Raw genomic sequence first — 57,671 nt, forward strand, 5'->3', positions numbered from 1 at the left:
CTTCGGGCACGGCAGGACTGATTTCACGCAGCATGAAATCCTAGATCCTCTGGGAGTTGTTTTCGGTGCCACAACAGGCAACAGCGACGACCGGAACGGCGGATCTTTCGCAGTGGGGACAGTGCACAAGGTCTGGCGACAGTGGGCGTGGGGAGTGTCGGAGTCGGCCGGCAGCGCTAGGCTCGCGGTGATCAGTCGGTGGCGTCCGCGCGTGGCGGTCGCCCCCACAACAGGCGGGAGTGAACGACGGTGAACGCACGTCGACGCCGATCCCGGGGTGGTCCGCCTCCTCGGGAGGTTCCCGGCTACCTGGAGGCAGGTCGCGCCGGGACGTTACCGGTCGCCCCGGAGCAGCCACCCGGACTGCTGGCCGGGCCGACGGCCCTGACGCTGTTCCACCGGTTCGTCGCGCTCGCCGTCGGTGGCCTGGTCCTGATCTTCGCGCTCGTCGTGCTGGTGGAGGAACTCGGCGCCTCGGAGTCGCTGCGATCCATGGTGTTCCTGGGCACCGGCCTGGGCTATCTCGTGTCGCTGCTGTTCACGCTGCCGATCGTCGGCCGGCGGTCGGTCACCGAACTGCAGCACGGGTACACCACCCTCGTCCTGGAGTTCGGCGGCTTCTGGTTCGGCGAAGGGCCACTGACCCGCTCCGGTGACATGCGCGCGGCCTGGGACTACCGGGGCACCTGGCACCTCCACCACCGGGACGGGCGGACGCTGCGCGCCCCCGACCGCGGCATCGACCCGCCCGGCCTGTATCCCTCCCCGAACAGTCCCGGCCGCCGGGAACTCTGGACCGGCGCGACCTGGCTCGGCCACTTCGCCGACTGACGACCCGCCAGAACCTTGAACATCACCCGTTGGTGAGGTCGCACGACCCGTTCGGTGGCTTCTCCGCGACATTCCCCCTCGCGATACTGCACCTGTTCATGGGGGGAGAGCGAGATGGCGCGCCGGAGACGACGGTCCAAACCAGGTGACCTGGTCATGTTGTTCCTGGTCGGTTCAGTCGTCTATTTCGTCTACGAGGGCGAGCTGGCGACGCCGAACTGGGTTTTGCTCGCGACAGCCGTTCTGCTGCTGTGGTTCAGCTTCGCCATGCCGACCTACTGCGACTTCAGTACGGTGCGTGGGACCCCTTGCCGCAATCGGGTCAACGGCAAACTTCGTGGTTGCCACCAGCACGGCAGGGACAAGCGGGATGCCGTGTGGCGTGCGCTTTTCCGTGTTCGGAACCCCGGCGAGTTCTTCCGGGTCAGGTGGCATTCCTCGGCGGTCGCTGCCCCGCAATCGGTTGCGGGGGCCGCTCGGGCGGTCACCCGATCCACGACACAGGGCACCCGTGACGCAACCATCTTCGTCTGCACGATCCTGTCCACTGTGGCTGGCGTGGTGGGGACGGTGGCAAGTGTCCTGGGCCTGTGGAAGTGAACCCAGCGGGACCTCAGTCCGGGTAGGCGCGGAACTCCAGGATCGAGGACTCGATGTGGACCATTCCCCGGGAGTCGGCCTGGGTGGAGATGGCGGGGGTCCAGCCGATGAGGCTGCCGTGGATCTCGATGCGGGTGGAGCGGTGCTTGCGGGCCCGGAAACCCAGCTCGGCCGCCAGCAGGACGATGGACTGGGGGTCGCCCATGGTGTCGCTGGTGTTCATGTAGATGCGGGCGTTGGGGGCCAGGTGTGGTTTGACCTCGCGGAAGAAGCGTTCGTGGATGCTGTAGCCGGGGTCGAACACCGACCGTTCGATCGGTCTGTCGAACGTGTGGTTCTCGCTCGCCCTGACCAGGGGCGGGTTGGAGGCGATCACGTCGAACACGTCGGTGGGCGCCAGCTCGGCGAACAGGTCGCTGGTGGCTGACTCGACCTTGTCGCCCACGCCGTGGGTGGCGGCGTTGAGGGCCGTGTTCTCCACCGCGGCCGGGTTGATGTCCATCGCCACCACCCGGGGGCAGCCCTGGAGGGCGGCCATCACGCTGGTCACGCCGGCACCGCAGCCGATCTCCAGGAAGCGGGTCCCCTGGCCGGTGGGCAGCGCCGCGGTGAAGCCCTCGGTCGCGGGATCAGGCGGCCAGACCTCGGGGAGGATGGACCACGTCCGGCCCATCAGCTCCGTGGTCCCGCCGTTGCGGAGCAGGCTGTCCGCCTGGTCCACCAGCCACTTGCCGACGTCCTCGGCGAAGGTTGTGCTCATTGCCGTCCTCAGCTCAGGGTGGCGCCGCGTTGCCAGACCAGTTGGATGGTGGACTCCATCAGCGCCGCCATCTCGGGGCGCCGCTCGTCGACGAAGAAGTGGCCGCCGTCGAAGGTGTTGTGGGAGATCGGGTGTTGGGTGTAGCGCTGCCAGTTCGTCACCGACACCGGGTCCTCCTGGCCCTGCATGAGGACAATGGGACAGTTCAGGGGGATCTGGTGGGGATCCGAGTAGCCGCCAAGCAGACGCAGGTCCGTCGTGATGATCGGCGCGAAGTACTTCATGAACTCGGGGTCGGCCAGGTTCTCCTCGCTCAGGCCGCCGTAGTGGCGCAGGACCCGTTCCACCCCGTCCTTCGTGTCCAGGTCGGACACTCCGGTGAACTGGCTGTCGCAGGGGGCCGCCGAACCCGACGTGAAGAACACCAGCGGCGGGTTGCCAAGACGGTCCTGACACAGCTTCGCGATCTCGTAGCCGATGACACTGCCCATGCTGTGGCCCCAGATCGCGTACGAACCCCGGAACGACGACGACAGCTCCGTGAACAGGTCCTCCGCCAACGCCGTCAACGAACCCGGCATCGGGGTGTTCATCCGCTGCTCCCGCAGCGGGTACTGGGCGATCCGCACATCGATACCGCCGCCGAAGGCGAAACGCCACTTGCTGTAGTACAGCATTCCGGCGCCGGCATGCGGGAAACACACCAGGGGCAGGTTCTCCACCGGGGAAACACCTCTCTCGCGACGATCGGGGACAGGACTCGGCCACGCCGGAACACGTGGCCGAGTCGGGGAAATCAGGCCTTCTCGAGGAAGCGCACCGCGCCGAAGAAACCGACGATCGTCCACGCCCCCAACACGATGTAGCTCACCGGCTCCGCCGAGAACGACGTGTGCGCCAGCGACGCCCGCATCACCTCGGCCATGTGGTAGATCGGTAACACCTCGTGCACCGACTGGAGCCACTCCGGCAGCCGCTCCAGCGGGAAGTTGATCGGCGAGAACATCAGCGACGTGAACGCGATCAGCTGGGACACCGCCATCGCCGGCTCCGCCGGCATCACGAACGAGTACCCGTAGCCGATGGCGAAACACGACAGCACCATCAACACGAAACCCGGGATGATCGTCCAGGAAATCGCATACCCGGGGGCGAAGATCAGATGTGCCACGAACACCGAGATCGCGATCGCCGGAACCGTGACCAGCGCCCAGATCCCCACATCGGCGATCAGGAACAGCTTGCGGCTCACCGGAAGCGACTTCACGAAGTCGATGTAGCCGGTCAGCTTCGCGCCCGCGTTCTGCATCGGCACGATAACCAGGGCCGTCATGATCAGCACGATCGTCGGCGCCCCGGTCGCCAGGTACAGCATGCCGCCGCCGGTGTCGTCCGGAGACGACATCAGGTACGAGAAGCCGATCGCCACCCCCAGGGCGACCACGATCATGATGATCGCGAACACCACCAGGTAGCTGCCCTGCTTCTTGGCCTGCAGCTCGATTACGTGCGAGAGTTTGCTACCGCTACCGCTGGACACCGTCGACCGCTTTCCCGATGAGTTCGATGTACATGTCTTCCAAGGTGATCTCGGTGAGCGAGTACTGGGCGACCAGCCCACGGTCCCGCTGCTCCCCCGCCCAGCGCAACGCCTCGGTCGCCAGGTCACGGGGGAACGTCAACACCAACTCCGCCTCGGCGAGCTTCAGGCTCTCCGCCCACTCTGGCTTGACGAACTGCTCCTCGCCCGCCTTGGCCACCGCCTCCAGCTTCATCTGGTCACCCGCGGTGCGGTCCTTGATCTCCCGCGCGTTGCCCTGCACGAGCACCTTGCCCTCGTTGAGGATCGCGATCGTGTCCACCGCGCTCTCCGCCTCGCGGATCGCGTGCGTCACCACGACCACCGCGGTGCCGTCGCGGGTCAGGTCACGAATGGCGCTCCACAGGTAGCGCCGGCGCACCGGGTCGACGTCGTTGGTCGGCTCGTCCAGGATCACCGCCCGGCCGGGCGCGACCGCCGCCATGCAGAACCCGGTCAGGCGTAACACACCACCGGAGAGCTTGTTGCCCTGCACGTCGGCCCACTGCTCGATGTCCAGCTTGCCGAACAGTTCCTTGGTACGCCGCTCGACCTCGGCGTCGTCGATACCGCGCAGCTTGCCCATGATCTGGGTGACCGCGCGCGGGGTCAGCTCGCCGAGCGGGGTCCGCGACTGCGGCTGCACCGAACACAGGTAGCGGCCCAGGTTCGGTTCCTTCACGACGTCCTTGCCGGCGATCATGATCGAGCCGGAGTCCGGTCGCAGCAGGCCAAGCAGCTGGTTGACGATCGTCGTCTTCCCCGCGCCGTTGTGGCCGAACAGGCCGAACACCTCGCCCTCGTTGACCGAGAGACTGACGTCGTTGTTCGCGAGGGTTTTCCGTCCCCTCGATTTGTACGTCTTCGTCACGTGATCCAGTTCGATCACTGCCATCAGGTCTTCCCCTTCTGGAAGAGAAGTATCATCAGCGCCCGCCACTCCGAGCCAGATACTCAACTTCTTCGTCAAGAATGCTGACCACCTCAGCCGGGTCATCGACCCACTTCGTCAGAATCAGCAGGTCCAGTCGGCCGTTGCCCATCTTCGAGACGCCGTAGAAGTCGGCGTAGTCGAGCTTGTTCTGATCACCTTCCAACTGCGCCAGGGTCATGTCCCAGATGGCGTCGTACTCGTCTTCGACGTTCCCGACGAAGTTCAACAGGCACGTGGGGCGCATCGTCTTGCCCATCACCCCGAGGATCTTGCGGTTGCGCACGATCGAACGCAGGTCGCGGACCATGCTCAGGAAGCAGATGTTGTTCTTGTTCACCATCCTGAACCGCTCGGCGACGATGCTCCCGATCTCACCCACGGTGTCACGGCCACCGGGGACCAGCACCGGCACCCCGCCCAACGCCATGCCCATGATCTCGGAGAAGTCCTTGTCCTCCAGGTTCCTGGCGCGCAGCAACATGATCAGCGTGACCATGTCCACACCGAGCAGGCGCGACACGACCCTGGCGTAGAGGTGCAGCACCACGTAGGACATCTCGGACTCGTCCTCGCCGCCGTTGAGCCGCTCCAGGTCCACCGAGAACCGGATGTCGCGGATCTTCCGGTCCGCCCGGTGCGCGGTCTTCTCCTCGATCCGCTTGGCGTGGCGGACGTAGTCGGTCAGCGCGAACCGTTCGATCAGCTCCTCGGAGGTGATCCCCACCGGGCCCTTCGCCAGCTGCGCCTGGAGGTGACGGAAGCTCTTGGCCACCGGCATCGCCCTGATCGTGCCGGCCAGCAGCTCCTCGTAGCGGCGCAGCAGGTCACCGCGCAGCAGCTGGCCCGACGACACGTCGAAGACCGAGTGGTCGAACTGGAACAGCAGGTCGTAGTTCCGCTCGTTGTACTTGACCAGCACCGCCTGGTACATCGGCTTGTCGAGGTACTCGAAGTTGGTGCTCCACTCGCGCCGGACCAGGTCCGCGCGCAGCTCCTCCTGGCGCCGGGGGTCCAGACCGGACAGGTCCATCACCGGCAGCGCGAAACTCCGCGGCGCCTCGAACTCCTTCCACCGCAGCCGGCCGAGCGAGCGGTACACGAAGCTGCGCAGCAGACCGTGCCGGCCGACCACGTCCCGCAGCGCCCGCTGGAGAACCTCCACGTCCATCAGCTGGCGGAACTGCACCAGGTACAGCTGAAGCCGGGTCTCCCACTTGAAGTGCTGCTTCTGCATCCCGCTGATCGCGTACGTCGAGTTCACCGGCTGGGAGCCGATGGCCCGGCGCAGCTCCGCCTGGCGGCGGTCGATCTCGTCGAACACCGCCTGGGAGTCGCCGGTGTGCGCGGGCAGCACGGTGCGCAGGTCGGCGAAGTCCAGCCCGCCGTCCAGGTCGACACCCGCCGGGCGGGTCAGGATGTAGTGCGGCAGCAGGTCGGTGCCCACCCGCAGGTCGGTGAACGCCGCGATCGCCCGGCGGCGCAGCGCGTCGTCCAGGCCGTCGACGAACAGCACCAGCAGCACGTCCTCGTCGCGGTCCGGCTTGACCTCGCGGAACTCGCACGGCACGCCCAGCCGCTCCCCCAGGGTCACCGACAGGCTCTCCAGGGTGTGCCCGTCGGCCGCGCCGGCGCCGGCCATCCGGGACACGAAGGTCGCCAGCGCGGAGACCGTCGGATGGTTGTAGACGTCGTTGACGAAGACCTTGTGGCCGTTGCGTTCCATCGCGGTGGTGAACTGCACGAGCTTCACCGAGTCCAGGCCGATGTCGAAGATGTCGGCCCGGTGGTTGATGTCGGCGATGCCCAGCAGCGTGTACAGCTCGCGTTCGATGATCTGCTCGATCGCCTGCCGCTGGTCCACGTCGGAGGTCTCGGCGGTCGCCACGTCCTTGCCGGCGGTCTGCGACGCCAGCAGGTCCAGGCCGTGGTGGGCGGTGCGCAGGTCGCCGGCGCGCAGCCGGGGGAACAGGTCGAGCACCGACACCCCGTCGGTGACCAGCTCGCCGAACGCCAGCAGCCGGGGAAGGCCGTAGGCGGCGTCGAGGACCTCGCCGTCGGCCAGCCAGTCGGTCAGCTCGCCGCTCCAGCCGGTCCGGTCGGGCCGTGCCCGGGACAGCACCGAGCAGTGCGCCCGCTGGCTCGCGGCCACCCCGGCCAGCAGCGCCACCAGCCGCCGGCGGTCCGCGGTGCGCGGGGTGTCCCACAGGACGATCTCGTCGACCTCGGGCATCGCGGCGAGCCGGTCGGCCAGGGTCACGATCGTCGCGGCCGGCAGGACGGTGTCGCCGGCCGGGACGGGGTCGGTGCCGTAGGGCAGGATCCGCCGGGAGGTGGCCGCGTGGTCGCCGGACAGGCCGGCCAGCACGTCGGCCACGTCACCGGCCTGGCAGACGACCACGGTCTCGCGGGACTTCACGTCGTCGGGGGCCTCGCCGCCGTGCAGCGGCACCAGCCGGGGCACCAGCCGCCGCTCGCCCTCGTAGCGGACGTGGAGGTCCTCCGGCGGGGTGGACTCCAGCTCCTGGCGCAGCACGCGCTGCCAGTGCTCGCGGCCCTCCCGGGTGGTGACCGGGGCGTCGCACCACAGGGTCCTGACCCGGAAGCCGGTGTGCTCGTGGTTGAGGCCGACCAGCCGGGCCAGCAGGTCGGGGCTGGTGCGGGTGGCGTCGGCGGTGTCGAGCACCAGGACGTCGCCCACGCACCGCTCCCGCAGCCCCGGTAAGGCCGCGCACAGCGCGCGCAGGGTGGCGCTCATCCACGCGTGGTCGGCGTGCTCGATCAGGAAGGTGTCGCCGACCAGCGCGTGGTCCTGCAGGTCGTCGAGCAGGCGGGCGAGGTCGGCGGCGTCGCCGGGGCGGACTGTGGAGACGCCGCCGGCCTGGAAGTCGTACCGGTCGCCGAAGCCGACGCCGATCACCCGCCAGTGCGGGATCGGGTCGAGCAGCCGGCGCAGCCGCTTGGGGTCCTCGGTCAGGGCGACCAGCACCTTCGCCTGTTCCCGCGCGCCGAGGGCGGGGTGCACCGACCGGGTCCAGGTCAGCAGGGACGCCGGGGTGGTCGTGCTCGCCGCCGGTAACAGCCGGGTGGGCTCGGGCACGACGCGCGCCTCGGTGGGGTCGTTGACCAGCTGCTGGAACAGCTCGATACCCACCGGGTAGGGGGTCTTCTCGAACGGGTAGAGCGGCAGCGTCAGCTTGCGCGGCTCGCGGCCGGTGTGGTGGGCCTTCCAGTCCAGCGCGACGCCGGCCTCCCACAGCTTGCCGATCGCGTCGGCGAGGTGTTCACCGTCGCTGACCTCCTTCATCCGGTGCCGCAGCATGTTGACCGCCACGACGTCAGTATCCCCGCTGGTGGCGCGGACCAGCGACGACAGTGACCGACCCGGCCCCACTTCGACGAACACCGACGCGCCGCGTTCGATCAGCGCCTCGACGCCGTCCTTGAACCGCACGGTCGAGCGGACGTGCCGGGGGTAGTAGGCGGGGTCGGTGGCCTGCTCGTCGGTGATCCAGGTGCCGGTCACGTTGGAGGTGTAGGGGATCGTCGGGGCACTGAGCGGGATCTGGTCGACGACCTCGCGGAACCGGTCGAGCACCGAGTCCATGAACTGCGAGTGGTAGGCGTGGTCGGCCTCGATGTGGGTGACGCTGATGTCGCGCTCCACGCACCGCCGTTCCAGGTCGGCGACCGCCTCGGGCGTGCCGGAGACCGTGCAGTCCTCCGGCCCGTTGACCGCCGCGATCGCCAGCGCGCCGCCCAGTTCGTCGCCCAGCAGCTCCAGCACGACCTGTTCGGCGGCCCGGACCGAGGTGAGCGCGCCCAGCGGGGTGGTGTCCATCAGGCTGGCCCTGGCCTGGACCAGGCGGATGCCGTCGGCCAGGGAGAACACGCCGGCGATGTGCGCGGCGGCCAGCTCGCCGGTGCTGTGGCCGATCATGCCCTTGGGGGTGAGGCCCCAGCCGATCAGCGTGCGCGCCATCGAGCACTCGATCATGAACAGCAGGACCTGGACGACCTCGATGTTGGCCAGCAGTTCCTCGGCCCGCGCCGACTCGCCGAAGAACACCTCGCGGAAGTGCTCGTGGCCCAGCTCCGAGCTGATCGCGAAGCACTCGTCGATGGCCTCGCGGAAGGCCGGCTCGGACTCGTAGAGGCCGATGGCCATCCGCAGGTGCTGCGCGCCCAGCCCGCTGAACAGGAAGTACGCCTCGCCCCGGGCGCGGGCCGGGACCTGCGCCGACGGCTCGTCGGCGTCGATCGCGTCCTGGAGGCGCTCGGCCAACTGGGTGGCGTCGCGGAAAGGGACGGCGTAGCGGTGGGCCAGGCCGCGCTGGCGGTTCTGCACCGTCCACGCCAGGTCCGCGCCGTTGGTGTCCGGGTGCGCGGCCAGGTACTCGACGAAACCGGCCCGCAGCCGCTGGATCGCCGCCGCCGAGGACGCCGACACCAGGAACGTGTTGTACTCGCGGCCCCTGCCCGACGCCGGGCGCCGGGCAGGCGGCTCCTCCATGACCAGGTGGACGTTGGTGCCGCCGATGCCGAAGGCGCTCACCCCGGCCCGCAGCGGCGGTCCGCCGGCCTCGGCGGGCGGCAGCGGCTGGTTCTCGGTGACCACGGTGAACGGGCTGCCGGTGAGGCTGATGTTCGGGTTCAGCTCGGTGAAGTGCGGGGTGCGGGGGATCAGCCGCTGCTCCAGGATCTTCGCCGTCTTGATCAGCGACGCGACGCCCGCCGCGGTGTCCAGGTGGCCGATGCTGGCCTTGAGCGAACCGACACCGGTGGTGCCGGCCTCGCCGGGGCCGAACGCCTTGCGCAGCGCCTCGATCTCGATCGGGTCGCCCAGCGCGGTGCCGGTGCCGTGGGTCTCCACGTAGGACACCGAGGCCGGTTTCACGTTGGCCACGCGGTGGGCCTTGCGGATGACCTCGGCCTGGCCCTCGATGCTGGGCGCGGTGTAGCCGACCTTGCGGTTGCCGTCGTTGTTGATCGCCGAGCCCTTGATCACCGCGTAGATCCGGTCGCCGTCGCGGACCGCGGTCTCCAGGCGCTTGAGCACGACCACGCCGGCGCCGTTGCCCTCGATGGTGCCGCCGGCGTCCTTGTCGAACGGCCGGCACACGCCGTCCGGCGAGTGGATCATGTTCTCCTGGTAGCGGTAGCCGTTCTTGTGCGGCAGGGTCAGGCCGCTGCCGCCGGCCATGGCGATCTGGCAGGCGCCGGTCCACAGGTTGCGACACGCCAGGTCGACGGCGACCAGCGACGTGGAGCAGGCGCTGTGCACGGTCATCGCCGGGCCGCGCAGACCCAGCGCGTAGGCGATCCGGGTGGCGGCGAAGTCCTTGTCGTTGAGCTGGATCCCGGTGAACATCACCCCGGATCCGAGGATGTGCTTGGTCAGCGTGTGGGTCTCCCACGGGAGGTTGTTGGTCGCCCCGAGGAACAGGCCGATCGCCTCGGACCGGTTGTCGGCGGAGTAGCCGGCGTCCTCCAGGGCGTGGAAGGCCTCCTGGTGCAGCGCACGGACCTGGGGGTCGAGCAGGGTCGCGTCGGCCGGGGTGTAGTTGAAGAAGTCCGCGTCGAAGAACTCGACGTCCGGGAAGACACCCTTGGCCCGCACGTAGCGCGGGTCGGCGAGCGCGTCGTCGGCCACGCCGACCTCGCGCAGTTCGTCGTCGGTGAACCGGGTGACGGCGTCCACGTTCTCGACGAGGTTGTGCCAGAACTCCTCGATGTCGGCCGCCGCCGGGAACCGGCCGGCCATGCCGATGACGGCGATCTCCAGACCGGTGGTGCTGCGCTCAGACACTGCCATCCCTCACATCTCCGGGTCATCGTGCAGGTCGAGCAGAAGCCGGCTCGTCGCCAGGACAAGCTCCTGTTCTTCCTCTTCGTCGGGCGCGGGCGCGTCCGGTTCGGCCTGGTCGGTCCCGCCGGAGGCCAGGTGCGCGGCCAGCGCGGCGATCGAGGTGTGCTCGAAGTACAGGACCAGCGGCAGGTCGCGGTCCAGCGCCTTGCGCAGCCGGTTGTTGATGGTCAACAGGTTGAGCGAGTTGATCCCCAGGTCGAAGAAGTTGCGCCGCACGTCGACCGCGCCGGAAGGCACCAGGTCGGCCAGCGCGTCGTACACCACCCGTTCCATCTCCGACAGGCCCGAGAGCTCCGCCGCCGACGCGGGGGTCGGGGCGGCCGGGCGGATCGCGGCCAGCGCGGCCCGGTCGACCTTGCCGCTCTTGTTGAGCGGCAACGACTCCAGCGCCACCAGCTCGGCCGGGACCAGGTAGGGGGCGACGTTCGCGGCCAGGCCCTGGCGCACCTGGTCGGGGGTCAGGCCGCTGTCGGTGGTGTAGAAGCCGCGCAGGGACTTCTCCCCCGCGTTCTCCACACAGATCACCGACACGTCCCGCACGCCGGGCAGCGCCCGCACCACGTGCTCGACCTCGCCGAGCTCGATCCGGAAGCCGCTGATCTTGACCTGGTCGTCGGCGCGGCCAAGGTAGTCGAACGTGCCGTCGGGCAGCTCACGGACCAGGTCCCCGGTGCGGTACAGGCGTTCGCCGGGCAGCGCGGGGACGGTGACGAACCGCTGCGCGGTCAGCTCCGGCTGGCGGTGGTAGCCGGCCGACACGCCGTCGCCGCCGACGCACAGCTCGCCGACCGCGCCGGGCGGCAGCGGGTTGAGCGCGCGGTCCAGCACGTGGGCGGTGGAATGCGCGAGCGGCACGCCGATGGGGATCCGGCCGCGTTCCAGGTCGGCCGGGCGCACCCGGTGGGTGGTGGAGAACGTGGTGTTCTCGGTCGGGCCGTAGCCGTTGGTGAGCACCAGGCCGGGGCAGGCGGCGCGCACGGTGGCCAGGTGCGGCACGGACAGCGCGCTGCCGCCGACCAGCAGGTGCTCCAGGCTGGCGAAGATCGTCGGGTCCTGGTCGCAGAGCTGGTTGAACAGCGGGGAGGTCAGCCACATGCTCCGCACCCCGCTGGCGGTGATCATGGCGCGCATCCGGTCGCCGTCGAGGACGTCGAGTTCCTCGGCCAGCACCAGGGTGCCGCCGTGCAGCAGGGTTCCCCAGATCTCGAAGGTGCTGGAGTCGAACGCCGGGGAGCCGGTGAACATCACCACCTGCTCGGCGGAGAAGTCGAAGAAGGTCTGGTCGGTGACCAGCCGCAGGATGTTGCGGTGGCTGATCCCGCAGCCCTTCGGCGCGCCGGTGGAGCCGGAGGTGTACATCAGGTACGCGGTGTCGGCGTTGGCCGTGGCCGGCCCGGTGAACGCCGGCACGTCACCGGTCGGCGGGTCCACCAGCAGGACCTCGACCGAGGCCGGGGCCTTGGGCGCGAAATCGGTGACCGTGCACAGGTGGCGGGCGCCCGCGTCGGCCAGGATGTGCCCGACGCGGGGGTCGGCGTCCTTGGTGTCGATCGGGACGTAGAACGCGCCGGTCTTGAGCACGCCGAGGAACGCCGCGACCAGCTCCGGGCGGCGGTCGGCCAGCACCCCGACCGGGTCGCCCGGGGCGACACCCAGGTCGGTGAGTCGCCGGGCGATCGCGTCGGACCAGGCGTCCAGGTCGCGGTAGGTGTGGTGGCGGCCCTGCCAGGTCAGCGCGGTGCGCTCGCCGTGGCGGGCCACGACCTCGGCGAACACGGCCGGCAGGGTCGAGCCGAGCCGGGGGGAGGCCGTGGCGGCGGTGTGCCGGGCGGGGGCGTCGGCCAGGGCGAGGCCGGCGACCGGGACCGCCGGGTCGGCGACCGCCGCGGTGAGCACCCGCAGCAGCGAGCGCTCCAGGGTGGCCATGAGTTCCGGGGCGTAGGCGTTCTCGTTGTAGACGAAGGTGACCGCGAACTCCCTGCCCGGGTTGACCACGATGTGCAGGTCGTAGCTGGTCCGCTCGAACACCTCGACGCCCTCGAACGCCAGGTCGTCGTCGCCCTCGTCGCCGCCGAACTCCTGGAGCTGGTCGGACAGCGGGTAGTTCTCGAACGCGACGACGTGGTCGAGCAGCCCCGTGCGCAGCGAGGTCAGGGCCTGGATCTCGTGCAGCGCGAAGTGCTCGTAGGCGTTGGCGCGCAGGTAGGCGTCCTGCACGTCGCGGCACAGGCCGGTGAAGTCCTGGCCGGCCGAGGTCCGCACGCGCACCGGCTGGGTGTTGCAGAACAGGCCGACGGCCTCGCCGACCCCGGGCAGCGCCGTGCCGCGGCCGGACACCACGCTGCCGAACACCACGTCATCGGTGTGGTTGAACTTCTGCAGCACCACGCCCCACGCGGCCTGGAACACCGCGTTCTGGGTGACCTTGGCGTCCCGGGCGAAGCCGCGCAGCCCCTCGTACAGGCCGGCCGGCAGGGTGAACCGGTGGCTCGCGCCCTGGTAGCCGCCCGGCCGTTCGGTGGTGGGCAGGACGGCCGCGGTCTCGTAGCCCTCCAGCGCGTCGGCCCAGTGCCGGCGGGCGTCGGTGTCGTGCTGGTTCTCGTACCAGGCGATGTACTCGCTGTAGGGCAGCGCCTCGGACTTCTGCCGGTAGGTGCCGGTGCTGGTCAGCTCGTCGTAGTAGCCCATCATCGTCGCGAACAGCGGGCCAAGCGACCAGCCGTCCAGGACGATGTGGTGGAAGGTCAGCACCAGCCGCCACCGCCGGTCGGCGACCCGGACCAGCGTCGCGCGCAGCAGCACCTCCCTGGCCAGGTCGAAGCCCCGCGCCCGGTCGGCGGCCTTCAGCGCGTCGACCTCGGCGGCGGGGTCGGCCGAGGGCCGCACGTCCAGCACCCGCCACTCGGGGTCCCGCTCGCGCAGCACGATCTGGTAGGGCTCGTCGGTGTTGCGGAAGGAGAACAGGCTGCGCAGCACGCCGTAGGTCCGGGACACGCCGGCCAGCGCGGTGCGCAGGTGACCGGCGTCGATCTCACCGGCGATGGTGAAGTCGAACTGTTCGACGTAGGCGTCGGACCCGGTGTCCACGACGTGGCTGAACAGCATTCCCTTCTGCATCGCGGCCAGGCCGGAGATGGACTCGATGTCGTCTTTCTCAACCATGACAGTGCTCTCTCAGATCTCGTCCATGAGCTCGGTGATGACCTCGTCGGCGACCTCGGTCAGGACGTCGGTCAGGATGTTGGCGAGCACGCCCTGGGAGATCGACGAGGACGTGCGGAATCCCCGGTTCCCGGCCGTGCGGACGGCGTCGCGCACCTCGCGGAACGCCGTGTCGAGCGCTGCGGCCAGGCCGGCGGCGCGCCCGTCGTCGTCCCAGTCGCGCGGGCAGCGCAGCTCGATCTCCAGGCCCCGGTCGCGGTGGGCGGCGATGATCTCCACCACGTGCGGCGAGCGGTGGTCGGGGTCGATGGTGACGTCGGCCGACAGGTACCGGATGCCCGACCCGCCGCCCATGTCCTGCGCGCCCAGGTAGTTGAGGCTGACCTGCGGGCGCAGCGCGGCCAGCTCGTCGTGTTCGGTGCCCAGGCCGGTGTCGAACGCGAGCAGCGGGCCGAAACCCGCGCCCCGGTCCGGCAACCGGTCGAACGAGCGGCGCACGACGTCCACGGTGTCGGCCGGGTCCCCGCCCACCCGCACCAGGTGCGGGTAGACGCAGGTCAGCCAGCCGACCGTGCCGGTCAGGTCGTGGTTGCCGGCGATCGGCTCCCGGCCGTGGCCCTCCAGTCCCAGCAGCACCCGGTCGCTGCCCGACACCGCCGCCAGCGCCCGGCCGACCACGGCGACGACCGCGTCGGCCGGGCCGGCGCCGTAGCGTTCCCGCACGGACTCCACCAGCGAGAAACCGTCGGACTCGGTCAGCAGGACCGTGCGGGACGCGGTGTCGCGCCGGGCCACCGGCTCGGCGTCGAACAGCGGGCCGGTGCCGGCGGCCGCGCGGGCCAGCTCCAGCCAGTACGGCAGCTGGGTGCGGAACCCGCCGCGCTCGGCCCTGGCCCGCACCGCGTCGGTCCACCGCGGGAACGGGATGGTCCGGGTGGGCGCCGGGGCGTCCGGGTCGGCGAGGAAGGTGTGCAGGTCGGCCAGCAGCACGCCCCAGGACACGACGTCCACCGCCAGGTGGTGCACGGCGATCGCGACCTCGTCGCCGCGCTGCCCGAGGCCGGCCGCCGCGCTCACCACCGGCCCGCCCAGCGGGTCGACGATCCGTTGCAGCAGCGAGAGGTAGTCGGTGAGCACCGGCTCGGTCAGGCCCGCCGGGGCCCACTCGACGTGCAGCAGATCGTGGCGCGGGGTGTCGACCTCGCGCACGCTCAGGCCACCGGTCCCGTCGATGCGCAGCCGCAGCAGGTCGTGGTGGCCGACCAGCCGGGCCACCGCCCTGGTCAGCCGGTCCAGCGTGACCGGCTCGTCCAGGGTGATCACCAGGCAGTGGGTGAACACCCGGGTGTGGTTGGCCGGGTCGGCGAGGAACTCGCGCTGCACCGGGCTGGGGGTCAGCGGCCCGGAGTGCGGGCCGGTGTCGTAGCGCCCGGCGCCCGCACCCGCTCCCCCGGCGGCGGCGATCAGCTTCTCCAGTGACCGCACGCTCGGGTTGCTCAGCAGGTCGGCGACCTGCACGACGATGTCGTTCTCCTTGAGCCGGGCCACGACCTGGATGGCCTTGATGGAGTCGCCGCCCAGGTCGAAGAAGCTCGTGTCCGCGTCGATCACCGGCACGCCGAGGATGTAGGACCAGGCGGCGGCCACCGGGCCGACGGACTTCTCGTCCGGTTCCGGTCGCTCGGTCGTCTCGGTGGTGACGCCGGGGACCGGCAGGGCGGCGGTGTCGACCTTGCCGTTCTTGTTGAGCGGCAGGGTGTCGGTGGCGACGACGAACGACGGGACCATGAACGCCGGCAGCGTGCGGCGCAGCGCGGCCCGCAGCTCGGCGGTGCGGGCGGTGCCGTCGGCGAACACCACCCACAGGCACAGGTTCTTCGCCTGGCCCGCCTCGTGCAGCCCGGCGTGCGCGGCGGCGACGTAGGGCTGGGCCACGGCGGCGTGGATGATCTCCGCCAGCTCGATGCGGTAGCCGCGCAGCTTGATCTGCTGGTCGATCCGGCCGGTGTAGTAGAGCAGGCCGTTGCTCTTCATCGTGACGATGTCGCCGGTGCGGTAGAGCCGCGGCGCGGGCACCCCGTCGACGGTGACGAACCGCCGCGCGGTGAGGTCGGGCTTGTTCAGGTACCCGTCGGCCAGGCCGGACCCGCCGATGTACAGCTCGCCGCCGACGCCGACCGGCCGGGGCGCGAGGTTCTCGTCGAGCACCCACAGCGAGGTGTCGTTGACCGGGCGGCCGATGGGGATGGCGTCGTTCTCGTCGAAGGTCTCCAGCACGTGCACGGTGGCGAACACGGTGGTCTCGGTCGGCCCGTAGGCGTGTGCGAGCCGGCCGGGGCCCAGCCGCTCGAACCCGCGCCGCACGTGCACCGGGGAGGCCACCTCGCCGCCGAACACCAGCCGCCGGACGCTGCCGAGCGAGTCGGCCACGTTGTCGATCAGCGTGTTGTACAGGGCGGTGGTGATGAAGAAGCTGGTGACCTGGTGGCGTTGGATGATCGCGCCGAGCCGGTCGAGGTCGAGCAGCGACTCCCGGTCCACCAGCACCAGGGTGCCGCCGTTGGTCAGCGCGCCGAACATGTCGTAGACCGAGCCGTCGAACGAGTAGTCCGAGTGCATGAGGAACACGTCCTCGGCGCTCGCCGGGTAGAACACGGCCTGGTGGGCCACGCGCAGCACGGCGCGCTGGCGGGCGACCGAGCCCTTCGGCGCGCCGGAGGTCCCCGAGGTGTACATGACGTAGATCTCGTCGGCGCTGTCACCGCCCAGACCGGGGTCGCGTTCGTCGTCGCTGGCCGCCAGGCAGGACGGGACGTCGGTGACCCGCAGGCGGTCCGAGGCCAGTTCGCCGGCGCGGTCCAGTCGGTTGCCGGAGGCGATGAGCACCACCGCGCCGGCGTCCTCGACCATCGCCCGCAGCCGCTCGACGGGGAACTCGGTGTTGAGCGGGACGTAGTGACAGCGCGCCTTGAGCACCCCGAGGATCGCGGTGATCATCTCGAAGGAGCGGTCCATCAGCAGCGCCACCGGCGAGTGCGGTGCCACACCCCGCCCGAGGAGACTGTGCGCGACCCGGTTGGCCCTGGCGTTCAGCTCGCCGTAGGTCAGCGTCTCGCCGCCCAGCACCAACGCGGTCTTCTCGGGCGCGGCGTGGGCGTTGGCCTCGAAGAGCCCGGCGATGGAGGTCTCCACCGGCACCGGGGCGTCGCCGGTGGCCAGGCGGGTGAGCAGCTCCCGCTCGCGGTCGGGGAGCAGGTCCAGTTCCCCCAGCGGGGCGGAGTCCGCCGCCGCCAGGACAGACCGCAGCAGGCGGGCGAAACGCTCGGCGTAGAGCTCGATGGTCTCCGCGCGGAACAGGCCGGTGGAGTACTCCCACTCCAGCAGCAGCTTCCCGCCGGACTCCCGGGTGCTCAGGGTGATGTCGTACCGGGCGCTGCCGTCGTCGAACTCGACCAGCCGCTCGCCGTCCTGCTCCAGGCCCAGGTCGGTGTTCTGGTGCACGAAGCACACGTCGAACAGCGGTCGGCGGCCGGCGATCCTCGGCGGGCCGAGGTCCTCGATCAGCAGGTCCAGCGGGTAGTCCTGGTGCTCGAACGCGTCGAGCACGGTCGTGCGCAGCCCGGCGAGGAACTCGCCGACGGTGTCGGTCGGCTCGGCGCGCACCCGCAGCGGCAGCGTCGCCACGAACATGCCCACCAGGTCCTGGTAGGCCAGCTCCGGCCGGCCGTGCACCGGGGCGCCGATCACCACGTCGTGCTGGCCGGACAGCCGGGACAGCAGTTGTTGGAACACACCCAGCAGCACCATGTAGAGGGTCAGGCCGCGCTCGCGGGCGAAGCGGGTGGCCGCCGCGAGCGTGTCGCCGTCGATGCTGGTGAACAGGGTCGCGCCGGTGGCGGCGCTGGTCTCCGACCGCTGCCAGTCGGTGGTCAGCTGGAGCGCCGGGACCTCGTCGTCGAACTGGGCCAGCCAGTGCGCGCGGTGCGGGGCGAGCGCGGTGGCGTTCTGCCGTTCCAGCAGGCCCCGCACGGCGGCGCGGTAGCCGGGGACCAGCGGGGGCAGCGGTGTCCCGTCGGCGATGGCCGCCAGGTCGCGGAACAGGATGCCCATCGACGTGCCGTCGGTGACGATGTGGTGGATGTCGATGGCCACGCCGGTCACGCCGTCGGTGAACTCGAACAGGCCGAACCGGAACAGCGGCGCACTGTCCAACCGGAACGGTCGCACGAAGTCGGCCATCTCGGTGCGGGCCACGCTCTCGTGTGTCTGACCCGGCGCGGGCGGCGGCAGCGGCCGGTGCTCCACGGCGATCGGCACCTGCGCGTGCACCCGCTGGAAGGGCTGGCCGCCGATCACCGGGAAGCTGGAACGCAGGCTGTCGTGCCGGGCCACCAGGACGGCCAGGCAGCGCTCCAGCTCGGCGGCGTCGAGGAAACCGTCGCTCAGCATCAGCCCGCTGACGTTGTAGGCCAGCGAGTTCTCGTCGATCTGGTGGGTGACGAACATGCCGCGCTGGGCGGCGGTCAGCGGCAGCTCGTAGTCCTGCGCCTCGCTCGTCCCGCGCGCCCGCTCGGCGGCCAGCCGCGCCCGCACCCGGTCCAGGTCCAGGCCGTGGCCGTTGATCACGACGTCGGCGAACTCGTCGAAGGTCGGGGTCGCCAGCAGCGCGCTGAGCGGAACGTCGAGCCAGAACGCCGAGTTGAGCAGCTGGGTGATCTTCACCGAGGAGATCGAGTCGCCGCCCAGACCGAAGAAGTCGTCGGTGCCCTGGATGTCCGGGTAGCCCAGCACCTGCGACCACACCAGGCGGACCGCGTCGCGCGCGGCACCGTCGGGCTCGGCCGGGTCGGTGTCGAGGGCGGTGTCGAGGTCGGCGACTCTGGCGCGCAGCGCGGCCACCGGGTCGTGCTCTGGCTGCTGGTCGGTCGCGCCGGGGCGGACCGTCTCGTCCCAGTGACGCACCCGGCGCAACAGCTGCGCCGGCAGCGGAACCCGGCGCGCCCCCGGCGACGGGGGCAGGTCGGCGAACGGTCGGGGCGCGGCGGCCAGGAACGCGGCGGCCGAGGCGGCCAGCGCGCGGTGCTCGTCGGCCAGCACGGCCCGCAGGGCGGTCCCGTCGGTGGCGACCAGGCCGCCGTCGGGCAGCGGGGTGTTGGCGCGGTCGTCGTCGGCCAGGGCACGCAGCCCGGCCAGCAGGTCCTCGCGGGTGCGGGCCAGCACGACCGCGCGCACGTCGTGGTGCTCGCGGCCCACCCGCAGGGTGTGGCCGACGTCGTCGACCCGGAGGTCGGGGTAGGTGTCGAGATGGTCGGCGAGCCGGGCCGCCGTGCGGGCCAACAGGTCACCGTCACGGGCCGACAGCGGCAGCAGCTGGAACCCGGTGTCCCCGTCGGGACGCGTGGCCGGCGGCGCCTCCTCCACCACCAGGTGGCAGTTGGTGCCGCTGAGGCTGAAGGCGCTCACCCCGGCGCGGCGGGGCGTCGGCCCCTCCTCCCACTCGGTGAGCCGGTCGCACACGTAGACCGGGGCGTTGGCCAGGTCGAGGAACTTGTTCGGCACGTCGAAGTGCAGCGACGGCGGGATGACCCGGCGGTCCAGGCACAACAGGGTCTTGATCAGCGAGGCGAGACCGGCCGCGCCGACCGTGTGCCCGATGTTGGACTTCACCGAGCCCAGCGCACAGAACTGCCTGCGGTCGGTGAACTCGGCGAACGCGCTGGTCAGGCCCTTGATCTCGATCGGGTCGCCGAGTTCGGTGCCGGTGCCGTGGGCCTCGACGTAGGACAGCGACTCCGGGGAGATCCCCGCCCGCCGCCACGCGCCGACCAGCAGGTTCTTCTGCGCCTGCGCGTTGGGCGCGGTCAGGCCGTTGCTGCGGCCGTCGTTGTTGACCGCGCCGCCCAGCAGCACGCCGTAGACGTGGTCGCCGTCGGCCCGCGCCCGCGACAGCGGCTTGAGGTAGACCGCGCCGACGCCCTCGCTCCACACCGTGCCGTTGGCGGAGGCGTCGAACGCGCGGACCTGGAACTCGTCGGACTCGGTCTCGTTGCCCAGGCTCGACGGGGACAGGAACAGGTTGACCGCGCCGACGAACGCCGAGTCGCAGTCACCCGCGCGGATGGCCTTCACCGCCGCGTCCACCGCGACCAGGCCCGAGGAGCAGCCGGTGTCGATGACGCTGGCCGGGCCCCGGAAGTCGAACAGGTAGGACAGCCGGCTGGCCAGGATGCCCGACCAGGAACCGGTCACCGCCGAGAAGTCCATCTCGGACAGGAACGGCAGGTAGGAGGTGATCAGCCGGTGGGTGTGGTCGTTGCCGACGAACACCCCGGTGGTCGTGCCGCGCAGGCCGTCGCGGGAGTGGCCGGCGTCCTCCATCGCCTCGACGAGAACTTCCATCAGGTTGCGGTGGTAGGGATCCAGCGCGGTGGCGTCGTGCGGCGGGATGCCGAAGTACTCGGCGTCGAACAGGTCGACGCGGTCGAGGTAGCCGCCCCGGCGCACGGCCTCGGTGCTGCCCTCGACGCGGCGCAGGTCGGCCAGCCGCGACGGCGGGAACTCGCCGATGGACTCGCGGCCCTCGACGAGGTTGCGCCAGAACTCGTCCTTGTTCGCCGCGCCCGGGAACCGGCAGGCCAGGCCGACCACGGCGACCGGCTCGTCGCGTTCGCGGGCCGGCTCGCCGATCGCCCGGATGAACTCCTTGGCGCGGTCGACGTCGAGTTCCTCCCGCTTCACCTGGGTGAGCAGGTAGCGCAACAGGTCCTTGCGGAGTTCGGCGTTGGTGCTCATCCCCGAGCGCTCCCGTCGACGTCGGCGAACAGGCCGGTCAGCTCGTCGTCGCCGATCTCGTCGAGGACCTCCAGCAGCGACTGGTCGGTCTCGGCGGTCGCGCCGGACTCGGCGGGCGGCGGGGCCGGTGCGGCCGGTTCGCCGATGTGCTCGGCGAGGCTGACGACCGTCGCGTAGGAGTACAGGTCGGCGATGTCGACCCGCCCGGGGTAGACCTCGTCGATCAGCCGCAGCAGCTGGGCGGTCATCAGCGAGTTGCCGCCCAGGTCCTGGAAGCTGGCGTGCGCGTCGAACTCGGTCAGGCCCAGCACGGCGCCGTAGGCCGCGCCGACCCGGTTCTGCACCTCGGTCGGCTCCGGCAGGCCGAGAAGCCGGACCTCGGTGACCTGGCCGTCGGCGGCGGCCGGGTCGGTGCCGGCGCGGGCGAGGGCGGCGGCGATGTCGTCGTCCACCAGGAACGGCAGTTCGCCCAGGCACTCGCGCAGCACGTCGAGGTCGAAGCGGGACGGGACCACGCCGTCGGCCGGGGCGCGCAGGAAGTGCGCCAGCCAGCCGAGCCCGTCGCGCACCGACACCGGGCGGAACGGCGAGTCGCCGTCGCCGACGCCGTAGGCCACGGCCATCCCGACCTCCGACCAGGTCGGCCAGTTGACCGACACCGCCGGCACGCCCCGTGAACGCGAGCGGGCGGCCAGCGAGTCGAGGAAGGCGTTGGCGGCGCAGTAGTCGCCCTGCCCCTGACCGCCCATCAGCGCGGTGATCGAGGAGAACAGCACCAGGAACGCGCCGGGGTGGGCCTGCGCCAGGTCGGCCATCGCCACCCCGCCGTCGACCTTGGCCGCCAGCACGGCGTCGTAGGCCGCGCGGGTCTTGGTGGCCAGGAAGCCGTCACCGGCGACCCCGGCGGCGTGCACGATCCCGGTGAGCGTGGTGCCCTCGGTGTCGAGCCGGGCGGCCAGCGCCGCCACGTCGCCCGCGTCGGCGACGTCGCAGCGGACGTACTCCGTGCCGGGCAGGTCCGCCAGCCGCGCGGCGGTCCCGGCGTCGGCCGGGCCGCGGCCGGTGAGGATGACGCGGCGGGCACCGTCGCGGACCATCTCCCGCGCCACGCTCAGGCCAAGACCGCCGAGACCGCCGGTGACCAGGAAGACGCCGTCGCGGTAGCGCGGGTCGTCCTGGTCGTCCTCGCCGGCCTCGGTGTGGCCGAGCCGGCGCAGGTAGGTCCGCCCGTCGCGCAGCGCGCGCCAGACCGAGCCGAATCCGGCGAGACATTCCCGCAGGACGTGCTCGAGGTCGGCGTCGCGGCGCACGTCGAGCGCCTCGGCCTTCAGGTGAGTGTGCTCCTGGCCGATCACCTGGGCGAGAGCGGCGGTGGCCGCCGAGTACGGGTCTGTCGTCTCGTCGGCGTCCACGACCTGCCAGGCCTGAGCTGTCAGGACCTTGAGACCGTGGGGCAGTGTGACCCGGTGGGCCACGAAACCCTGGTAGAGGGTGAACAGCGCGTCCACCCCGAACGTGCGCCGCCGGGTGTGCGTCGCGTCGGGGTCGGCGGAGTGGTCGGTGGCGAACAGGACCCCGCGCACGTCCTCGGCGCGCAGCCGCTCGCACAGCAGCGCGAGGCCGTCCGGGTCGGCGGCGAACACGTCGCCCTCGGTGTGCTCGCCGAGGAAACAGGCGACCGCGCGGTGCCCGAGGGCCTCGACGCCGGCCACCAGCCGGTGTCCCGCCGGGTTGTCCAGCGCCAGCACCGCCCACGTCGCCGGCTCCACAGTGGACTCGTTGCGGGGCACCGGGGTCCACTCGGCGATGAGGTGGCGGCGCGGGCCGCCCAGGCTGAAGCGCCGCCAGTCGACCTTCTTCACCGTGTAGTCGGTGATCCGCGCGAACGGCCGGCCCTCGACGTCGACCAGGTCGACGTCGTAGGTGATCGTCTCCCCGTCCTCGCTGTCGTCGCGCACCGTGCGGATGCGCGAGTAGCAGGCCGGCGGCATCGGCCCGAACAGCTCGATGCTCTTGTACAGGTAGGGCAGGAACGTCTGCCCGCTGTTCTGCGAGATCAGGTTGACCGCGTTGTCCAGCTTCGCCGGATGCAGCCCGAGGTCGTCGGTCTCGGCCGGCACGTCGTCGGGCAGCCGCAGCAGGGTCAGCGCGCCCGCCGGGTCGTACCAGACGGCGCGCACGTTGTCCCAGCGCGGACCGAACTGGAACACGCCCGTGTCGGTCTCGGCGACGTACGGGTCGGTCACCTCGGTGGCGGCGGCCTTGAGCGCCGCCAGGTCGATCGGCTCACCGGGCTCCGGCGCGGTCAGCGGGGCGACCCGGCCCTCCACGTGGGTGACCCACTCGCCGTCCCGTTCGCTGGACACCTCGAAGGTGTGCCCGGTGCCCGACCGGGTCAGCCGGGTGCGCACGGTCGCGCCGTCGACCTCGTCGACCGCCAGCGGCACCAGGAACACCACGTTGTCCATCCGCAGGGCCGGCGAACCGGTGAGCGCCACCGTCGCGGCGCGGACCATCTCCAGGTAGGTCGTCCCGGGAATCACCGGCACCGAGACGATCCGGTGGTCGGACAGCACCCAGTGCTCGGCCACGCTGACCGTGTTCTCGAAGACGATCCCGCCGTCGGCACGGCTGATCTCCGCGCCCAGCAACGGATGCCGCCGGCCGGTGGCGAAGTTCTCCACCTGGGTCCGCAGCGGCCGGGTCCAGTGCCGGGTCCTGGCGAACGGGTAGGTCGGCAGCGGCACCCGGTGGCGGGTCTCCCCGGCGTGCAGCGCGGCGAAGTCCACCACGCCGCCGCCGGTGTAGGCGCGGGCCAGTTCGGCCAGCGCCGCCGGGTCACCGCCGTCCCGGTACCGCGCCACGGCCGCGTCGGCCGTGGCCGACAACCGCTGGCGAACCCGCGCGGTGATCTCGCCCTCGCCGAGGTCACCGCGCCGGTCGCTGACCACGGCGTGCGTGCCGTGGAAGATCCCCCGCCGCTCGTCGGTGCCCAGGCCGCGCTCGCGGAGCCGGTCGATCGACTCCGCCAGTTCCTCGGTGGACCCGGCGACCACCAGCACCCGGTGCTCGTGGTGGCCGCGCCCGATCGCGGCGGTGTAGCAGATGTCGGCCAGCGACCAGGGGGCGTCGGCGAGCATCGCGGCGTAGCGGTCGAGCAGTTCGGTCAGCGCCTGTTCGGTCTTGCCGCTGGCGGTGAAGCAGTAGCGGTCCCGCTCCTGCGGGGCCCGCTGGTAGCGCGGCGCCTCCTCCAACACCATGTGGCAGTTGGTGCGGATGAAGCCGAAGGAGCTGATCCCGGCCCGGCGCGGGTGACCGTCGGTGTCCCAGGGCACCAGGCGGTCGTTGACGTAGAGCGGGCCGTCGGTGAAGTCGATGTAGGGGTTGGGCACGTCGAAGTTGGCCGACGGCGCGAGCGTCCCGGTCTCCAGCGCCCGGACGACCTTGGCCAGCGACGCCGCGCCGGAGGCGGCGACCATGTGGCCCATCGTGGTCTTGAGCGACCCGATGCCACAGAACTGCTTGCGGTCGGTGTGTTTGCGGAAGGCGTTGGTCAGGCCCTTGACCTCGATGGGGTCGCCGAGCACCGTGCCGGTGCCGTGGGCCTCGACGTAGGTGATGGTCTCCGGCGGCACCCCCGCCTTCGCCCACGCGTCCAGGATGACCTTCTCCTGGGTCAGCGCGCTTGGCGCGGTGATGCTGTTGGACTGGCCGTCGTTGTTGATCGCCGACGCCTTGATCACCGCGCGGATGTGGTCGCGGTCGGCCAACGCCTTCTTCAGCGGCTTGAGCAGCGCGATCCCCACGCCCTCGCCCCACAGGGTGCCGTTGGCGCGGGCGTCGAAGGTGCGCACGGTGTCGTCACCGGCGATGACGCTGTCCATGGTCGCGCCGGTCATGAAGCTGGTCCTGGGCTCGCCGCCCGAGGACAGGTTGATCCCGCCGGCCAGCGCCATGTCGCACTCGCCGAGCAGCAGCGACTGGATGGCCTGGTGGATGCTGACGCTGCCCGCCGAGCACGCGGTGTCGGTCATCAGGCACGGACCCTTGAGGTCCAGCACGTAGGAGATCCGGCTGGCGATCATCCCCTCCCACGAGCCGGACAGCTGCATGGGGTGGCGCTCGGAGAACATCCGGTAGTACGAGTAGTTCGAGTGGTCGCGGCCGAGGAACACGCCGACGTTCGCGCCGACGGCCGCCTCGCCGCCGTAGCCGGCGTTCTCGAGCGCCTCGTAGGCGACCTCCAGCGCGACCCGCTGGTTGGGGTCCATGTAGTCGGCCTCCAGCGGGGGGATGCCGAACAGCCGCGCGTCGAACTGGTCGATGCGGTCGAGGTAGCCGCTGACCGAGTAGAGCCGGTCGAGGTCGGCCTCGGCGACCGGCGCCCCCAGGATCAGCTCCGCGTAGTACGGGTTGCGGAACACCTCGTGCATGTCCTGCTTGCGCTGGCTCGGGTAGTCGCGGATGCAGTCCCGGCCCTCGGTGAGGAAGTCCCAGAACTGGTCGACGCTGGTCGCCTCGGCGAACCGCCCGGCCAGGCCGACGACCGCGATGTCCTCGTGCACGCGGGCCTGCGACAGTTCCAGCAGCAGCCGCTTGGCCCGGTCCCGGTCGATGTGCTGGGCGGCGAACTGTTCGAGGACGAAGTCCCTCACACTATCCACGTCGTGTCCGTTCCTCGGAGCTGTCCCGCCGGTCCCCGGAGTCCGGTGCGAACAGGTCAAGAAGTGAGTCGATGTCGTCGGCGGCCGTCGAGGCCGCCGGTGGTGGTGTCGCCGCCGGCGCGTCCTGGCCGGTCCCCAGCCGTTCCCGCAGACAGGCCGCCTGCTCGGCGACCGTGGTGTAGCGGAACAGGTCGGTGATGTCGATCAGCGCGGGGAAGCGCTGGTCGTAGAGCTTGAGCACGGCGGCGGTCAGCAGCGAGTTGCCGCCAAGCGCCGCGAAGTCGTCGTGGACGTCGATGGCGTCGATGTCCAGTGCCTGCGCCCAGATCTCGGCGACGGCCCGCTCGGCGTCGCCGACCTCGTCCAGCCCGTGCAGCACGACCTGGCGTCCGCCCGCCGGACGGGACGTGGCGGTGGTGCGGGTGGGCCGGGCGGCGGTGCGGGCGCGGCCGGGCATCACCGAGGACGGCAGGTCCCGGGCGCCCAGCAGGGCGCTCAGCAGCGCCAGCGCCTCGGCGGTGTCCAGCGGGGGGAACGCCTCGTCCTCGTCGGCGGCGTCCATCCGCCGGGCGATGCCGGTCTCCCGCCACGCCGGCCACTGCACGCTCAGTGCGGTCAGGCCCTCGCCCGCGCGGCGGTCGGCCAGGCCGTCGAGCACCAGGTTCGCCGCCGTGTAGTCGGCCTGGCCCTGGTTGAGCAGCAGCGTGGCGATGCTGGAGAACAGGACGAAGAAGTCCGGCTCGTCGACCAGGGTCGCCTCGTGCAGGTGCACCGCGCCCAGCGCCTTGGGCCGGTAGACGCGCAGGAACTCGGCGGTGTCCTTGGTGTACAGGAAACCCGCGCCCGGCCGCCCGGCCAGGTGCAGCACGCCGCTGACCCGGCCGTGCCGTTCCCGCACGCCCCGGATGGCCGCGTCGACCGCGTCCTGGTCGGCCAGGTCCAGCCGCAGCACCTCGAACGCGTCGAGGTCGGCGGCCAGCGCCGTCCACTCCGGACGGGTGCGGTCGGTGTCGTCCGAGCCCAGCAGCACCAGCCGCCGCGCGCCCCGCCGGGCCAGGTCCCCGGCGACGACGGTGCCCAGGTCACCGGTCCCACCGGACACGACGATCGCGCCGTCGGCCGGCAGGGGCCGGGCGGCACCGCCGACCGTCACCGGGTGGCGGAGCACGTGCGGCTCGAACGGTGTGCCGTCGCGGTAGAGCAGCAGCGGCGGCCGGTCGGCGCCGCCGGCCTCGGCCACCAGCGCGGTCGAGGCGGTGGCCCAGTCGGTGTCGACCGCGCGCAGGCCCAGGGTGGCGTACTCCAGGGCGGCCACCCGCATCAGGCCCAGCACGCCGGCCTGGCCGGGGTCAAGGCCGGTCTCCTCGCCGGTGACGGCCAGCGCCTCGCGGGTCAGCGTGACCAGCCCGCCGGTGAACGTCCAGCGCTGGGCGGAGACCAGCGTCAGCAGCGCGAGCGCCCGCTCGACCGGCCGGGCCACGCGGTCGGCCATGGTCGTGTCGTCCCCGGTCGGCCAGCAGGCCAGCACCCCGAGGGCGAACTCGCGACCGGCCTCCGGGCCGGGGGCGGTGTCGGGGTCCGGGACGTGCACACAGTCGTAGCCGGCGCTGGCGAACGCGCCGGCCAGCTCGCCGGCCGTGCCCAGGAGCAGGACCGTGCCCCGGCCCCGGTGCGCGGCCGGCCCGTCGGCGGGCCGGAACCGTTGGACGTACCCGTAGTCGCCGCCGCGCACGGCCGCGCCCTCGGCTGACTTGACGCAGTAGTTGTCGACCGACAGCAGCACCCGCCCGGCCGGGTCGGTGACGGTGACGTCGAAGGCGTGCAGCGTGCCGTCGACCGACTCCGGACGCTTGCGGAAATGAGCGAGGACCCTGGCCGGCAGCGAGTCGTGGACACGCAGCGTGCCGTAGGAGAACGGCAGGTAGAGCCGCTGCTGGTCGTAGACGTTGCTCGGCGCGTTGATCACCGTGTCGAACAGCGAGGGGTGCAGGGCGTAGTCGGCGATCTCGGCCTGGTAGGCCGCCGGCAGCTCGAACTCGTAGAGCAGCTCGTCGGCGGACTCGTCGGCGCGGCCGCCGAGCAGGGTCGCCGTCCAGCGGTCGCTGACCTCCAGGCCCTTGGCGCTGTCGAACTCGGTCGGTTCGACCAGCTCCCGCGACAGCCGCGCCCCGAGGACGTCGAGGTCGACCGGGGCCGGCGCGTCCTGGCCGGGGCCCAGCTCGGCGGTCGCGTTGACCACCCACTCGTCGCCGTCGCCGGCCCGGCTGGCGACGGTCACCGACACGTCGTGCGCGCCGTGGTCGAGGACCAGGTGGACCTCCCGATCCTGGCCGTCGGGGACCGCCAGCGGCGCCGCGAACTGGACGCGGCGCAGCGTCAGCGCGGGCCCGGCCAGGCCGAGCCGGCGGGCCGCGGACACCATCATCTCCACCAGGCCGGTGCCCGGCAGCACGCTCACGCCGTGGATGCGGTGCTCGGCCAACTCCCAGCGCCGCCGCGGGCCGAGCCGGCAGATCACCAGGTCACGGCCCAGCGACCGGACGAACGTGGCGTCGTCGAGCAGTCCGCCGCCGGCCCGGTCGGCCTCCACCCAGCAGCGGGTGCGCTCGAACGGGTAGGTGGGCAGCGGCACCCGGCGGGCGCCGTCGCGGGCGAGGTCACGCCACGCCAGGTCGGCGCCCCGGACGTAGCGGTCGGCCAGGCCCCGCAGGATCTCCCGGTCGGTGGTCGAGCGGGCCGCCAGCTCGCTGGCCTCGCGGTCGAGCTGGTCGCGTTCGGCCGCGAGCAGATCCCGAGGGTCGCGCTTGTCGACGGCCAGCCGGAACTCGCCGGTGCGCACGTCCGGGTCGTCCCCGCCGGCCAGGAACCGCGTGAGCAGCGCGCCCAGCTCCTCGGTGGACCCGAAGACGAACGCCGCCCGCACGCCGTGGTGCAGCCGCCCGGTGGACGCGGTGAACGTGAGGTCCGCCGGGTGGACGCCGCCGGTGGTCACGACGTCCCGGTAGCTCTCGGCCAGCCGGTGCAGGGCCGTCGGGGTCCGCGCGCTCAACGGCAGCAGGTGGCAGTCCGCCGGGCGCTCCGGGGCCTGGTCGCGGGGCGGCACCGGGTCGGGGCCGCGCACCACGAGGTGGCAGTTGGTGCCGCTGAGCCCGAAGCTGTTGATCCCCGCGTACAGCGTCTCCCGCTCGTCGGCCGGCCACGCCACCGTGCGGTCGTTGACGAACAGGGCCGTCCCGGGGAAGGAGATGTTCTGGTTGGGCTCCTCGAAGTTGAGGCTGGCCGGCAGGGTCCGGTGACGCAGCGAGAGCACCAGCTTCGCCAGCCCCGCCAGGCCCGACGCGTTGTCCAGGTGACCGATGTTGGTCTTGACCGTGCCGATGCCGCAGAACTGTTTGCGCGCGGTCTGCCGGGAGAACGCCCGGTCGATGCCGCTGATCTCCACCGGGTCACCCAGCCTGGTGGCGGTCCCGTGGGCCTCGATGAAGCTGATCTGCTCGGCGCCGACGCCCGCGTCGGCCAGCGCCTCGGTGATCAGGTCGGCCTGGGCCTGCGCGTTGGGCGCGGTGATCCCGTTGGACGCGCCGTCCTGGTTGACCGCGCCGCCCATGATCACGGCGTGCACGTGGTCGCCGTCGCGCCGCGCCCGCTCCAGCGACTTGAGCACGAACACCACACAGCCCTCGGCCGCGCTGGTGCCGTCGCACTTGCGGTCGAACGTGCGGGTGTGCCGGTCACCGGCCAGGGTGTCGCCGATGTCGATGGTGCCCACCCCGGACTCGCCGTCGGCGTCCACCGGCACCAGGTCACACTTCACCGCGCCGACGATCGCCAGCGAGCACTCGCCGTTCTGGATGGCCCGGTAGGCGGTGTAGGCGGCCACCAGACCCGACGAGCAGGCGGTGTCCACCAGCAGCGACGGCCCCCGCAGGTCCAGCAGGTAGGCGATCCGGCTGGCGATCATCGAGCGGATGTTGCCGGCGACGGCGACCTCGGAGGCGTCCGGCGTGATCGCCCGCACCATCGCCCGGTAGTCCTCGCCGAAGTCGGCCGACATGCCGGCGTAGACCCCGACCCGGCCGCCGCCGAGGTCCGCGCTCAGGTAGCCGGAGTCCTCCAGCGCGGCCCACGCGGTCTCCAGGAAGACCCGCTGGTTGGGGTCGATCGCCTTGGCCTCCTGGCGCGAGAGCGAGAAGAACCGGTGGTCGAACTCGTCGAGGCTGGGCAGCCGGGTGCCGCCCGCGTAGCGCTGCTCGGCGATGGGCAGCGGCACCCCCCTGGCGGCCAGGTAGGCGTCGATGTCGGCGCGGCGGCGCGCGGACAGCCCGCCGTAGAACTCCTCACCGCGCAGCAACCCCGACCAGAACTCCGCCAGGTTCGCCGCGGCGCCGATCCGCCCGCTCATCCCGATGATCGCGACGGGTTCGGCCTTGCGTCGCGGGCTGGAGCGGGTGACCCGGACGTCGGAGTCGTCCGGCAGCCGGGTCAGGTCGAGGTCACCGAGACCGAGCAGGGAGGTCATGCGCGGTGGGCCTGCGCGGTGGCGAGCAGCCCGGCGTCGCCGGTGCGGCGCAGGATCGTGTCGAGCCGGTCGCGCTGCTCGTCCTCGGGCACCCGCTTGGTCGCCATGATCGTCGTCAGCAGCTCGACGGCCTCGCGCCGGTCGTCGTCGGACAGCTCGGCGCCGTCCTGGGTGGCCTGGTCGAGCTCCTGGAGCCGGCGGTAGGGCGCGATGACGCCCTCGCGGTACTCGTCGTTGTCGAAGTTGCGGTTGCGGGTGGCGGCCGCGGCACCCATGCACAGACCGACCAGGCTCGGCTCGCGCCGCTTGGCCTCCACGACCCGCGCCACCGCCGCGTACACGGCCTCGGGGTCCTCGTCCAGGTTGAGCACCTCGCCCGAGCCGACCACCGGGACCAGCATCTTCTTCAGCACCTGCTTGGGACCGACCTCGATCCACAGCCGGGTCCTGTTGGCCACCAACGCGTCGGTGATCTCGCTCCAGCGCACCGGGCTGGTCAGCTGCACGGCCAGCGCCCGGCGGATGGCCGCCGGGTCCTCGTGCGGCCGGCCGGTCACGTTGCTGTACACCGGAATCCGGGGCTCGGTGATCTCGACGGCGTCCAGGGCCTCGGTGAACACCGGGAGCGCGCCGGCCATGTGGGTGCTGTGGAAGGCACCGGCCACGTTCAGCTTCGCGACCTTCGCGCCCCGGTCCTCCAGGTAGGTGGTCAGCTCCGCGAGGTCCTCGGTGGTGCCGGACAGGACGGTCTGGGTCGGCGAGTTGTAGTTGGCGACCTGGACGTCGTGACCCTCGGCGTTGAACTCGGCGACGTGCCGCTCCACGTCGGCGACCGGCACCCGCACCGCGGCGACCATCCCGGTGGCGCGCCGCGCGGCGCAGGTCTCCATCGCCTCACCGCGCGCGCTGACCAGCCGCACGGCGTCCTCGAAGGACAGTGCGCCGGCGGCCAGCAGGGCGGTGATCTCCCCCAGGCTGTGGCCGGTCATGGCCGTCACCGGGACCTCGCGGCCCTCGGTCAGCACCTCGTACAGGGCGTAGCTGAGCACCAGCAGCGACACCTGAGCGTGCCGGGTCCTGGTCAGCTCGGCCGGCGGCGCGGTGAAGCACAGGTCCGGCAGCGAGTAGCCGAGGAGGTCGGAGGCCCGCGCGAACCGGTCACGAACGGCGGCGTGCTCGTCGTACCAGTGCTTGCCCATGCCCGTGAACTGGGAACCCTGTCCCGGGAACACGATCACCAGATCGTTCATAACTGGACCTTCTCCTTCGCCACGTGGGGCCGCCCTGGTTCGGTGTCAGCCGGGTCTTCGGGCGCGGTGTGCGCACCCAACGCGCCCAGGAGCCGGAGATGGCCGCTCAGCAGGCGTTCCGCGTGCTCCGGGTCAAGATCGCGTCCGTGGTCGAGCGTCAGCGTGGCCGGTTCGGCCAGGTCAACGCCGAGCACGAGGTCGAAATGGCCGAGCAGGTCGGCCTCGCCGGCCCGCGCGGTGTCCACACAGGCCACGGTGACCTCGCCGCCGGATCCCCGGTGCGGGGCGAGCCGGTCCAGGCCGACGCGGTCCACGCTGTCGAGCTGGGCGCGGTAGTCGTCGAGGACCTGCGCGATGTCGGTGCGGCCGGCCAGGTTCAGCCGGACGACGGCCGCGCCGCGCGGACCGTCCACCACGCACAGCGTGACGTCCTCGCGCCCGAGCAGCTTGCCGAGGGTCACGGCGAGGGTGACGTTGGTCAGCGCGACCGGGGTCCCGGCGCCGTCGGCGCTCAGCCGGCGCAGCGCCAGCCTGGTCCGCTCGGGCAGTTCGGCGCTCACCCGGCCGTCGGATCCACCGTCGGTGAACCAGTCGGCCGGCAGGCGCAGACCGATCCCGGAGATCTGGGCATCGGTGAAGGCACGCCGGTCGAGGTGGTGGCGCAGCCGGGAGATCGTCGGGTTGGCGAACAGGTCGCTCACGTCGAGCATGCCGGGGAACAGCTGGTGCAGTTCCTCCAGCAGCAGCACCAGGCTGAAGGAGTTGCCGCCCAGGTCGAAGAAGCTGTCGTCGTAGCCGATCCGCACGTCGCCGAGCACCGTGCGCCAGGCCGCCACCAGGTCCGCGGTGATGCCCGACGGCGTCTGGGTGTCGGGCTCGGGGGCGTCCGGCGCGACCGAGGCGAGCGCCGCCCGGTCGACCTTGCCGCTGGTGGTCATCGGGATGTCGGCCACCTCGGTGAGCGTGGCCGGGACCATGTAGTCGGTGAGGCTGCCGGCCAGCCACTCGCGCAGCTCCTCCGGCGTGACCGACGCGTCGTCGAGCACCCGGTAGAAGCCCCGCATGACCTGGGCGCCGCCCGGCGCGTCCTGGACGATCACGGCCGCGGCGGCGACCTGGTCGTGGCCGGTGATCGCCAGCTCGATCTCGCCCAGTTCCACCCGGTAGCCCCGGATCTTGACCTGGTCGTCGACCCGGCCCAGGCAGTGCGCCTCGCCGTCGCGCCACAGCGCGCGATCGCCGGTGAGGTAGATCCGGCCCTCGCCGAAGGGGTTGTCCCGGAAGCGTTCCGCGGTCAGGTCGGGCCGGCCGACGTAGCCGGGCGACACACCGTGCCCGCCGATCCACAGGTTGCCCGGCGTCCCCTCCGGCAGCAGCCGCAGCTGGTCGTCGAGCACGAGGAACGTGGTGTTGGCGATGGGCGTGCCGATGCTCACCGGCCCGCCGTGGGACAGGTCCTTGACGCTGGACCAGATACAGGTCTCGGTCGGGCCGTAGACGTTGTACACGCCCAGCGACGGGTGCTCGCCCAGCGCGGGCAGCAGGTCCTGCGGGAAACCCTCGCCACCGACGACCAGCTTGTCCAACTGGGACAGTGCGGTGTCGGCCGCCGACGGGTCGGCGAACAGCAGCCGCAGCCGCGACGGGGTCACCTGCAGGTAGTCGACCCTGCCCTGCGTGACGAACTCGGCGATCCCGGCCGGGGTCCGCACCCGCGTCTCGTCGGCCAGCACCACCGTGCCGCCGGTGACCAGCGTCAGCAGGGTCTCCAGCAGGAAGATGTCGAACGAGGGCGTGGTCAGGCAGGCCACCGCCCGGTTCTGCTCCCAGCCCAGCTCACCGGGCAGGCCGACCAGGAAGTTCGCCAGCGCTCCCCTGGTCTGCGTCACGCCTTTGGGCGCGCCGGTCGAGCCGGAGGTGAAGATGACGTAGGCCAGGTCACCGGCCTCGGCGGGCACCGGGGTGGGGATCCCCGGCGGCGGCGACTGCGGCGGGGTCAGCGCCCGGTCACCCAGGTCCAGCGCCTCGGCCAGCTCGGCCGGGCAGACCACCAGCACCGGCTCGGCGGTGTCGATCATGGTGCGCAGTCGCCGGACCGGGTCGTGGACGTCCATCGTGTGCCAGGCCGCGCCCACCCGGCTGACCGCCAGCATCAGCACCAGCAGCTCCGGCGAGGGTGGCAGCGCCAGCCCCACCACCGCGCCCCGGCCGACACCGCGCCCCTGGAGCAGCGCCGCGTAGCGCTCGACCCGGTCGGCCAGCTCGGCGTAGGTGATCTCCGCGCCGAGGTAGCGGATCGCCGGCTGCCCGGTGTGCGCGGCGAAGGCCGCGTCGAGCAGCTCCGCCAGCTCCGGCACCGGCTCGACCACCGGGCCGGTGCCCTGGGCCAGCAGACGGTCCCGGGTGGCGGGGTCGACCTGGAGCAGGTCGCCGACCGTCCGCTCGGGGTCGGCCACGACCGCCGCCAGCAACACCGTGTACTGGTCCACCAGGTCGGCCATCCGCGCCCGGTCGTAGACCGACGAGTGGGTGAGGTCGCCGTACAGGCCACCGTCGCGTTCGGTCAGCTCGAAGTTCAGCGCCAGCATCGAGTGCGGGACACCGAAGTCCTCGCTGACGGCCGTCGCGTCACCGAAGCGGTGCACCCGGCCGCGCGCGTTGGTGAAGGTGAACATCACGTCGAACAGCGCGTTGCGGTGGTACTCGCGGGCCAGGTCCAGCTCGCCGACCAGCTCGTCGTAGGAGTACGCCGCGTGCTCGACGGCCGTCAGGCTCAGGTCACGCACCTCGCGCAGCAGCTCGGCGACGGTGGCCTGCGCCCGGGGGCGGATCCGCAGCGGCAGCGACTGGGCGAACATCCCGACGGTCTCGTCGAACGACCCGCTGACCCGCTGGTCCAGCGGGACACCGACGCACAGGTCCTCGGCGCCGGTGGCCTTGGCCAGCAGCACCGACCACAGCGTCAGGTGGAACACGAACGGCGTGGTCCGCGCCCGCTCGATGACCCCGGCGCTCGCCCGGTGCAGCTCTGGGTCGACGCGGAAGTAGTAGTGGTCGCCGCCGAAGTCGTTGACCACCGGGTGCGGCGAGTCGGTCGGCAGGCTCAGCGCCGGGGGCAGGGTGGCGAACTGGTCGAGCCACCACCGGCGGTGCTCGTCGCGGCCGGGTGCCAGCGCCGCGCCGGCCTGGGCCCGCACGTACCCGGCGTAGCCGGTGGAGGGCACCGGGGGCAGCGCGCCGTCGGCGAGGTGGGCGGCGAGGTCGTTGAGGATGATGTCGACCGAGGCGCCGTCGGCGATGATGTGGTGCAGGCAGAGCACCAGGTGGTGCGTGCCGTCCTCGTCGACGACCACGCCGTAGCGCCACAGCGGCGCGGTCGCCAGGTCGAACGGGCGGTTCATCACCTCGACCACGTCCTCACGCGTGTGGTCGAACAGGTGCCGTTCGGGGACGACCGTGTCGGCCACCCTGGCCCGGATGTCGGTGGCGTCGATCTCGTAGTGGGCGCGCAGCTTCTCGTGCCGGGCGGCGACGGCCGCGAACGCCGCGTCGAGCCGCTCCAGGTCCGGGGGGCTGTCGAAACGCAGGCCGACCAGGATCTGGTACGCCTCGTTGCCGCCGCGCATCCGCGACAGCACGTAGACCCGCTTCTCCTGTTCGGACACGGCGTCGGTGTCCGTGACGGTCAGCCCGATCTCGCCCCGCGCGGCGGTCGACCCGGCGCGGCGGAAGTCGAACCCGCCCGCGCGCAGGTCGTGCACCGCCGCCCGGATCGCCGCCAGGATGCGGTCGCGGTGCTCGGTGGTGTGCGCCAGGGAGAAGTAGGCGGTGCGCCGCTCCCAGATGTAGATGCCGTGGTGCATCAGCAGCTTGAAGAACAGGTTGAGGGTGAACGCCAGGTCCGACATGTCGCGCGGGACGACCGTCTCGAACCGGTACTGCGAGGCGAAGTGCACGACCCGCAGCGGAACGTCGTCGGCCTCGAAGTAGGCGTTGGCCAGCCGGGCGAACTCGGTGGTGAACTCGTTGAGCGCCGGCAGTTCCACCGCGCCGTTGTCCCGCAGGTAGGTCAGCACGGCCTTGCAGGAGGCCATCGCCAACGGGTGCTTGCAGAACGTGCCGGCGAAGAACGTCGTCGGCACCGCCGGCACCGTGTCGTCCACATCGGACCACGCGCCGCCGTCGACCGCGTCCAGGTACCGGCGTTTGCCGGCGACGATGCCGATCGGCATGCCGCCGCCGACCAGCTTGCCGTACAGCGACATGTCCGACTCGACACCGAAGTACTCCTGGGCGCCGCCCAGTGCCACCCGGAACCCGACGACCATCTCGTCGAAGATCAGCGCGATGCCGTGCTCGGTGCAGATCCGGCGCAGCTCGTGCAGGAACTCGCGGGGTTGCACCGACGGGTTGCGGGTCTGCACCGGCTCGACCAGCACGGCCGCCAGGTCACCGCCCAGCGCCCGGATGCGGTCCAGGGCCTCGGGGCTGCCGTAGGTGAGCACCACCGTGTCGTCCACCATGGACTGGGGGATGCCGATCGAGGTGGGGATGCTCTCCTCGCCGTCGGCCTCGGCCAGCACGCCGTCGGAGCTGCCGTGGAAGGAGGAGATGAACCGCACGACCTTGTCCCGGCCGCTGACCGCGCGGGCCAGCCGCACCGACACCATCACCGCCTCGGTGCCGGTGTTGCAGAACGCCACCCGCTCGGCGCCGGCCAGCTCGTGGATCAGCTCGGCGACCTCACCGGCGTCGCGGTTCTGCGGGCCGAGCTCGTAGCCGGTCTCCAGCCGCTCGCGGACGGCGTCGACGATGAAGTCGGGCTGGTGGCCGAAGAAGTGGACGCCGTAGCCGATGGCGGTGTCCACGTACTCGTTGCCGTCGATGTCCCAGAACAGCGCGCCCTTCGAGCGCGCGGAGACCATCGGGTAGACCGTCTCCTTGAGGCTGGGGTTGAAGTTCAGCGAGGCGATCCAGTCGGCGAGGGTCTCGCGGTGCTCGGCGGTGTAGTCCCGGGAGTTCGGGGTCCGCGCGGTGTACCGGGCGACGAAGTCGCGGACGAAGGCCGCCTGCTGGTCGGTGAGCCGGTCACCGGCCAGCTCGATGTTGTTGGTGTGGCTGCCGACGCGGCGGGTGGGCCGCTGCTGGCGGGCGGGGGCCGGGGCCTCGGGGGCGGGCGCCGGGGCGGCGGCGGAGAGCACCTTCAGCTGCTGCTCCATGATCGCCAGCTGACCCCGGATGACCTCCTCCAGCGGCGAGCTCGCGGCGGCGGGGGCCATTGCCGGGACCGGGGCCGTTGTCGGAACCGGGACCGGCTGGGCGACAACGGGTTCCGGTGCCGGCTCGGGTTCGGCCGGCCGGTTCTCCTGGACGAAGTCGACCAGCAGACCCGGGGTGTGCAGCGACTCGAAGAACGCCCGGATCGGGATCTCGATGTCGTAGCGGTCCTCCAGGCGCTTGCCCAGCTGGACCAGCATCAGCGAGTCGATACCCAGCGAGAACAGCTGCTCGGACTCGTCGATGGCCTCGGCCGACACGCCGGTGATCTGGGTCAGGCACTGGCGCACGAAGTCGCTGACCGCCGCCCGCTGGGCCGTCCGGTCGACCGTTGGCTCGACCGTGCGCTCGACCGTGCGTACCGGTTCCGCCGGGCGGGACACGGTGGCGGGAGCGGGGTTCCCGTCCTTGTACCAGACCCGCTGGCGGTCGAACGGGGTGTGCGGCAGGTCGCGGACCAGGTTCCCCCGCTCGCCGGGCAGCGCGGCCCAGTTCAGGTTCCGGCCGTGGCGCCACAGCTCGGCGGCGCCGTCGAGCACCTGCCGCACGTCGGGGCGGCCCTTGCGCAGGCTGGTCACCACGACCACCTCGTCGGGGAACCGCTGGGCGATCAGCCCGCCGACCGTCGCGGTCGCGCCGATCTCCACGAACACCCGGGCGCGGTCGGCCACCGCGGTCTCCACCGCCGTCGCGAACAGCACCGGCTCGGTCAGGTGCTCGCTCCAGTACCGCGCGCCGATCGGCTCGGCGGTGTCGACGAACGCGCCGGTGCGCGCCGAGATCCACCGGATCGCCGGCACCTCGAAGTGCTGGTGGCGGATCTGCTCGTGGAGCTGCTCGGCCGCGCCGGCCATCATCGGCGAGTGGTAGGCGTGCGAGACGTCCAGCCGCTCGACGAAGATCCGCTGCTTGCGGGCCGCCTTCCCCAGCGCGGCCAGGCTCGCCGCCGGCCCGGCGACGGTGACGTTCTCCGGCGCGTTGACCGCCGCGACGGCCACGTCGGGGTGGGCCGCCAGCAGTTCCCCGGCCCGCTCCGGCGAGCACAGCAGGGTCGCCATCCCGCCGTCGCCCGCCTGGGCCGACACCGCCCGCGCGCGCCGGGTGACCAGCACGACGGCCTGGGTCAGGCTCATCACCGAGGCGAAACACGCGGCCGCGTACTCGCCGATGCTGTGCCCCAGCACGGCGTCCGGGGTGATCCCCAGCTCCCGCCAGTAGCGGGCCAGCGCCAGCTCGGTGGCGAAGATCATCGCCTGGGTGTGTCCGGCCGAGCGGAAGACCTCCTCGTCCTGGCCGAACATCGCCTCGACCGGGGACACGTCCCCGACCCGGCGGAACTCGCGGTCGATCGCGTCCAGCTCGCGCCGGAACGCGGGCGCCGCGTCGTAGAGTTCGCGGGCCATCCCCGGGTACTGGGTGCCCTGGCCGGAGAACACGAAGACCAGTCCGCCGTCAGTACGCTCGGGCGCCGGCGCGGCCAGCGCCGCCTCCACCGCCGCCGGGATGTCCTCGACCGTCTCGCACACCAGCGCCGCGCGGTGGCGCAGCGCGGAGCGCCGCTCCCCCAGCGTGTGCGCGAGGTCGCCGAGGTCGGCGGTGCCGCCCCACGCGGCCAGGTCCGCCAGCGCGGTGCGCAGCGCCGGGGCCGACCTCGCCGACAGCGGCAGCAGCCTGGGCCCGGTGGACGCCGGCCGCGGCCGGGCGATGGCGCGGTGCTCCTCGACGACGATGTGCGCGTTGCTGCCGTTGATGCCGAAGGAGCTGATGCCCGCGCGGCGCGGACCATCGCCCGCGGCCCAGTCGGTGCGCTCGGCCACGACCTCGATGGGGATGTTGGCCCAGTCGATCAGGTGGTTGCCCTCACGGAAGTGCAGCGTGGCCGGCAACTGGCCGTGGCGCATGGACACGATCACCTTGCACAGCGCGGCCATGCCGGCCGCCGCCTCCAGGTGACCCATGTTCGACTTGACGCTGCCGATCCGCAGCGGCGCGCGCCGGCCCTGGAACACCCTGGCCAGCGCGTTGACCTCCTGGGGGTCACCGATCGGCGTCGCCGAGCCGTGGGTCTCCACATAGGACACGTCGTCGATGCCGACGCCGGCCTGGGCCATCGCCGCGCGCACCACACGCTGCTGGGCGGTGCCACTGGGCACGGTGAACCCGCCGCCCTGGCCGTTGTGGTTGATCGCCGTCCCGCTGATCACCGCGAGCACGTCGTCGCCGTCGCGTTCGGCGTCCGAGAGCCGCTTGAGCACGACCACGGCCGCGCCCTCGCTGCGAATGTAGCCGTCCGCGCCGTTGTCGAAACTGCGGCAACGACCCGTCGGCGACAGCGCCTGGAGCCGGGAGAACGACAGGTGCCCCTCGGGGCTCAGGATCAGGTTCACCCCGGCCGCCACCACCAGGTCGCAGCTGCCCAACCGCAGGTCCTGGGCGGCCTGGTGCACCGCGTACAGCGACGAGGCGCAGGCCGCGTCGATCGCCGTGCTCGGCCCGTCGAAGCCATAGCAGTAGGAGATCCGGCCGGCCGTCGCGTTGGCCATGTTGCCGGTGTAGGTGTAGCGCTCGGCCGGGAAACCGAGGTTCTTGCCCACCTGGAGGTAGTCGTTGGCGAACACCCCGACGACCACGCCGACCCGGCGGTCCCGCCCGGCGCTGTCCGGGGCCAGGCCGGCGTCCTCCAGCGCCTCCCAGGTCAGCTCCAGCAGCAGCCGCTGCTGCGGGTCGATCGACTCGGCCTCGGCCGGGGAGATGTTGAAGAACAACGGGTCGAACTGGTCGACCCCGTCGAGGTAACCGCCCTGGGTGGTGGTCACCTCGGACAGGTCGAGGTCACTGTGGTCCCAGCGGCCCGCCGGCAGGTCGCCGACCAGGTCGACCTGGTCACGCAGCGCCGCCCACAGCTGGTCGCGGTCGTTGACGCCGCCGGGCAGCCGGAACGCCATCCCGACCACGGCGATCGGCTCGGCCGGGGAGATCTCCGCTCGCGGGCGCTCGGGCTCCTCGTCCAGGGTCACCTGGCCGGCCGTGCCGGGGTCCAGCCGCCGGGACAGCTCCTCGACCAGGGCCGAGGCCGTCGGGTGGTCGATGATGAAGGTGCTCTCCAGCGTCACGCCCAGTTCGGCCGCCAGGCCGCTCTGCAGCTTGACCAGCTGCAACGACGTGCAGCCCAGCTCGAACAGGCTGGTGCCGTAGGCGTCGGTGTCCAGCTCGACGCCGATCCCCAGGGCGCCCGCCACCTGGGCGGAGACCAGCTCCGGCAGCGCCACCGCCTTCCTGGCGGGGGTGGCCCGCGGCTCGTCACCGGCGGGCGCGGTCAGCTCGGGCAGGTCGATCACCGTGCCGCGCTCGCCGAGCACCGGGTGCCAGTCGACGTCCACGCCGAGCACGTGCGCCTCGGCCAGCGCCGCGGTGAAGTGCTCCAGGCTCTGGCCGTCGCGGCGCAGCGAGTTGACCACCGGCGCGTCCACGCCGGCGGACTCGGCGCTCTGCCGGATCGCCATCGTCAGCACCGGGTGGACGCTCAGCTCGACCAGCGCCGGGTACCCGTCGGCGAGCAGGGCCTTCACCGCCCGCTCGAACAGCATCGGCTGGCGCAGGTTGCGGAACCAGTACTCGGCATCGAGGGTCGCCGTGTCGACCGGGCCGCCGGTCACCGACGAGTAGTACGGCAGCGTCGAGGTCGAGGTCGCGACCGTGCCCAGCGCGGCCAGCAGGTCCGCGCGCAGCGCCTCCACCCTCGGCGAGTGCGCGGCCAGCGGCACCGACATCACGTCGGCGTACACGCCCTTGGCCCGCAGCCGCGCCACCACCTCGGCCAGCACGTCACTGTCACCCGAGACCACCGAGGACCTCGGCGCCATCACCCCGGACACCACGACGTCGCCCCGGCCATCGAAGTGGGCCAGCACCTCGTGCTCGGGCAGGGCCACCACGGCCATCCCGCCGCCCAGCCCGGTCAGCGCGGCCTGGGCCCGGCTCCACAGCACCGCCAGCCGCGCCGCCTCGTCCAGCGACATCGCGCCGGACACGAAGGCCGCGGCGACCTCGCCGATGCTGTGCCCGACGACCGCGTGCGGCCACACGCCGTGCGCGCGCCACAGCTCCGCCAGCCCGACCATGATCGCGAACAGCACCGGCTGGAGGACGTCGGTGATCTCGTAGTGCGCCGGGTCCTCGGCCCGCAGCACGTCGAGCAGTGACCAGTCCACGTGCGGGGCGATCGCGTCGGCGCAGTCCCCCACCGCGCGGGCGAACACCGGAGCGGTGTCCAGCAGCTCCACCGCCATGCCGGGCCAGATCGCGCCCTGACCGGGGAAGACGAACGCGGGACGGGTCCGGTCACCGGCCGCGCCGACGATCACCCCGGCGTCCTGCTCGCCGATGGCCAGCGACCGCAGCCGGTCGGTGCCGCCCAGGACCACCGCGCGGTGGCGGCGGGCCGGGCCGGCCTCGACCAGCGTGCGCGCCACGTCCCAGGGGTCGGTGTCCGCGCCGGACAGGCGGGTGTGCAGCCGGCCGGCGAGCGCGCGCAGCTCCCGCTCGGTCGCCGCGCCCAGCAGCCACGTCGGGGTGGGTTCGACGGTGGGTTCGACAGCGTTCATGGCGCGACCTTGTTCTTCCTGGCGTACCGCTGGTACGCGAAGTCGGCGATCATGATCTGTTGCAGCTGCGAGGTGCCCTCGATGATCTCGAGGATCTTCGCCTCGCGGTACAGGCGCTCCGCCGGATAGCCCGACCAGCAGCCGTTCCCGCCGAGCACCTGGACCGCGTCGGCGGTCGCGCGCTGGGCGATCGTGGAGGAGAAGTACTTGGCGACGTTGGTCTCCATGGCGGCGCTCGCGCTGCGCTCGGCACACAGCCGCCCGGCCCGCCGGCACAGCTCCCGGGCGGCGGTCACCGAGGTGAGGGCGTCGGCGACCATCCGCCGCACCAGCTGGTGGTCGCCGATCGGCGAGCCGAACTGCTCGCGCCCGGCGGCGTAGGAGCACATCTGCTCCAGCGCGGCCTGCGCCAGCGCCACCCCGGCCCACGCGATGCTGTAGCGGCCGTGGAACAGCGCGGTGTTCACCACGAAGCTGAACCCGGCGCCCACACTGGACACCAGGTTCTCGCCGGGGACGACCACGTCGGTCAACAGCACCTCGGCGATGTGCGTGGCCCGGTTGCCCAGGAAGCCCGACATCGGCCGGATCACCACCCCCGGGGTGTCCCGGTCGACGAGGAACGCGCTGGTCACGCCGTTGTCGGTGGCGATGACGAGGAACACGTCGGCGATCCCGGCGAACGAGATCCACCGCTTGTGTCCGTTGAGGACGAACCCGTCGTCCTTGGCCAGGTAGGTCGTGGCGACCGCCGCCGCGTCCGAGCCGGCGCCCGGCTCGGACAGCGCGAAGCAGCCCAGCCGGGTGCCGCGCGCCAGGTCCGGCAGGTACTTCTCCTTGAGCCGGCGCGAACCCAGCTCCAGCAGCGTCTGGCACACCAGCGAGGTGTGCACGGTCATCAGCGCGCGGGTCGAGGCGCAGGCCTTGCCGACGACCTCGGTCAGCTCACCGTAGGCCAGCGGGTCCAGGCCGAGGCCGCCCCAGCGTTCGGGCACGGTCGCGCCGAGCAGGCCGAGCTCGGCCATCCGGGTGATGATCTCGCGGGGCAGGCGTTCGGTCCGGTCGAACTCGGCCGCCCGGGGGGCCAGCACGGTCTCGGCGAACGCGGTGACCTCGGTCAGGAGGTCGTCAGTCACCGGTCGCCGTCCGAAGACGCGCCACCAGGTCGGCCATCCGGCTCACCGAGCTGAAGTTCTTGAGGGTGATGCCGTCGTCGGGCACCTCGACGTCGAAGGTGGACTCGATGTAGTGCAGCAGCTGCATCGCGAACATCGACGAGACGAAGCCCTGCTCGAAGATGTTGTCCTCGTCGCTGAACTCGACGTCGGCGAACGCGGTCATGTTCGCCCGCAGGTAGCCCCTGATACTGGCCGGTACGTCGGTGACCCCGGTGTTTGCCATGTGCGCCTTCGCCTCGCTATGCGTCGCTGTCGACCTGGATGTAGTCCGGGAACTCCGGCCGGACGGAAAGATCGTTCTCGTACAGGTAGTCGCTGCCGTCCTGCTCGACGACCCGGAAGTTGGCCAGCTGGTAGGTCAGCAGCATCTGCCGGTTGCGGTCGGTGCGGCGGAACCGCGCGAACAGCCGGGTGCCCTCGTCGGCGGCGCGGCGCAGCAGGAAGGACAGCAGGACCGTGCCGACGCCCTTGGACACCGTGCGGCAGGACATCAGCAGCAGGTTGATCACCCAGCGGTCGGCGTGCTTCTCGACCAGGGCCATGCCGATCTTGCCGTACGAGCCGTACCGGTCGGTCAGTTCGCAGACCCACAGGTCGTGGCCGGGGTCGCGGCTGAGCCGTTCGAGGTGGTCGTAGGAGTACTGGATGCCGGTGGAGTTGAGCTGGTTGGTCCGCTCGGTGAGCTCCTCCAGGCGCGGCAGGTCACCGTCGGCGGCACGGGCGATGGTGAACACCATGTCCAGGCCGCGCAGGAACTCCTCCTGCGGGCCCTGGTAGCCGAGTTCGGCGTCGCCGCGCGCCTGGTCCTGCAGGTACATCTCGCGGCGGCGGGCGGCGTCCTCGGTGACGACGGCGGGTGAGAGGCGGGGCAGGGTGGCCAGCGTGAGGTGGTCGGCGGCGTCGACGGTCTCCACGTCCGGGTGAACGAAGGAGACCTCGTCGCGCTCGAACGGCTGGTCGTCGACGAACATGATGGTGTCGAACCCGATGTTCAGCCGCTTCTGGATCTCGGTGACCGAGCTGGACTTGCTGTTCCAGTTCACCTGGGGGTACAGGAAGTACTCGGCGAGGCCCAGCTCGGTGAGCCGGCGCAGCGCGTCGTCGTGGTTGTTCTTGCTGGCGACCGACTGCAGGATCCCCCGCGAGTCCAGGGTCCTGACGAGGTCGACGATCCCGTCACGCGGGACGACGTCGTCGCCGGCGGACAGGGTGCCGCGCCACAGCGTGTCGTCCAGGTCCCACACCACACATTTGGCCATTTTCATCGAACAGATTCTCCGCAGTTTGTTCAGTGCCCGTAGGAATAGAAACCCTGGCCGCTCTTTCGGCCGAGCAGCCCCGCCGCCACCATCTTCTTCAACGTGGGGGAACATCGGAACTTCGGATCCTGGAACTCTTCGTGAAGAACGTTCAACGAATTGACCACGGTATCGAGGCCGATGAGGTCGGCGGTCTCCAACGGGCCCATCTTGTGCCCGTAGCCGAGCTTGAAAACAGCGTCGATCTGTTCCGGCTCGGCCACCCCGTCGCCCACCAGGAAGGCAGCCTCGTTCATGAACAGATGAGAGAGCCGGTTCGCCACGAACCCCGGCATGTCATTGACGACGATCGCCTTCTTGCCGAGGGTGCCGACAAAGTCGCGCGCCTGGGCAACGGTGTCGTCGGAGGTGTGGAACCCGCGCACGACCTCAGCGGCCCCGAGGAGGGGGACCGGGTTCATGAAATGGATCCCGATCACCTGGCCGGGGTCGGCGAGCAGCGCCCCGAGCTTGGTGATGGAGATGCAGCTGGTGTTGACCGCGACCCGGGTAGCGTCGCTGAGCAGCGGACGAAGCTCCAGGTAGAGCCGCTCCTTGGCCGCGTGGTCCTCGACGATGTTCTCGACGACCCAGTCCGCCTTGGCCACCTCGGCGAGGTCGGTGGTGGCGCGGACGGCGCCCAGGATGTCGTCGGTCTTCCAGTCGCTGGCGTCCGGCGACATCATCCGGAATTTTCGAACCAACCCACGGATCTGGCCGGGAACCGCGCTGGTCACGTCACTGTCGTGATCGACGAGAACCACGTCGTATCCGTTGGCCGCGCAGGTGATGGCCACGTCCTTGCCCATCACGCCGGCGCCGATAACTCCAACTGTCGCCATTCCTCATTGCCTTTGCAACTAAAGGTCCGCACGCACGACAAGGACAGCATTGCTGCCGCAATGCCGCCAACAGAGTATCCATGCATCTGCTTCAGGTTTGACCGCACCGTCCCCTGTACGTCAATACCTGATGAACAGCGGTACAACTGTCAACAGATCATGTTCACGCCCCCAAGCTCCACTTTGGTAAGCGCACAAGGTACCGGGACCACTGGTCACTGTAAAGGTCAAACCGACTGTCACGGAAATATCAGACCCTTAGACCGAACGGTCGCATACCGCTGGTCGAAACCGCCGCCTGCGTCCATTCGGGTGACATGCGCCTCTATCCGTCCACAAAGGCCTCCATCACGATTTCGGACCCACACAACCGCAGGTCAGAGCCACCACAACCATTCCGTGACAGTGCCTGAGGTGAACCTTTAGCAGGTGACCGAGGCGAAGAAGGCCGGATCGGTGAGAGTTGGTGCTGATGGCCGAGGGCATCAACACCGCAACAACGTCAAAAACGGACGTCAGGGACGCGTTGTGATCACCGTGCGCGTTGCGTCGTGCGCACTTCGTGACCGGGTCTCCCCCATGACCGCGCCGACGAACTCCCGTTGAACACTCCACCAACGACACGACGTACCCAACAGTTACGCCTTCGTTTGCGACAGATGTGAGACTGGTTGACGTCGGTGGTGTATCGGTGGTGTGTCGGTGGTGCCGCGCGAAGGCCTGCTTCAGCGGCGGGTGGCGATGATGATTCGGTTGTCGGCGTAGCCGGAGGTTCCTCCCACCCAACGGCCGCCGCACGTGACCAGGACCAGGCGATGGGCTCCGGTTTGGCCGAACAGGTCGGTGGCGCGGCCGGGTAGCTCGTCCTTGTCCAGGGTGACCACCTCGGTGACCTGGAAACGCAACGTGCGGCCGGACCGGTCCACGATCGTCACCGGGTCGCCCTTGTTGGTGCGCCACAACTCGGCGAACGGACCGATCGCGCCGTTCCAGTTCACGTGACCGGCGAGCACCGTGGCGCCGCTGGCCGCCCCGGGGGACGCTCCCCACCACGTTGCCTCATCAAGGTCATCAGGCACGGGGAGAACGCCGTCGCGGACCTCGCTGGGAACCAGGGTCGCGGTGCCGCCCTCGGCCAGGCGCACCGTTCCGGCGCGCTGGGCCGGAGCAGGAGGCGGGGCCGGGGGTGGGGAGGCCGAGGACGACGGGGGCGCGGGCGGGGGGCGCGTCGCGGTGGTGGGTAACGGTTGCCGGGGTGCGGCGGGCAGATCGACGGTGTCGCCGATCTGGAGGACCGTCGTCGACACCGGCACGCCGTCCACGGACTCCGGTGCGGCGCCGCCCACCGCCACCACGGCGCTGTAGGACGCGACCACCGTCAACACCACGGCCGTGGCGGCGTGCCGCGCGCTCACCGGCGACGCAGGTGCCGACCGCCACGGCGGCTCGACGGGAGGTGGGCCAGCAGCAGCGCCACGAACACCGCCGCCACCACCGCGACGATGCCCAGCAGGATCAGCGACGACGACGTCGGCGTGTCGGTCAGCGCCGCCTGGGCGGCGGCGGGACGCGGGGACTCACCGGCGGGAATCGTGGACGGCACCTCGGGAGGCGTCGTTGTCGTGGTGACGGTGGTCGTGGTGGGCGGCGGGCTGGCCGTGGTGTCGCCGGCCGCCACCAGCTCCTCCTCGCCGCCGGTGCTCACCACACGCTGGGTGTCCACGTCGACCGCTTGGCGCACAACGGGAACGGCGGCGGGAGCGGCCAGCGTAACCTCGACCTCGGGGGCTTCGGAGGTCGGGGTCACCTCGACCGTGACCGGGGCGCCGTCCTCGGGGGTGGGGATCGTCGCCGTGCCCACCTGTTCGCCGGTGGTGGGGTCGGTGAAGGTCGCGCCGGCGGCGGTGACCGTCACCGGGACCGCGCCGACGCCCGAACCCGCGGCGTTGAGGACCTCGAAGGTCCACTCGCCCGGTGTGCCGATCGTCTGGGCGCCATCGGGCGCGGCCACCGAGGCGGTCCACGGGCCACGGTTGGCGGCGGCGTCCTCGGTCAACGCGGCCACCGCGGCCTTCGCCCCGGCCGGGAGCTTCGCCAGGTGGAACGGCGCGTCGTAGGCGATGTGGCGGAAATCGTTGGACGGATCAAGCTGGGCGGGGTTCTGCGGGCCGGATGTCCAGCTGTGCAACAGATGCGCCAGCGCGGCCGCCTCGTCGGCGCTGTCGGTGTCCGCGTAGCGCAGCAACAGGTACGAGATGTCCGACGCCACGTCCGCCGGCAGCGGCGTCCCCCACTTCGTCCGCAGCTGCTGGCCCGGCTGGTACTGCTCGTTGGTGTCCGGCGCCAGGTACGCGAACTGCACGCACCACACCTGGTCCCCGCCCACGACGTAGGACCCGATCCAGTCCGCCGCGTCCGGGTTGTTGGCGTAGGGCTGCGCCGGTCTGGTCTCGTGACCGAGCCCGATCCGCACGTCGGCGCTCGCGGTCGGCGCCCCGACCAGCAGCAGCCCGGTCACGAGAACAGCGGCGCCAAGCCTCGCCATCACGGTCATTCGCCCCAGCCCCAAGCCTTGTCGTGGATACACACGTTGAGCGACCAACTCCACCCTGTCGGCCACGAACGCGCGCCACAATCCCCCACCAGTGTGGGGCTGGGGTTACTCAGCTCAGGAACGGATCCGAATCGCGGACACGCACCAGCCGTCGTCGTTCTCCATCTCGGCGACGATCGTGGCGGTGCCCTCGCCGCTCATCGACAACTCGATCATGGCCCGCGCGACGTCGCCGGCCTCCTGGACGTCGTCGACCGACGCGCTCGCGTCCATCCCCTGCAACTGCGCCAGATCGGACTTCATCCGGTCCGCGTCGCCCGGCGAACACGCGTGCTCGTCGATGATGTCCTCGTCCCGGGTCTCGATCACCTCGACGACCAGCTCGGCGAGCTGGTCGGGGGACGCGTCACCACCGGAACCGCCACTGGAACCGGAACCACCACCGGAGTCACCTGATCCACCGGAACCGCCGCCGTTGGGGCCAGGAAGCCCGTTGGGCAGGTCGGATCCCTCGGAGGTCGTGTCCCCGCCGCCGCCTCCGCCGTCGGCCGTCGAGTCGTCGTCGTCACCGCCGAGCGTCAGGACGAGCACCACGGTCACGGCGGCGACCACCACCACCCCGACGAACGCGGCGATCATCCCGGTGTTGTTCTTCCTCGGCGGCGGGTACTGGCCGTAACCGCCCGGTCCCGGCGGCGGGTACTGGCCATAACCTCCGCCCTGGGGCGGCGGGCCGTAGCCGCCGGGACCCGGTTGTGGTTGTCCGTAGCCGCCGGGAGGTGACGGTGGCCCGTAGCCGCCGCCCTGCTGTGGCCCGTATCCCCCCTGCTGCGGGTAAGTCATGATCACGCCCCCTGGTTGAATTCTCGACGCCGGGAGCGTAACCGGTGGACCCCGCACCGTGGTGCCCGTATGGGAACCCTGTCAGGCCCCACGGACAACGATGTCACCCCGGCGGGTACTGGCCCGCAGTTCGACGTGCCGGGTGAACGGGCCGGTACCGGTCACCGTGTCGCGAACGTTTCCCTTGGTGCTGTTGGCTTTCACCGTGACGGCGGTGTGCTCGTCGATCCCGACCTCGATGCCGCCGGCGGCGTTGGCGAGGTCGGCGACACCCCGGGTGAGCCGGCCGATCCGGATCGGACAGTGGCCCGCCCTGGCAACAACGTCCGCATCCGCGTGGTCGATGTCGAAGCTGCCACTGGCACCGGTCAGGTCGACGGCCGACCTGGCGTGGCCGATCCGGAGCGCGCCCGCCGAGGCCCGGTAACGGATCGGGCCGTCGACCTCGGCCAGGCACACCCCGGCCGCGCCACCGTCGAGCGTGGCGGCACCGGCGACGTGGCCGATCACCAGGTCACCGGCGGCCAGGTCGGCGCGCAGCGCCGCGACCCGGTCCAGTTCGACCCGCCCGGAGGACACGCTCAGGTCACAGTCGCCGAGCGGGCCGTTGGCGCGCAGGTCGGTCCACGCGGTGTCCAGCTCCAGCCGGGAACCGGCCGGCAGCTCGATGGTGATGGCCACCGAACCGTTGCGGGAACCGGGTTTCGTCGTCCGGACCGACAGGCGCCCCTCGGTCAGCTCGACCTCGGTGCGCTCGGCGACCCGCACGTCGGCCCGGTTCGTGCCGTCGAGCGGCTCGACGCGCACGATGGTGTCGGCACGCTCGCCGGCGGTGACCCGCACCCGGGCACCGGCGGTGGTCAGCGCGGCGGTGATGGGGGTCGGCGTGGCGAAGACGGTCATGGGAATCACTCCTTGGCGTTCTGTTCGTTGAGAGCAACGATCGCCGTGGCAGCTGACACGGGCCTGTCACCGCGCGGACCCCGCCAGCGGGGCCGTGTCAGGAGGGAGAACGAGATGGGTCAGGCGCCGTCCACCGTGCTCCAGCTGGGAATGCTGGCGCTGGTGGTGCTTCCCGGGATCACCTACCAGTTCCTGCGGGAACGCTGGCGCGGCCCGGTCCCCGGTGAACGAGACCTGGGTGAGCGGGTACTGCGCTCGATCGCCGCCTCCATCCTGCTGGACACCCTGTACCTGGTGGTGGCCGGACCGGCGCTGGTGCGCCTGGCCCGCGAGATCGGTGCCCGGGGCTGGGACGGCATCACCGACCAGGCGCGGCTGGTGGGACTGCTGGGGCTGCTGCTGTTCATCGTCGTGCCGGCCGGCGCGGCCGGCGGCGTCACCTGGTGGCAGCGGCGCGGCCGGCGGGCGGCCCGCTACCGGGGCACGCCCACGGCCTGGGACAGCATGTTCCGCGACAGCGGCTCGTGTTTCGTGCGGGTGCGGCTGCGGGACGGGGCGTGGGCCGGCGGCTGGTACGGCACCCGCTCGTTCGCCACCTCCTACCCACAACCGGCCGAGATCTACCTGCAGACCGCGTGGATCATGGACCGGGACGGCCGGTTCGTGCGGCCGATCGCCCACAGCGGCGGGCTGCACGTGCGCGCCAGCGACGTCGACGTCCTCGAACTGGTGCTGCCGTCCCCGACACGACCGGAGGAACCCCGATGAACCGCCCGGAACCCACCCCGTACGAGCGGGAGCTGATCGACGAACAGCACCACCACCGCGGCTACTCGCCCGACGACGACGTCCCCGAACCCACCGAGGGACCGACGGAGCCGGCCGGACCCTCCGACCCGAAGGAGTAGCCGCTCACCGGCCGAGGTGCACGTAGCCGGCCCACAGGCCGGGCAGGTTCGGGAACTTGTCGCGGGCCGTGCGGGTCGCCGCGTGCACCGCGCCGGCCGCGTCCGGGGCCGCGCCGGACCGGATCAGCCGGTGCAGCTCGGTGTAGGTGTCCCGGGTGAAGTCGCGGGCCGCCCGGTCGGGGATCGCCCACAGTGTCGCGATGACGTCCGGGAAACCGGCCAGCTGGAACGCCGACGCCAGGTGGATGGCCTCGTCGGTGTGCCGGGGCCCGGTGCGCGCGGTCTCGCACGAGGACAGGTAGGCCAGCGCCGGCTCCGGCAGCACCAGGCGGGAGATGTCGGCGGTGGTCAGCGGCCGGTCCTGGTGGTCGTGGAGCAGCAGCCGGCCCCGGGACGGAATGTCGCGGTCGATCATGCCGTGGCAGGCGAAGTGCGCCCAGGTGTGACCGGGGAGCTCGTCGAGCACCCGCTGGCGGGTCGCCTCGCCGTCGCGCAACGACACCCCGCCGGGGAACAGCTCGCGCACCAGCGCCGCCTCCCGTTCCGCGCCCGGCAGCGGCGCGGCGCCCGGCGTGTGGGACATCGCCACGACCAGCGGGCGCGGCGCGGACCGCGCGGCCGGCCGGTCCCTGGCCGCGGCCAGCGCCCGCACGGTCGGCGCGTAGGAGGAGATCGCCCTGTCCAGCAAGGAGATCCCGTCGCGGTGGTGCCCGGCGGCGTGGATCGGCAGCAGCGCCAGCGGGCCGGTGGGGATCCACCACACCCTCGGCGGCGGCCCGGCGCCGGTGATGCCGGCGGTGTCGAGCACGGGTTCGACGACCTCGTCCCACAGCCAGGCCAACACGTCGTGCACGGCCCGCTGGCGGTCCAGGTCGGTGACCGCGCGCAGGGCGTGGTGGAGGGTGTCGGTGCGCTCGCCGACCTGGGCGGGGGTGATCGTCAGCGGCACGGTGCGCGGGCCGTCGGGCCGCACGACGATCGCGTCCGCGCGGTACTCGCTGACGGTGAGGTACACCACCGGCCCGGCCGCGCCCTGGGCGAGGACGCGGTCCGGGTCGGGGGTGGCGGCGAAGCCGGCGAGCCCGTCCTCGGCGCGGATCCGCGCCAGCAGGTCGTCCCAGCGTTCGGTCCGGGCGCGCCGGGTGCGCCGGGCCTGGTCCTCGGTGGGCGCGTCAGGCGGGCTGTCCAGCACGTCGCCGAGGTCGGGCGACGGGTCGAGCGCCTCACGCAGCTCCTCGAACTCGGCCGCCAGCGCCGGGTGGCTGGCGTGCAGGGCGGTGAGGTCGGCGCGGGTGTCCATCGCGCGGGAGAGCAGCACGCCCCGGCCCTGTTCCAGCAGGACCAGCGCCCGCCGCTGGTCGCCGGTGGCCAGCGCGCAGGCCGCCGCGTTCGCGGCGATGCCCGACCAGCGGCCCAGCCGGTCCTCCTGGTCCTCGCGGCGCAGCTCACGCGACGCCACCAGCGGAAGCAGGCCGATCACACCGGCGAACGCGGTCACCGCCTCGGCGTACCCGCCGGTGGACGCGGCGATGTCGCCGCGGACCAGACCGGCGCGGATCCTGGTCGGGACGTCGGCCAGGTCGTGGGTGGCGGCATCGCGGGCGGCGTCCAGGGCCCAGCCGAGGTTGCGGTCGCGCTGGGCGTGGGCGCGGCCGAACCGGTGGCGGTCGTGCAGAGCCAGGGCGAGGTTGAGCCGGTGGTCGGCCCACTGCGGATCGGTCACCGAAACCTGGCCGCTGGCCCGGTGGGCGAGCCGGATCGCCTCGTCCAGGTCGTCGACGCGGCGCAGCAGCCCGAACCGGGTCCGCAGGGCGTGGGCGAGGGTGTTCTGGCCCTGCTGGAACAGGCGGTCGCCGGGCAGCAGGCCGCGCAGCGCCGACCGGCCGACGTCCACCGCCTCGGTCAGGTCGGCCGCGTTGGCGCCGTGGCGGCCACGTTCGGCCAGCAGGTCGCACAGCGTCATCAGGTCCACGGGGCGCGGCGCGCCGGTCAGCCGCGCGGACCGCACGCCGCGGCGCACCCGCTCGATGGCGAGGTCCAGGAACTCGGGCTGTTCGGTGCGGTCGTACTCGGCCCGGTACAGCGCGGCGAACTCGCTGCTGCAACGCGGGAAATGCCGGCTGCGGAACGGGACGAGGCGGGTCGCGGCGTGGCAGGCGGTGCGGGCGTCCCGCAGGTCGCCGGCGCCGCCGACGTGGTCGTGGCGCAGCCGCAGCGCCGTGCTCAGCAGCGAGAGCACCAGCCCGCAGCGCACACCGCCCCGGTAGTCGTCGACGGTGCGGCCGTGGCCGATGGCCTCGTCCAGGTCGTCGAGGTGCCGCCGCCGCTCGTAGCGGGCCTGCAACGCGGTGAGCAGGGCGGCGCGGTGGGTGAGCTGGGAGGTGTGGCCGTTGGTGGCGGTGACCGCGTCCCGGAACCGGTCCACGGCCCGGTCCAGCGCGTCGCCGTCGCCGGTGGCCAGGAACACGCGCAGCCCGTGCTGGCCCTCGGCGTGCCAGAGGGCCGCCTGGTCCGGCGCGAACGCCGCGTCCGCCCGCCGTTGCCGCTCGAACAGCATCGTGCGTCGCAACCCGGCACCGCCGGCGATGACGAACGAGACGTGGGCGACGTCGAAACCCCAGCCCTCCATGGTTCCCAGGAAGTTCGCCACCGCGTAGCACAGGAAGCCCAGCCCGAAACCGAACTGCCGGTAGCGGGTGAGGAACAGGATCCGCCCGTGGCCGGCGTAGAAGGTGACGACGGTGAGCCCGCCGACCATCGCCATCAGGTTGTGCCCCATGGCTAGGCCAGGCTTCTGGCCAGAATTCTCTTGGCCCGCTCCCGCTCCGACTCGTACCCGGGCACGATCCGGCACAGCTCGGTGTACAGGTCGACGCTCTCCTGGGCGAGCTGGCGGGCCTCGGCCTCCGGCGCCATCCCGTCACAGGACGGCAACACCGCTTGGTAGAAGCGTTTCCGCTCCCCGAAGAAGTTCAGCGGTCCGCCGCTGCCCACCACCCACGCCGGCACCGCCGCCCAGGACAGGGCGGGCCGTTCCAGGATGAACCGCGCCAGCAGCAGCCGCGCCTGCGCCGCCCCGGCGATCCGCGCCTGCGCCGACAGCGGCCCGTCACCGTTGAGGTCCATCCCCGGGTTGTCGTCGCCGGCCACCGCCCCCGCGACCAGCGCCGGCTGCCCGCCGACCGGATCCGCCAGGTGCGCGGCGGCGAGCGTGAGCCGGGCGTAGAGGCGCAGCGGGCGGGTGGCGTTGAGCTGGTCCATGACCGGCAGTCCCTCCCGGCCGGCCGCGGACATGGCGTGGTGCAGCGGCATCAGATCGGACCGGTCCTGGGTGAGGCAGCGCAGCAGGTGGTTGATCGTGTCCTGGTAGTTGAGCCCGCCGCGCAGCCGCTGCCCCGAGGCGACCTGGGTGCGCGCGAGGTCCCACTGGGACAGGGCGCGTTGCAGCTGGCCCTTCCCGCCGGCCGGCAGCGGCCGCTGCGGCGACCGGATGGACCGCACCACGGTCATCAACGCCAACACCAGACTGATCGCCGCGACAACCAGCTGCCCCCGGTCCTCGACCGCGACCTCGACCCACCCGTCGGTGAACCCCCACACGGCGACGCCGACGCCGATCCCCCACAGGAACTGCACCGCCAGCCCGTCACCGATGAACGAGTCGACCAGGATCAGCACGCCGACCCACCAGATCCCCAGTCCGACCAGACGCGCGTCGGTCCCGGTCATCAGGAAGATGCCGACCGCGATACCGAAGATCCCCCAGCGCCCCACCACAGCCGCCCCCTTCGTCGCGGACGTGTCGATTGAACCGGGCGGTGATTCCGGGCGTCAATATCCCCGGGGTTTCGGGGACCGGTCCCCGAAGACCCGAACGAAGATCACCATTCCCACCAGTTCGACCAGCGTCTGCGCCACCACCACGACCGAGGCGACCGCCAGTTGGCTCGGCAGGGCAAGAGCCAGCGGCAGTACCACCAGCGAGTTTCTCGTGGCACCGCTGAAGATGACCGCTGTCGATTCCGGTCCGTCCAGCCGGAACACCCGGGCGAGCGCCGTACCGGCGACGGCCATGGCCGCCAGGAAGAACGCGTAGAACGGAACCACCTGGACAACACCGACATCGAGCGCCGACATCTGCGAGGCGGTGACGGTGAAGAGCGTGACGGCCATGAGCGGAACCATGGCTTTCGCCGCCTGCCGTTTCCCACGCTGCGTGAGCGCGGCAAGGGTCAACGGGACGACGATCAGAAAAAGAAAGGCTTCCAGGAAAGGGCGGGGGTCGACGAGGTCGGCGAGGTCCGGTCCCAGGAAGAGGAAGAGATAGGCGGGGAGCAGGATCAGCTGGGCCAGCAGGAGAACGGGAGTGGTGGCCAGGAGTTTCTCGCTCGCCCCGCCGGCCAGTCCGCTGAAGACGATGACGTAGTCGATACACGGGGTGAGCAGGACCAGCAGGACACCTGTTCTGATGGCCAGGTTCTCGGGAAGAAAAGGGAAGATGGCGGCGACCGCCAGGGGAGCCAGGACGAAGTTCCCGATGAGGACCGCGGCCAGGAAGCGGTCCGGGCGGGGGACGAGCCTGGTCAGGGGAATCTGGAGAAAGGTGACGTAGAGGAGAAGGGCGAGGGCGGGGGTGATGGCGGGAGCGAGGGAGGTGGCCGAGGGGATGGCCCAGCCGGTGAGGGCGCCGGTGGCCAGAGCGCCCAGGTAGATGGCGATCTGGTGGGTTTCCAGGTTGGACAGTGGCGGGCTCCCGTGGTTCTTGTTCGTCTCACCGCGGTTGGGGGCGTGGGAACAGGTCGGCGAAGGGGCAGTTCCCGCACTGGCAGTTCGTGAGGCTCTCGCAGTGGGCGTCGACCACGCGGATCAGGTGTTCTCGGATCGTGGAGAGGTCCGCTATCCGGGTTTCCACCTCGGCGATCTTCGCGAGGGCGCGGTCCCGTAGGTCCGGGGCGCCGTGGCGGACCGCCAGCAGGTCGGCGACCTCGTCGAGGGTGAAGCCCAGTCGCTGGGCCGTTTTCACCACCAACAGTGTTGTCACCGCTTCGGTGTCGTAGTTTCGGTGGTTGCCCGGGGTTCGGGGCGGTTCGGGCAGCAGGCCTCGGCGTTCGTAGTAGCGGAGTGTCTGGAGGTTCACTCCGGCGGCCGCCGCCACCTCCCCCGACCTCACAGCGCCGCCTCGGCCTGGGCGAGGAGCCCGTCCAGCACCGCCGTCCTGCCGACCGGCACCCGGACGTCGACCACCAGCCCGTCCGACTGCCGCTCGACGGTGAAGTCGAAGAACGAACAGCAGTCCGCCTCTCGTTCGACCAGGTCCCGCACCTGCTCGTCCACCTCCGGCCCGCCGGTGAACCGGAGCCGCACCTCTTCCGGCCCCAGGCGACGAGCTTCCTGTAGCCCCTTGGCGAAAACCTCGTCGAACTCCGCGAAGCGTCCTGCCTGGTCGCCCAGTGGCAGTGTGCACGCGTCCGCTGGTGCCCATCCCTCGCCGAACCGCGACGGTGTTGGCATGTCCACCTCCTGGTCGTCGCCCTCCGACCACGCTAACCCCGTACCTGGGTACCGAATTCAACGGGACGTGGGTCACAGCGCGCTGGTCAGGGCGGCGATCAGGTCCGCCTCACGCCGAGCGGTCCAGGGCGTCGAGCAGCCACAGGTGGGCCAGGCTCGTCGGGTCCCCCGTCACCTCGGCGGCCAGGTGCCAGTAGCGGCGCATTCTCGGGTCGCGGTCGGGGGCGGTGCGGCGGTTCAGCGCCCGACGGAAACCGGGGGTGTCGGGGGTGCGCAGGGCCGTGGCGTGGGCGGCCACGAACTGGTCCAGCGGCTTACCCGGTGACGGGGCGGCACCGGCTTCGACCTGGGGGAACGCTTGTTGACACGCCTCGCCGACCGCGTTGTGGAGGGCACCGAGGTCAGCGATCTTCTCGTGGTGGGCGAGGGTGCTGGTTCGGACACACGCCGTCAGGGTCCGGTCGGCGGCCAGCAGGACCAGCTCGGCGTAGGCGAGCACCTGGGCGGGAGTCGGGACAGCCGGGGGGCGCGGAGCGCTGATGTCGAGGAACATCTCGGCGGTGTCCGGGGGGATCGGGCCGGTCGTCATGGGCCGCCAGAGACCGACCAGCGTGTGGTGAGCGGCGGCGCCGTCACCCACCGCCGAGAGCAGGTCCAGGCGGGCCGCTCGATCGGGTGGGGGTGTTTCCTCGACCGCCCGCAGGGCCGAGCGTCGCCAGGCCAGGGAGGCGAACTCACGGTCCAGCGCCGCCCGTTCCTCGGCGACGGTGTCGGTCAGGGAACGCTCGCCGGTCAGGACGTCGGCGATGGAGCGCAGGCCAAGGCCCAGTGCCCGGAGGCGCTGGACCAGGACCAGACGCTCGACCGCGGCGGTGTCGAAGCGGCGGTGGCCGCCGGCGCTGCGGGAGGTCTCCAGCAGACCCTCGTCGCAGTAGAAGCGGATGGTGCGGATCGGGAGGCCGGTGCGCCGGGCCAGGTCGCCGATACCGATCGTGTCCTCGGTCACCTTTCGTGGAACCTCCAGTCGGGTGGAGTTTCTACGGTACGTCCCATGGATCTCGCACAGCTCGCGGAGGGGCTTTCGGCGCACACCACCGGGTTCACCACGGCCGTGGCCGGTGCCGACCCGGACGTCACCGTGCCCACCTGTCCGGAATGGACCTTGCGGGTGCTGGTCGGGCACGTCGGTCAGGCGCAGCGCTGGGCCGCCGACATCGTCCGGTCCGGGCCCAGTCCGGTACCCGACCCGACCGACGCCGACCCCGGGTCGGTGGCCGACTGGCCCGACTGGCTGCGGACCGGCGCCGACGAACTCACCGACGCGGTGCTGGCAGCCGGGGATCGTCCGGTGTGGACGTTCTTCGGGGACCGGCCGGCGGTCTTCTGGCTGCGACGGATGGTGCACGACCTGGTCGTGCACCACGCGGACGCCGCCGCCACCACCGGCGCCCCCTTCGGCGTCTCCCCCGCGCTCGCCGGCGACGCGATCAGCGAATGGCTCGAGGTGCTCTGCCACCCGGCGACACTGGACCTGCGGCCCGGGTTCGAGAAGCTGCGCGGCACCGGCCAGACCCTCCAGCTACGCCCGGACACCGGCCCCGGCTGGCTGATCACCCGCGTCCCCGACGGCGTGCGCTGGGCCCGCGCCACCACCGACGCGGACGTGACACTGTCCGGGCCGGTCCAGGACCTGGTGCTGGTACTCACCCGCCGCGCCCCGGTGGACCGGGTCGCCGTCGCCGGCGACCGCGACCTCGTCGACCACTGGCTGGCCAACACCCTCGCCTGACCTCACCCGCCGCGCACGACGGCCACCGGGCAGGGGGCGTGGTAGATCACCGCATGGCTGACCGAGCCGACGATCACGCTGCGTACCGCGCCCCGGCCGTGGCTGCCGACCACCAGCAGCGCCGCGCCGTCGGCCTGGGCGACCAGTGCGTGCGCCGGCCGGTCGAACAGCACCTCCCGGCGCACCGACACCTCCGGGAACCGCTCCTGGAACCCGGCGAGCGACTCCGCGAGCAGGATCTCGGCCTCCTTGCCGACCTCGGCCGGGTCCTGGTCCCACACGCCCATCGGCTCCATCGCCTCCAACGGCAGGTTCGACCACGCGTACACCGCCACCAGCTCGTGGCCGTGCCGCGCGGCGAAGTCGAACGCGAACCCGATCGCCCGCTCGCTGGTACTCGACCCGTCCACCCCCACGACCACCCGCCCGGCGACCTGCCCGGCGATGTCCGACGGATCCTTGGCGTCGCGCACGACCACCACCGGGCGCTGACAGGTGTGCACCAGCTCGGCGGCCGTCGACCCCAGCAGCATCCTGGGCAGCGCGGTCCGCCCGGACGACCCGATCACCACCAGGTCCTCCTCGCCGACCATCCTGACCAGAGTCTCCGCCGCCCGGCCGAACTCGACCACACCGCCGACGACCAGCCCCGGCCACGTCTGCCGCGCCTCGTCGGTGACCTCGGCCACCTGGCGTTCCGCCTGGTTACGCAGAGTGTCGTCGTCGAGGAGCGTGCCGGCCGGCGGCATCAGCCGCACCGCGGGCGGCGGCGAGTCGGACACCGGCCAGTCGACCACCTGGACGACGGTCAGCCCCAGCCCCCGGCTGGCGGCCTCCCGCGCCGCCCAGGTCACCGCCGTACGCGCCGACTCCGAACCGTCGTAGCCGGCGATCACCCGGGGTTCCCGTGCCTGTTCAGCCATACGACCACCTCCTGTGGTCGTCCGAGTACCCCGCCGGGGCCGGGGGATAACGTGGCCGGGTCAGGCCACGTCCTTGCTCATGTC

33 protein-coding genes (2 of these 33 only partly in view) are annotated in these 57,671 nt (G+C 71.6%); 5 read left to right on the forward strand and 28 right to left on the reverse strand.

What is annotated here, in order from left to right; translation table 11 throughout:
- Window positions 1-34: the 5' end (the start) of an AMP-binding protein gene (locus tag BLA60_RS16980; protein WP_084735013.1), read on the reverse strand. Its footprint begins 1,178 nt before the window's first position; 34 of the gene's 1,212 nt are visible here — the first part of the coding sequence; it begins with the start codon at window positions 32-34; its stop codon lies off the left edge, out of view.
- Between the two features lie 215 nt (window positions 35-249).
- Between BLA60_RS16980 and BLA60_RS16985 the strand changes: the two genes are divergently transcribed.
- A complete protein-coding gene (locus BLA60_RS16985; RefSeq protein WP_075133863.1) occupies window positions 250-831 on the forward strand; it encodes a hypothetical protein in 582 nt (193 codons plus the stop codon).
- A 156-nt stretch (window positions 832-987) separates the two neighbouring features.
- A complete protein-coding gene (locus BLA60_RS16990) occupies window positions 988-1,431 on the forward strand; it encodes a hypothetical protein (protein ID WP_075133864.1) in 444 nt (147 codons plus the stop codon).
- Window positions 1,432-1,444: 13 nt separating this feature from the next.
- On the opposite strand, the gene BLA60_RS16995 is transcribed toward BLA60_RS16990, so the two are convergent.
- The 19 genes from BLA60_RS16995 to BLA60_RS17085 form a co-directional block, all read right to left on the reverse strand.
- Window positions 1,445-2,191, reverse strand: coding sequence for a methyltransferase (locus BLA60_RS16995; RefSeq protein WP_075133865.1), 747 nt, complete (start codon window positions 2,189-2,191; stop codon window positions 1,445-1,447).
- An 8-nt stretch (window positions 2,192-2,199) separates the two neighbouring features.
- On the reverse strand, window positions 2,200-2,913 hold the full coding sequence (locus tag BLA60_RS17000) for a thioesterase II family protein (RefSeq protein ID WP_211288754.1): 714 nt from the start codon (window positions 2,911-2,913) through the stop codon (window positions 2,200-2,202).
- 74 nt (window positions 2,914-2,987) lie between these two features.
- A complete protein-coding gene (locus tag BLA60_RS17005; RefSeq protein WP_075133866.1) occupies window positions 2,988-3,731 on the reverse strand; it encodes an ABC transporter permease in 744 nt (247 codons plus the stop codon).
- A complete protein-coding gene (locus BLA60_RS17010; protein WP_075133867.1) occupies window positions 3,718-4,665 on the reverse strand; it encodes an ABC transporter ATP-binding protein in 948 nt (315 codons plus the stop codon). Before BLA60_RS17010 ends, BLA60_RS17005 begins: the two co-directional genes overlap by 14 nt.
- 31 nt (window positions 4,666-4,696) lie before the next feature.
- Window positions 4,697-10,516: a type I polyketide synthase gene (locus tag BLA60_RS17015; protein ID WP_075133868.1), complete on the reverse strand. Its 5,820-nt coding sequence runs from the start codon at window positions 10,514-10,516 to the stop codon at window positions 4,697-4,699.
- A gap of 3 nt (window positions 10,517-10,519) precedes the next feature.
- Window positions 10,520-13,732 carry a non-ribosomal peptide synthetase gene (locus BLA60_RS17020; RefSeq protein ID WP_075133869.1) on the reverse strand — a complete coding sequence of 1,071 codons (3,213 nt, stop codon included), beginning with the start codon at window positions 13,730-13,732 and terminating at the stop codon, window positions 10,520-10,522.
- A gap of 12 nt (window positions 13,733-13,744) precedes the next feature.
- On the reverse strand, window positions 13,745-20,524 hold the full coding sequence (locus tag BLA60_RS17025) for a non-ribosomal peptide synthetase (protein ID WP_075133870.1): 6,780 nt from the start codon (window positions 20,522-20,524) through the stop codon (window positions 13,745-13,747).
- Window positions 20,521-25,179 (reverse strand): SDR family oxidoreductase, encoded by a 4,659-nt coding sequence (locus tag BLA60_RS17030; RefSeq protein WP_211288755.1) that lies wholly within the window; start codon window positions 25,177-25,179, stop codon window positions 20,521-20,523. Before BLA60_RS17030 ends, BLA60_RS17025 begins: the two co-directional genes overlap by 4 nt.
- 1 nt (window position 25,180) lies before the next feature.
- A complete protein-coding gene (locus BLA60_RS17035; protein ID WP_075133872.1) occupies window positions 25,181-29,707 on the reverse strand; it encodes an SDR family NAD(P)-dependent oxidoreductase in 4,527 nt (1,508 codons plus the stop codon).
- Window positions 29,704-30,957 carry an ACP S-malonyltransferase gene (locus BLA60_RS17040; protein ID WP_075133873.1) on the reverse strand — a complete coding sequence of 418 codons (1,254 nt, stop codon included), beginning with the start codon at window positions 30,955-30,957 and terminating at the stop codon, window positions 29,704-29,706. Before BLA60_RS17040 ends, BLA60_RS17035 begins: the two co-directional genes overlap by 4 nt.
- Window positions 30,954-40,838, reverse strand: coding sequence for a hybrid non-ribosomal peptide synthetase/type I polyketide synthase (locus BLA60_RS17045; protein WP_075133874.1), 9,885 nt, complete (start codon window positions 40,836-40,838; stop codon window positions 30,954-30,956). Before BLA60_RS17045 ends, BLA60_RS17040 begins: the two co-directional genes overlap by 4 nt.
- A complete protein-coding gene (locus BLA60_RS17050) occupies window positions 40,835-41,974 on the reverse strand; it encodes an acyl-CoA dehydrogenase family protein (protein WP_075133875.1) in 1,140 nt (379 codons plus the stop codon). The genes BLA60_RS17045 and BLA60_RS17050 overlap by 4 nt, the downstream gene beginning before the upstream one ends.
- Window positions 41,967-42,239 (reverse strand): phosphopantetheine-binding protein, encoded by a 273-nt coding sequence (locus BLA60_RS17055; protein WP_075133876.1) that lies wholly within the window; start codon window positions 42,237-42,239, stop codon window positions 41,967-41,969. Before BLA60_RS17055 ends, BLA60_RS17050 begins: the two co-directional genes overlap by 8 nt.
- Window positions 42,240-42,255: 16 nt before the next feature.
- Entirely contained in the window at window positions 42,256-43,281 is a 1,026-nt protein-coding gene (locus BLA60_RS17060) for an HAD-IIIC family phosphatase (RefSeq protein WP_075133877.1), read from the reverse strand.
- A gap of 23 nt (window positions 43,282-43,304) precedes the next feature.
- A complete protein-coding gene (locus tag BLA60_RS17065; protein ID WP_075133878.1) occupies window positions 43,305-44,156 on the reverse strand; it encodes a 3-hydroxyacyl-CoA dehydrogenase family protein in 852 nt (283 codons plus the stop codon).
- Window positions 44,157-44,881: 725 nt separating this feature from the next.
- Window positions 44,882-45,571, reverse strand: coding sequence for a class F sortase (locus BLA60_RS17070; protein ID WP_162292972.1), 690 nt, complete (start codon window positions 45,569-45,571; stop codon window positions 44,882-44,884).
- Window positions 45,568-46,710 carry a hypothetical protein gene (locus tag BLA60_RS17075; RefSeq protein ID WP_211288757.1) on the reverse strand — a complete coding sequence of 381 codons (1,143 nt, stop codon included), beginning with the start codon at window positions 46,708-46,710 and terminating at the stop codon, window positions 45,568-45,570. The genes BLA60_RS17070 and BLA60_RS17075 overlap by 4 nt, the downstream gene beginning before the upstream one ends.
- Before the next feature lie 114 nt (window positions 46,711-46,824).
- Window positions 46,825-47,553 (reverse strand): hypothetical protein, encoded by a 729-nt coding sequence (locus BLA60_RS44840; protein WP_211288758.1) that lies wholly within the window; start codon window positions 47,551-47,553, stop codon window positions 46,825-46,827.
- Between the two features lie 81 nt (window positions 47,554-47,634).
- Window positions 47,635-48,456 carry a DUF4097 family beta strand repeat-containing protein gene (locus BLA60_RS17085; protein WP_075133881.1) on the reverse strand — a complete coding sequence of 274 codons (822 nt, stop codon included), beginning with the start codon at window positions 48,454-48,456 and terminating at the stop codon, window positions 47,635-47,637.
- Window positions 48,457-48,570: 114 nt separating this feature from the next.
- Here BLA60_RS17085 and BLA60_RS17090 point away from each other — a divergent pair, with 114 nt between their 5' ends.
- Both BLA60_RS17090 and BLA60_RS43320 read left to right on the forward strand, forming a co-directional pair.
- Window positions 48,571-49,224 (forward strand): DUF6338 family protein, encoded by a 654-nt coding sequence (locus BLA60_RS17090; RefSeq protein WP_075133882.1) that lies wholly within the window; start codon window positions 48,571-48,573, stop codon window positions 49,222-49,224.
- Window positions 49,221-49,364 carry a hypothetical protein gene (locus tag BLA60_RS43320; RefSeq protein WP_154814410.1) on the forward strand — a complete coding sequence of 48 codons (144 nt, stop codon included), beginning with the start codon at window positions 49,221-49,223 and terminating at the stop codon, window positions 49,362-49,364. The genes BLA60_RS17090 and BLA60_RS43320 overlap by 4 nt, the downstream gene beginning before the upstream one ends.
- A 4-nt stretch (window positions 49,365-49,368) precedes the next feature.
- On the opposite strand, the gene BLA60_RS17095 is transcribed toward BLA60_RS43320, so the two are convergent.
- The 6 genes from BLA60_RS17095 to BLA60_RS17120 all read right to left on the reverse strand — a co-directional run bounded on the left by BLA60_RS17095 (window position 49,369) and on the right by BLA60_RS17120 (window position 55,881).
- Window positions 49,369-52,143: a CHAT domain-containing protein gene (locus BLA60_RS17095; protein ID WP_075133883.1), complete on the reverse strand. Its 2,775-nt coding sequence runs from the start codon at window positions 52,141-52,143 to the stop codon at window positions 49,369-49,371.
- 2 nt (window positions 52,144-52,145) lie between these two features.
- Window positions 52,146-53,141: a hypothetical protein gene (locus BLA60_RS17100; protein WP_075133884.1), complete on the reverse strand. Its 996-nt coding sequence runs from the start codon at window positions 53,139-53,141 to the stop codon at window positions 52,146-52,148.
- A 54-nt stretch (window positions 53,142-53,195) separates the two neighbouring features.
- Window positions 53,196-54,107, reverse strand: a complete 912-nt coding sequence (locus tag BLA60_RS17105; protein WP_342744753.1) for an arsenic resistance protein — start codon at window positions 54,105-54,107, stop codon at window positions 53,196-53,198.
- A gap of 28 nt (window positions 54,108-54,135) precedes the next feature.
- Window positions 54,136-54,534, reverse strand: coding sequence for a MerR family transcriptional regulator (locus tag BLA60_RS44845; protein ID WP_075133886.1), 399 nt, complete (start codon window positions 54,532-54,534; stop codon window positions 54,136-54,138).
- Window positions 54,531-54,875, reverse strand: coding sequence for a hypothetical protein (locus BLA60_RS44850; RefSeq protein WP_075134017.1), 345 nt, complete (start codon window positions 54,873-54,875; stop codon window positions 54,531-54,533). The genes BLA60_RS44845 and BLA60_RS44850 overlap by 4 nt, the downstream gene beginning before the upstream one ends.
- A gap of 109 nt (window positions 54,876-54,984) precedes the next feature.
- Window positions 54,985-55,881, reverse strand: coding sequence for a MerR family transcriptional regulator (locus tag BLA60_RS17120; protein ID WP_075133887.1), 897 nt, complete (start codon window positions 55,879-55,881; stop codon window positions 54,985-54,987).
- Window positions 55,882-55,926: 45 nt separating this feature from the next.
- Between BLA60_RS17120 and BLA60_RS17125 the strand changes: the two genes are divergently transcribed.
- Window positions 55,927-56,664, forward strand: coding sequence for a maleylpyruvate isomerase family mycothiol-dependent enzyme (locus tag BLA60_RS17125; protein ID WP_075133888.1), 738 nt, complete (start codon window positions 55,927-55,929; stop codon window positions 56,662-56,664).
- A gap of 2 nt (window positions 56,665-56,666) precedes the next feature.
- Here BLA60_RS17125 and BLA60_RS17130 read toward each other — a convergent pair whose 3' ends face one another.
- Both BLA60_RS17130 and BLA60_RS43325 read right to left on the reverse strand, forming a co-directional pair.
- The gene (locus BLA60_RS17130; protein WP_075133889.1) at window positions 56,667-57,587 is read right to left on the reverse strand and encodes a universal stress protein; all 921 of its coding nucleotides are present in this window, start codon (window positions 57,585-57,587) and stop codon (window positions 56,667-56,669) included.
- A gap of 60 nt (window positions 57,588-57,647) precedes the next feature.
- A protein-coding gene (locus tag BLA60_RS43325) for a hypothetical protein (RefSeq protein ID WP_154814411.1) crosses the window boundary here: on the reverse strand, window positions 57,648-57,671 show its end. The gene runs 138 nt beyond the window's last position; the window shows 24 of its 162 coding nt (coding positions 139-162); the start codon falls outside the window, past its right edge — the gene reads right to left on this strand; the stop codon is at window positions 57,648-57,650.

Source organism: Actinophytocola xinjiangensis (assembly GCF_001921215.1).
GTDB classification, from domain to species: Bacteria; Actinomycetota; Actinomycetes; order Mycobacteriales; family Pseudonocardiaceae; genus Actinophytocola; species Actinophytocola xinjiangensis.

Bases quoted from the DNA above. Each gene is read 5' to 3' on its own strand.
- BLA60_RS16990 (WP_075133864.1), top strand. From the start codon at position 988: ATGTTGTTCCTGGTCGGTTCAGTCGTCTATTTCGTCTACGAGGGCGAG.
- BLA60_RS16995 (WP_075133865.1), bottom strand. From the start codon at position 2,191: ATGAGCACAACCTTCGCCGAGGACGTCGGCAAGTGGCTGGTGGACCAG.
- BLA60_RS17010 (WP_075133867.1), bottom strand. From the start codon at position 4,665: ATGGCAGTGATCGAACTGGATCACGTGACGAAGACGTACAAATCGAGG.
- BLA60_RS17015 (WP_075133868.1), bottom strand. From the start codon at position 10,516: ATGGCAGTGTCTGAGCGCAGCACCACCGGTCTGGAGATCGCCGTCATC.
- BLA60_RS17020 (WP_075133869.1), bottom strand. From the start codon at position 13,732: ATGGTTGAGAAAGACGACATCGAGTCCATCTCCGGCCTGGCCGCGATG.
- BLA60_RS17025 (WP_075133870.1), bottom strand. From the start codon at position 20,524: ATGAGCACCAACGCCGAACTCCGCAAGGACCTGTTGCGCTACCTGCTC.
- BLA60_RS17035 (WP_075133872.1), bottom strand. From the start codon at position 29,707: ATGACCTCCCTGCTCGGTCTCGGTGACCTCGACCTGACCCGGCTGCCG.
- BLA60_RS17040 (WP_075133873.1), bottom strand. From the start codon at position 30,957: ATGAACGATCTGGTGATCGTGTTCCCGGGACAGGGTTCCCAGTTCACG.
- BLA60_RS17045 (WP_075133874.1), bottom strand. From the start codon at position 40,838: ATGAACGCTGTCGAACCCACCGTCGAACCCACCCCGACGTGGCTGCTG.
- BLA60_RS17055 (WP_075133876.1), bottom strand. From the start codon at position 42,239: ATGGCAAACACCGGGGTCACCGACGTACCGGCCAGTATCAGGGGCTAC.
- BLA60_RS17060 (WP_075133877.1), bottom strand. From the start codon at position 43,281: ATGAAAATGGCCAAATGTGTGGTGTGGGACCTGGACGACACGCTGTGG.
- BLA60_RS17065 (WP_075133878.1), bottom strand. From the start codon at position 44,156: ATGGCGACAGTTGGAGTTATCGGCGCCGGCGTGATGGGCAAGGACGTG.
- BLA60_RS17075 (WP_211288757.1), bottom strand. From the start codon at position 46,710: ATGACCGTGATGGCGAGGCTTGGCGCCGCTGTTCTCGTGACCGGGCTG.
- BLA60_RS44840 (WP_211288758.1), bottom strand. From the start codon at position 47,553: ATGACTTACCCGCAGCAGGGGGGATACGGGCCACAGCAGGGCGGCGGC.
- BLA60_RS17085 (WP_075133881.1), bottom strand. From the start codon at position 48,456: ATGACCGTCTTCGCCACGCCGACCCCCATCACCGCCGCGCTGACCACC.
- BLA60_RS17090 (WP_075133882.1), top strand. From the start codon at position 48,571: ATGGGTCAGGCGCCGTCCACCGTGCTCCAGCTGGGAATGCTGGCGCTG.
- BLA60_RS43320 (WP_154814410.1), top strand. From the start codon at position 49,221: ATGAACCGCCCGGAACCCACCCCGTACGAGCGGGAGCTGATCGACGAA.
- BLA60_RS17095 (WP_075133883.1), bottom strand. From the start codon at position 52,143: ATGGGGCACAACCTGATGGCGATGGTCGGCGGGCTCACCGTCGTCACC.
- BLA60_RS44850 (WP_075134017.1), bottom strand. From the start codon at position 54,875: ATGCCAACACCGTCGCGGTTCGGCGAGGGATGGGCACCAGCGGACGCG.
- BLA60_RS17125 (WP_075133888.1), top strand. From the start codon at position 55,927: ATGGATCTCGCACAGCTCGCGGAGGGGCTTTCGGCGCACACCACCGGG.
- BLA60_RS17130 (WP_075133889.1), bottom strand. From the start codon at position 57,587: ATGGCTGAACAGGCACGGGAACCCCGGGTGATCGCCGGCTACGACGGT.